The sequence below is a fragment of the Treponema zioleckii genome (assembly GCF_014737315.1).
GTDB lineage: Bacteria > Spirochaetota > Spirochaetia > Treponematales > Treponemataceae > Treponema_D > Treponema_D zioleckii.
The window spans coordinates 1-43,693 of record NZ_JPUF01000034.1 but is presented as its reverse complement, the minus strand read 5'-3'; the positions used below and the strand labels follow the sequence as shown (position 1 = coordinate 43,693).

Below are 43,693 nucleotides of genomic sequence, written 5' to 3'. Positions count from 1 at the left end.
TTTATCTATAATTTTTACGCCTTTTTCTTTGCGGAACCAGTTTGCCCATTTTTTCCAGCCTGGCGAAGTATGGGTTAAATCAGGCTCTTCGTACTGAACGAGATATCCGTGAATCAACTCGTGGCAAACAAGCCAATCGTATTTTTTTTGCTGAGTGATGTCTTTGAAGAGTTTTAATTTGTCTGTGCGGGGTTTTGAGACTGCAAACATAACCTTTTTGCTCGAAGGATAAAAATAAGTCGCCGCGATGAATTTATCGCAATCTGTCCAGCCAACTTCGGCAATATCAATTTTGTTGTCAAAATACAACAAATTATAAAATTCAAAAACCTGTTTTAAAACAGGGTCGGTCTCAACTTCAAAAGTCTGCTCAACACCATCAATTTCTTTTTTGAATCTAAAAGCGAAAAGTTGGCACAGCGAAAAAATAAAGCACAATAAAAAAATAAAACCGCTTTTTGCTCATCTTATTTTCCACGAGTAAGTGTTGCAAACGCATTATAAGCTTAGCTTTGTAAAAAAATGTTGACCGTCCGTTGCCGCATTTCAAAAAAAATAGATGGCTGAGCTTTAGAGGTAGCCGACTCGCCAACGCTCGCGACACTCAGAATAATTTTTTTTTGCATTAGAGAAGCGTTGCCTCCCCTGCCGGCCAACATTTTTTCTGTCAACTTAAATTTTCAAAGTTACCCCTAAAAACTGAAGTTTTTAGAGGTTCCCATAATGCGTTTGTCCACGTATTTTATTCAGAATCTTTTTCTTTTTCAGTGCAGACAATGTGCAGATCTTTGAGCTGCTGCTCATCTACAAAGCTTGGACATTCATCCATTGGAGAAGCTGCCAAGTTGTTCTTTGGGAATGCTATTACTTCGTGGATTGACTCCTCGTGGCACATGAGCATTATGAGGCGGTCAAGTCCCGGAGCGATTCCTCCGTGCGGCGGCGCACCAAATTTAAATGCCTGAACAAGGAATCCGAACGCTTTTTTGGCACGCTCTTCTGAATATCCGACGATTTTGAAGATTCTCTGCTGCAATGCAGGGTCGTTGATACGCATAGAACCCGAAGCCAACTCGTATCCGTTAAGAACGAGGTCGTACAAGTCGCCTTTTACAGCACCAGGGTCGCTTTCAAGTGTATCCCAGTATTTTTTCTGCGGGAGAGTAAACATGTGGTGCTCAGTTTCCCAATGATTCTCGTCTTCGTTCCATGCAAAGTACGGGAAGTCGATAATCCATGCAAAGTGGAATTCATCATTCGGATTATAAAGATTCAAGTCTTTTCCGAGCTGTTTTCGCACGGCACCGAGAGCAACGCAGGCAACCTGCCATTTTTCATCAGAAACAAAAAGGAGAAGGTCGTTTTTCTCTGCGCCAAGTTTTTCACAAACTTCAGCTTCTTTTCCTGCATAGAATTTAGAAATTCCGCCCTCGAATTTGCCCTCTGCATTAACTTTCATCCATGCAAGACCTTTTGCGTGGTTGATTTTTGCAACTTCTTCGAGAGCTTCGATTGTCTTTCTGCTGTATTTGTCGGCAACGTTCTTTACAACAAGGGCTTTGAGTCCTGAACGCTTGTGTCGCTCAATATTGTGGTCTGCGTTTGCAGCTCCAGCTTTGAATGCGTTAAAGTCCGCAAGGTCAGCCATGAAGGCAGCATCCTGCATTTTAAGATCAAATCGCAAATCTGGCTTATCAGAACCGTAAAGGTCGAACGCGTCGTCCCAGCTGATTCGGTCAAAGTGAACCGGAAGCTCGTAGTTCATCGTCTTTTTGAAGATGTAGCCCATCAAGCCTTCTGTAGTCTCAAGAACTTCCTCGCGGTTCGTGAACGAAAGTTCCATATCAATCTGAGTGAATTCCGGCTGGCGGTCGCCGCGGGCATCCTCATCGCGGTAGCAGCGCGCAATCTGGAAGTATTTGTCGAATCCAGAAACCATAAGAAGCTGCTTGTAAAGCTGAGGAGACTGAGGAAGAGAATAGAATTTTCCTGGATGAACGCGCGAAGGAACAAGATAATCGCGTGCTCCCTCCGGAGTTGATTTGATGAATGTAGGAGTCTCGATTTCAAGGAATCCTTTTGATGTAAGATACTCCCGTGTCGCAAAAGTTACCTGAGAGCGCAAGATGATGTTGTGCTGCATCGGTGCGCGTCGCAAGTCAAGATATCGGTACTTCAGACGAATATCTTCGCTTGGAAGAGAGATTGTTCCGTCCTTCTGGCGAACTTCGTCAATCTGGAACGGAAGCACTTCGGAAGTCGTAAAGATTTCGATTTCCTGAGCCTCAACTTCAATTTCGCCTGTAGGCATGTCTTTGTTGATGTCTTTTTCTGAGCGGGCTGCAACAACACCTTTTACAGCCACACAATATTCAGATTTGAGCGTAGAAGCGATTTTTTTTACGTCGTCGCTGGCTTTGTCGCCAACCACAACCTGGGTAAGACCGTATCGGTCACGAAGAAGAATGAACGAAAGTCCGCCAAGCAAACGATTTCTGTGTACCCATCCGTTCAGAACAACTGTCTTTCCAACATCTGCGGCCCGTAAGTCACCGCAAGTTACTGTTCGTTTTGAATTTTCCATGTATATTCCCTAGAAAAACTAAAATTTTATAGAACAATTCTAGTGAGATTTAAATAAATAAGGAATCTCTAAAGACAAGGTTTTACGCAAAATCTTCTGAAAGAAAAACTTGCAGGCGTAAAAAATTGACGGAGCAGCGAAGATGGAGCACAAAAATGATTCTGACCGTTTGTGACCGCAGAGAGTCGGAGACCTGTTACGGTCAGACATCATTTTTGTGAAACACCGTAACGGACACCCAGCAAATTTTTTACCGTTATAAGTGTCCTATACTATTCTTTGATTTTATGCTAATATAAAAGTTATGGGTAAGACATTTGTTTTTGTAAATCAAAAAGGTGGTGTCGGAAAAACAACATCGACAATCAACATTGGTGCATTTATGGCACAAGCAGGAAAAAAAGTCATCCTTATAGACTTTGACTCCCAGGGAAACATGTCCAGTGGCGTTGGGGTTACAAAAAGCGAACCAACCATTTATGAATTGATGATTTCAGTGAACCGTCCGGACATTGCGAAAGAACGCGGATTTTTTTGTACGCACGAAGAAACTATAAAACACACCGAAATTCCAAATCTTGATGCCATAAGTTCATCAATTGCACTTTCGGGAGCTTCAATTGAGCTTGTTGACCAAAAAAAACGTGAATTCTGGCTCAAAAACGTAATCGAAACCTTTAAGAACGAATACGACTATATTCTTATCGACTGTCCGCCGTCTCTCGGAATTCTTACAATGAACGGTCTTATTGCAGCCGATGCGGTCATTGTTCCTATGCAATGCGAATATTTTGCAATGGAAGGAATCACGCTTCTTCTGCAAACTGTAAAAAAGGTTCAAAAGTCTTTTAACCCGAATCTCGTAATCGGAGGAATTTTCTTTACGATGTACGATCCTCGCACCCGTCTTGCCCAGGATGTAGTTCAGCGAGTCCAGTTATATTTTAAGGATGCAGTGTTCAACACGATAATTCCTAGAAACGTAAGGCTCTCCGAAGCCCCTTCCCACGGAATGCCAATCTGTACTTATGACCCGGCCTGCGTTGGCGCAAAAAGTTACAAATTGCTTGCAGAAGAGGTAATGAACCGTGGCTAAAAAATTCGGATTAGGCGATGGTGCGGACGCACTTTTTAAACAAATGGATGAGAATGAGGATTTTGAAGACTCAATCTCTGTAAACGTTGCAAACGTAATTTCTGGAACTGAAAGCCATACAAAAGAAGATGCTGAGCAAAAGGAAGACTCCGCAAAAACAGAGTCAAAACCAGCCACAACTTTGAATCTTCCACAAAACGTGGAGACCGACAGCAATGGTCAACTCTGGATAAAAACCGAGCTTTTAAAGCCGAATCCTTATCAGCCACGAATCGAATTTGACGAAGAAAAATTACGAGAACTTGCGGATTCAATCAAAGAACACGGAATTCTCCAATCAATTACGGTTGAAGCCGTTGGTGACGGAACTTTCTACATAATCACCGGTGAGCGACGCACGAGGGCTGCAAAAATCGCGGGATTGGAAAAAGTTCCTGTTCAGCTCAGAAAATTCAACGACCAGAAAAAACTCGAAATCGCGATTATCGAAAACGTTCAGCGAACCGACTTGAATCCTGTTGAAGAAGCAAAAGGCTATCTCAGACTCATGGACGTTGCGAACCTAAGCCAGGAGCAAGTTGCCGTAAGAGTCGGAAAGAACCGCACAACGATTGCAAATGCCATACGACTTTTAAAATTGCCGGAAGACATGTTGAACGCACTTTCGCAGAACAAAATCACGTCAGGACACGCAAGAGCTTTGCTTTCTGTAAAAGATCCTCACGACATGCGCATTCTTTTTACAAGAATCATCGAAAATGAGCTTAGCGTTCGCCAAGCAGAAAACTATGCGGCAGAACTGAATTACGGCGTGGGCAAAAAGAAAAAATCTTTGGAACCAAGACCTGCACGCGACCCAGATTTTGTGGATATTGAACAGAAATTCATAGAAAAATTAGGCACGAAAGTTTTACTAAAAGGTGATTTTTCAAAAGGCACAATCGAAATCGAATATTACAACCGCGAAGATTTGGACAGAATTTACGATTTGCTTTCTAACTAAAAAATGCCTGCCGGGTTTGACACGGATACACACAGATAAACACGGATGGGACACTGATAATTGGGGAAAATGACGTTCTTTTGGTGACTTCGACGTTGCTCAACCACCGGTAAGTGCGAGCTACGCGCGACCAATAAAGTCCACGCCACACCCACAAGCACTCCCACAACAGCTGGAGTTTTTCCATGAAAAACTCCAGGGAAACGCACAAGTTGACACCTCCCTAAATTGCGAGCCACGCGCGAGCAATAAAACTCCACGCCACACTCGCAAGCTCTCCCACAACAGCTGGAGTTTTTCTATGAAAAACTCCAGGGAAACGCACAAGTTGACTTTTCCACCCAAAAATCAACTTGCAGCGTTTCCTTATTTATTAGCAATGCCAGAGATTCTATACCACTGCATATACTTGTTGTTGTAAGAAGTGCAGTTCGAAACCTTGATTTTTGCAGAATTTCCGTTTCCATCAAATCCGCTCAAAAGATTACCGTAGGCAGTATCTCCTGAAAGTACGTGAACAACAGAAATTCCTGCCGAACCAAGCTTGAATCCGTTGCCGTCACCATTTTTTGTAGTAGCGAGGGAACTGTTTCTGTAACCGTTGTATTTTGCGGTGCAGTCTTTGATTGTAACAGGATAGCTCTGACCGTATAAATCCCAGCCGTCATCAGAATTGTAAGCCGCTATGCAGCCTTCAAACACATTGTTTTTTCCAGCAGAAAGTTTGCAGGCAAAACCGTCTGCGTCCTCACCGTAATTGTCAGAGTCGTAATTATAGTAAGACTCACATTTGTAAATATAATTGTCGTGTGACCCGTTGTAAATTTGAAGTCCTGAATCTCCGTTGTAAGTCGTTCGAACATAATAAACGTAGTTGTTTCCGCCAACCTGGAATACGATTCCGCAATCAGGGGCTTTTGTAATCGTCATGTTGCAGATATTCCAGTAAGAACCGTTGACTTTTACGCCCCAGCCAGAAGAAATTCCTGAACAGTCAAGAGTGTAGCCGTTACCGTTAAAGTTGATTTTGCTCGAAGACGTTCCGCTGTTCAGGAGCTGGAGCTGCTGAGTCAATTTTATGTTTCCGCCAAGATTGATTGTCGTACCAGCCGAAGCATTGTTAATAGCGTTACGAAGAGCACTTTCCGTCGTAACGTTGTAAGTTGCAGCGCGTTCTGCCGACGAAACTTCAGAAGAATCATCAACATCAGACAAATCAGAGCAGGACGCGAACAGAACCGCAGCGGAACAAACTGCGAAAGCCAAGAGTTTTGAAACTTTTTTCATATTTTCCTCACTTTTTTAAGTTTTGCTGATAAACTCTAACCGATTTTATAAAAATTCCAAAAATAAAATTTTTGAAACTTTTCACTTTTCGAACCGCATATTTCAGCAGTTTTGCATTGGGCATCCTTATTTTTGAATACCATCAGACAGCAGAAATCAAGGAAAGTTTTAAGCGGCTTCCGACGAAAAATTCAATCTGGAAACCGCTTAAGGAAGCTCTGAACACATTCAGTTTTCAAAGCCCCCCCGATTTTTAAATTTTCACAAGGAGTTTAAGGAGTTTTCAGAAAAAGCAACCGCTTCCTCAGCGTTTTATTTTGAAACCGCTAAAATTCCGGCACCGGCATAACTTTGCACAGTCGATTTTGCGGAAGACGCGCTTTCTGCATTGTAAGAATAGCTTACAGAGAACGGCTTAGACGAACTTGTAGAAGAAGAACAGCCTTTCTTTGAGTTGTCAGAATTTCCGCTTGAATACAGAGTTCCGTAAGAATCCTTGAAGCTGTAATTGATTCCCGAACCAAAATAATTGTTCTCAGCAACAATCAGAGCATTTTTTCGAACGCCGACAGCATATTGCTGAGTGTAAGTCGGACTTGAAGCATCGTAATAGTTGTTGAACAAGTGCAATCGAGTGTTTCGCACCATCGGCAATCGCTGACCGCAGTTGTAGAAATAATTGTGGTGCAAAGTGATTGTTCTTGTTGAATTTGAACCGTCAGAATCACTTGAACCAATCAACATTGTTTTGTCGTGGTCCTGGAATTTATTGTAAGAAATTACGATATTCTTGATTGAGCCTTTCATATCACAAAGCCCGTCGTAAGTCTGCCATTTTTCGCTTGTTGAGCCGTTCGTAGAAACATACGAAAGTCCCATTGAATCCTTGAAAGTATTGTGGTCAATCCAAATGTTGCTAGAAGAGCCTTGAATCACAACACAGTCCCACTGCGCATTGTAGCCGTCATTTGCCTCGTGGTGAGGGAACGGGTCGTAAGCGTCCTGAATCGTAAGATTTCGGATTGCAACGTTTGAAACAGACGAAATGTTAATCATTCCTCCCTTGATTCCAGATGACGAATCAAGACCGATAAGCTGGGTGTTTGAAGCAACGTTCAGTTTGATGATTTCGCCATAAGCCGAGTTACATGCCCAAAGATATGAACCGAGCGAGCTTGACGGCGAAGATGAAGACTTGTCGTTTGTGGAAGTCGTGCAGCCTTTTGCGTAAGCAGTCTTAAATGACGAGTACGAAGTGTACTTTCCAGAAGTATTTGATTTTACGAGAGAATCAAGACCGCTTGTAGAGCCGCCTGCCGATGACGGCAAGTAACCGTTCGACATATCAATCATTCCGCTGATGTAAACCACGTATCCGCCGGCCTTTGCGTATTTTATCAAATCTGCGCGGTTTGAAACCGTTACGGACTTTGAAGGCTTTGAAATTGAAGCAAAGCCAACAGGCGAATCACTTGCAGAAATCGAAGCTGAGCTTGAAGAACTTGACGAATTTGAACCAGATGACGAACTTGAAGATGAGCCTACGGCTGTTTTTACGTAGTAAATATCGATGTTCGAACTGGTAGACATCAAATAGTAAGTTCCGCTTGACGAAACAGAAAAACTGTACGCCGTGATTGAAGAAGAAACTTCCTGCTTGCTAAGCTGGCTTCCGCTTGAATTGTAAAGCGCCAAGTAGCGTCCAGAAGCACCTGCGGCGTAAACTGTTACAGTTGCGGAACCGCTTGTGGTAAAGCCGATGCATCGATAATTTCCGGCAGAGCCGCCACCGCCAAGAGCAATTTTTCGGTCAAGAGAAGTGTTGTTTACCGTTACGGCCGAAATTGCAGGAATCGATACAGTTTTTGCAGAAGTAGCATAAATTGTGTAGTTTCCGGAAACTGTGGCGGAAGTAAGCGTCGCACTTTTTGTAAGAGCCGTTGAATACAGCGAAGAAACACCAGAAATAGCGGCTCTCTCGCTTTCAGAAAACTCCAAAGCGGAATCCCTTTCGTCGCTCACATTCAAATCGCTACAAGATGCCAAGCCGGCAGTCAGCATTGCGAGCGTTGAAGCCAACAGAAAAGCGGTTTTTACGCAAACAGATTTTTTCATAATTTCCCCTTTTTCAAAAAAAACTTTTTAGGATAGGAATTTCCATTCTGATGAACGGTTTGCAAAGTATAAAGTTCTGAATAGTTAAAATCAAGAAAAATTTGGATTATTCAGAACTAAAAAAGATAATTATTCAATTCAGAATTTGTAAAAAAAAGATTTTTGGGGATTAATTTTTGGAACGGCTTTCGCCAAAATACAAAATTCGTATATCTTTAGATAATTTTAAGAAATTACAATTCAGCGATATTTCGGAAATTTAAAAATCAGATTCGTAAAAAGCCAAAAAAGGGGTTGCCCGACAAAATATCAGACAACCCCTAAAATCAAAAAGGCTTTGGAGGATTTCGATTTATTTTATGAGAGGTTTCATTGCAGTCATATATGCGCGGAGCTTTCGTCCAACAACCTCAATCGGGTGGTTGCGGATTTCTGCGTTTACGCTTACAAGTTCGCCGTTGTTTACAGAATTGTCTTTTGAATCAAGACCTTTTCCGATAACGTCAGTGTGAATGTTTGGCATAAAGTCTTTTTCGAGCATTGGAACGGCAGCGTTCGCGAAGAGGTAGCAACCGTATTCTGCAGTGTCCGAAATTACGCGGTTCATCTCGTAGAGACGTTTTCGGTCAATAAGGTTCGCGATGAGAGGAACTTCGTGGAGTGACTCGTAATAAGCACTCTCCTCTTTGATTCCAGCGTCAACCATTGTCTCAAAGGCAAGCTCACAACCAGCTTTTACCATTGCCACGAGCAAGATTCCCTTGTCAAAGTATTCCTGCTCAGTGATTTCTTCAGAAGATTCTGCTGTTGACTCAAACGCGAGTTTTCCTGTTTCTTCACGCCATGTAAGAAGGTCGTGGTCTTTGTTAGCCCAGTCCTTCATCATAGTTGAAGAGAATTTTCCAGAAATAATGTCGTCCATGTGCTTCTGATAAAGAGGCGCAAGGAGTTTTTTGATTTCTTTTGAAAGTGCGTTTGCCTTGATTTTTGCAGGATTTGAAAGGCGATCCATCATGTTTGTGATTCCGCCCCACTTCAAAGCCTCTGAAACTACGTTCCAGCCGTGCATAAGAAGTTTTGTTGCATATTCAGGTGCAACGCCCTCGTTAACCATCTTGTTGTAGCAAACAATTGTTCCGGCCTGGAGCATACCGCAGAGAATTGTCTGCTCGCCCATAAGGTCTGATTTTACTTCGGCAACGAAACTTGATTCGAGAACGCCGGCCTTTGAGCCACCCATTCCCACTGCGAGAGCCTTTGCAATTGCCCAGCCCTTGCCTTCCGGGTCGTTTACTGGGTGAACTGCAATAAGATCAGGAACTCCGAATCCACGCGCAAACTCGTGATAAACTTCGGTACCAGGTCCTTTTGGGGCGCACATAACAACCGTAATATCTTTTCGAATCTGCATTCCCTCTTCAATCATGTTGAATCCATGTGAATACCAGAGAGCAGCTCCTTTTTTCATTCTTTTCTGAACTTCTGTGATTACAGGAGTATGCTGCTTGTCCGGGGTAAGGTTTCCAACGAGGTCTGCAGTAGGAATAAGCTCGTCGTAAGTTCCTACTTTGAATCCGTTTTCTGTAGCGTTCTTCCAAGACTGTCGTTTTTCGGCAATAGCAGACTCACGGAGAGCGTAGCTTACGTCAAGTCCAGAATCACGGAGACAAAGTCCCTGATTGAGTCCCTGCGCACCACAACCTACGATAACGATTTTTTTGCCTTTGAGTGCGTTTACGCCATCAGCAAATTCTTCTTTTGCCATTGAGCGGCAGTGTCCAAGCTGGAGTCTAGCTTCTCTCCACGGAATCGAGTTGAAATAATTTTCACCCATTTGAGTTTCTCCTATAATCAATTGCCAGTTCCACTTTTTGGAGCGGCGTAATTTTTTTGCTTATGGAGAAAGTATAGATTCAATTAAGTGTTGCGTAAAGTGAAAGATTTACAGTTTGATATTGCACAAAACGCAATATCAAAAAGTCTTAACCCAAAGTTATTCCGAGCGTCCGCTCTGTCATGTCGAGCGAAGTCGAGACATCTACAGCCCAAGACGATAGCGGAGTGGAAAAAGCTATCTCGTGTAGACCTCTCGACTACGCTCGAGGTGACAAAAAAATGCTCATTCGACTACGATCGAGGTGACAAAAAGCGATCAGTCCGACTACGTTTTGGTTGGCATTATCGACACAGATTCACACAGATTCACACAGATAAACTCAGATGGGACACAGATTTTTAAGAGGAAGTTCGAGTTGAAAAACAGACCAAAAATTTGGAGCGGTAGCGAACGCCCCAAATTTTTACACTGACAAGTTGATTTTCTGCAATTTTTATTTGGCGTCGGAATTTGTAGTTTTTGCACGCTCGCGAACAAAATAGTCGGTAAAACCTTTGTTTTCAAGGTTGTCAAGAATACCCTGAACTTCGTCGGTCGGGACGTTCCTGATTGCAACGCGAGTAATTCCTTTGCTCTTAACGTTTTGGAAGATTACGTTCTTAAATCCGGCTTTCATGAGTTTTGTCGCAAGCTGCTGAGCGTTCGCTTTTTGCTCAAATGCGCCGAGCTGAATATCCCAGCGTTCGTTCGGGTCAAGGTTCTGCGCTTTTTTTGCGACAGATTTCGCCGAAGATGAAGTTGAGTTTTTTCCGCTCACGATTTCGAGCTTAACTTTTGCCGTTCCTGATTTTATCATGTCGAGTTTTACGGCAGCAGCCTTCGAAAGGTCAATTTCCCGTCCCTTTACGAAAGGCCCGCGGTCATTTATGCGCACCTGCACGGATTTTCCGTTAGCAAGATTCGTGACTTTTAGAACAGTGTTGAACGGAAGCGTTTTGTGGGCAGCCGTGAGCTGATACATGTTGAAAATCTCGCCGTTCGAGGTTTTTCTTCCGTGGAATTTGTCGGCATAATACGAAGCGGTAACGCCCGACTTAAAAAGTTCGTTCGCAGACAGAACCGAGGTGAGCGACAAAGCCATCAAAATCATCAAAAAAAATTTTTTCATAAAAATCTCCAAAGAATCAAAAATCAAAAAGAAACAATAAAAGGCTCAATTTCGAGTTTTTACAAAGACTGTTATTCCGAACGGAAATATGTCATTCCGAACTCGTTTCGGAATCTCTTTCATAACACAAAAGCAGATGCTCACACCTTATGGCAGAAACCTCGAAATTCGACCTAAAAATATCATCAGCCAAGCGTGCCGAGTTCCGCAACGACGGTTACATCGTTTTCCGCGCCAGAGGCTTTTTTTGCAGTTGCACGGGGTTTTGTTTCGAACGCGTCAGTTTCGACGAGAGTTTTTCCCGAAGCGCGGGCTTTGCGACTTTTTGGGGCCACCAAAAATCCAAAGAGGGAGCCGCACACGCCACCCACGATGTGAGCCACAATCGAAACGGAAGAAGATGCGGCATTTTGCGAAACCGAAAGTGACGAATAAAGTTCCCGGCCGACAAACAAAAGAACTATCAAAACGAACGAGAGAGGAATTTCTTTTTTGTCGAGCGTTACAATAGAAGAAAGAATGATGAACATGAAGGCAATGCTGCTAGCTCCGAGGAGAGTGCTCGGAATAAAGCACACGTTGACCACGCCCGTTACGAGCGAAGTGACGAGAATCATCACCAGAATCATGAATGAGCCGTACCGTTCTTCAAGGAGCGGGCCTAAAAGAAGGATAAATGAAAAATTCCCCAGAAGATGATTCCAGTCGGCGTGTCCCGCAACATGAAAAATCATGCGGAAATAATCAAGAAGATTTTTCCAGTCAAAAGACACCTGCGCTCCTCTGCTTCCGGGCGCGGTGAACAATGTGGAAATCGTTTTTCCCCTAAAAAAAGGCACGTAGGAATCCAATAAAAAAATCGCCAGACAGATAAAAGCAAACGTCAACGTGACGGGTGCGTTGTAAGTTAAATGAAATTTCTTTTTTGCCATAATTCTTTATCGGGTACAAGAGAATTTACTTTATTTAAAATTCAGCAACTCAGAAGAAAAAAACGCCAGAGTAAAGCGACAGTTTTGTCAAAAACTGTCGGGAAACGCACGAGTGTATTTTAACGCCAGAAACTTACCCCACGGCGTTTCCGTTTTTGCCATAATTCTTTATCGGATTTTTAGTTTGTTAGGGTAATTAAAAAATCTAGAGTGCTTCCGTTGCCGCGTTTATCTGCGTCAAAATTTGCAAGTTGCCATTCTGAGCGTCCCACTCAGTCATGTCGAGCAAAGTCGAGACATCTACTGTTCCCAGACAATAGCGGAGTGGAGAAATCTATCGCTTGTAGACCTCTCGACTAAGCTCGAGGTGACAAAAAAATGCTCATTCGAATACGCTCGAGGTGACAAAAAAATAGCGACAGTTTTGTAAAAATCTGTCGGGAAACGCACAAGTAAATTTCAATCTCCAAAACTTAGCTCACCGCGTTTATCTGCGTCAAAATTTGCAAGTTGTCATTCTGAGCGTCCCACTCAGTCATGTCGAGCAAAGTCGAGACATCTACTGTTCCCAGACAATAGCGGAGTGGAGAAATCTATCGCTTGTAGACCTCTCGACTAAGCTCGAGGTGACAAAAATGGTCACTCCAGAGCGATTTTCCCCGTCATTCATGTTTTTCAGTATCTGTGTTAATCTGCGTCAGAAACTGGAAGCGCCCCCGAAAAGACTTCGGACTGACGTGTTTCTTTCCAGCTTTTTTACACTCGCACGTGAATTCTAACACCGCAATTTGCTGAAAATATTTACAAGCTTTGTATTTCATTGACATATTCTTCCATTATATATAAATTTACACCATGATTAAGAATATTGAAATTTTTGAGAGTGCGCCTGTTCCAAAGGCGGTTTTTAAGCTTGCAGTTCCAACAGTACTCAGCATGATTGTAGCCGTACTGTACAACATGGTAGACGCTTTTTTCGTTGGACTCACAAACGACCCAAGTCAGTTCGCTGCCGTTAACGTCGCAACACCGGTATTTTTATTTTTGATGGCAGCCGGAAACATTTTCGGAATGGGCGGTTCGTCATTTATCAGCCGCGCGCTCGGCGAAAAGAAAATCGACAAAGTTAAAACAATCAGTTCATTCTGCTTCTACGCGGGAATCGTAGTCGGCATTATTGGCGGCGCAATTCTCCTTATTTTTATGGAGGACATTCTTGCGGCAGTAGGAACTACGGCAACAACAAAGGATTTCGCAAAAGACTATCTTCAAATCGTGGCTCTCGCAGGTCCGATAATTGTTGTTTCAACCGCATTCACAAACCTTATCCGAGGCGAAGGAGCCGCAAACAACTCTATGTTCGGAATGATGGTCGGAACGGTGGCAAACATTATCCTTGACCCGATTTTTATTCTGGACAATCTCTTCGGAATCAAACTTTTGGGAATGGGAGTCGCCGGTGCCGCAATCGCCACAGTAATCGGAAACATCGTTTCTGTAGTAGTCTATATTTGGCACACAGTATCCAAAAATTCGCTTCTTTCGATTAACCCAAAATTCTTCAGAATAGGCGGAGGAATCCTAAAAGGCGTTGTAACAATCGGTCTTCCGGCATCGCTCACGAACATTTTGATGAGCCTTAGCTCAATCGTAACGAACAAATTGCTCGCCTCTTACCACGACGTACAGGTAACGGACGAACATTTAATTCCGCTCATCTCGAATTTTGCAAACGGAGTTCCGATTTTTGGTGACATTCCAACGGCGGCAATGGGAGTTGCAATGAAGGCGAACATGCTCGTAATTTTCGTTCAGCTTGGTTTTGCAATGGGAATCACACCGCTTATCGGATACAATTTTGGCGCAAAAAATTACAAACGAATGAAAAGCGTTATGAAATTCGCAACGCTCGTTGATGTAATTGCAGGCTTTGTGCTGACCGGACTTTACTTTGTTTTCTCAAAACAGATTATAAACATATTCTCAAGCGATGCCGCAGTCGTAACGATGGGAATCACGATTCTTCATGCGTTCATGCTTTCAAGTCCGATTATAGGAATCATGTTCGTTTTGAACTTTACATTCCAGGCGATGGGCAAGGCCGCACAGTCGCTCGCGCTCGCCGTTAGCCGACAGGGATTCATTTTTCTTCCATTAATACTGTTCCTGAACAAAATCATGGGACTTTTCGGAATCATCTACGCGCAGCCAATCGCCGACGGAATTGCGGTTTTGATTGCGCTGGGAATGTTCCTTGCAGTTAACAAAAATTTGAAAAAGTTGCAATAAAACATTTGCAAATTACCGGAGATTCCGCATTATAAACTTGTAAATGCAAAAAATTGTCTGCACTACCGCAAAAAAACGTTTTTGCTCCCGTTCCGACAATTTTTTATCAACTTGCCCATAATGAGGACTCTCTGTGCAAATAAAATAAAATCATAAAAAATCAGGGGGGAAAATGAAAAAACTTCTTTCTTTCGCTGCTTCTTGTGTTTTTGGTCTGGGACTTATTTCGGCTCAAACTGAAAATTCCACTTCAAAAGATTTAAAAGTTACTTCCGGCGGAAAGGTTCTGAACATTTACTGCTGGAACGACGAATTCATGTCAATAATGAGTGAATATTATCCGGCTTACGACAGCGCGACTCAAATGATAGGCGACGTTCAGGTCAACTGGATATTAAAGCCAAACATGAATTCTATGTATCTTAAAAATCTTGAGGAAGAATTAGCTGCGCAGAAAAATACCGCCCCTGACGAGCGAGTCGATATTTTTATTACCGAACCAGATTACGCCACAAAATTTATTGAAAGCAAATACACCGCTGATTTAAAAAGCCAGATTGGGCTTTCCGAAAAAGACATTGCGAATCAATTTGCCTACACAAAAAATCTTTATACGGATTCTGAAGGGGCATTAAAAGGCGTTACCTGGCAAGCTTTTCCAAACGTTATGATTTACAGGCGTTCAATCGCAAAAGACCTTTTTGGGTCAGATGAGCCTGAGCTTGTGCAAAAGAAACTTTCGAACTGGAAGAATTTTGAAAACGTGGCAGAACTTGCAAAGCAGAAAGGCTACCGCATGGTTTCTGGCTATGACGATACTTTCCGCACATTTACAAGCGACGCAAAAAATAAGTGGGTTCAAAACGGAAAAATTACTGTGGACAAAACCTACGACGCATGGATTCAGCAGACAAAAGACTTTTCTGACAAAGGATATACGAACAAAACAAATTTGTGGTCGGCTGAGTGGATGCAGGATATGCAAAGGAACTCTTCCGTGTTCTGCTATTTTGCGCCCGAATGGTTCATTGACTACGTTCTTGCATTAAGTTTTGACCCAGAATCAAAAAACACGGACTGGGCTGTCTGCAAAGGCCCGCAAAGTTCTTTTTGGGGCGGAACGTGGATTTCTGCGGCAGCTGGCACGGACAACGCTGACATTGTAAAAGACATTCTTTTAAAGCTCACTTGCGACACGGAAAACATGCAAAAAATCGCTTTGGGAAACAAGACTTTCGTTAACAACGAACGCGCAATGAACGCCGTCGGAAGCGACAAACGCTTTAACAGAGAAATTCTCGGCGGCCAAAATCCTTCAAAAATTTTTATTACCGTCGCAAAATCTATAAAACAAAGCAAACTTGGCTTGCACGACGAAGAACTGAATAACATTCTGATTTCCGCCATGAGATTCTACTTTAACGGCACAAAATCGCTTGAAAGTGCCTGGCAGCAATTTTATGACGATGCAAGGCAAAGTTTCCGAAACTGAAAAAACTAAGCGAACCTGTTCCTTGAATTAAAAAAACACCCCCATGAACTTGTTTCAGAGTCTCGCCCGGATTTGGGCCGGGATGCTGAAACGAGTTCAGCATGACAAAACTGAATGGTCGAATGTCGAGTTTTTTAATCAGCTTAAAAAATGCGTCCATTACCAGAAAAGCGCGTCTTTTTTGTCATGGCTGAAGGTAATAGGAATCCGACTGCGCTCGTTTCACACGCTTGCAAACCTTCAGCATGACAAAACTGAATGTCATTCCGAACTTGTTTCGGAATCTCGCCTCCCGCATTGGTGCAAGCTCGTCTTTCCGGTGGTTGAGCCGGCCGCCCCACCCGCCACCGTTAGCCGCTAGTTTTGATTTTAGAACGTCTTGTATTCGATTTCTGTCTTTACCTTGCCGTTGTCCCAGAACGTGTATTCATACCAATATTCAGAACCGTCACTGTCTTTGAAATGAATCACGTTTCCCTTGCTGTCGTATTCTTTCCACCATTCAACGTCGTTGCTATCTTTGGAATGAATCACGTTTCCCTTGCTGTTGTAGTCATACCACTCTTCATCGCCGTTGCTGTTTTTGGAATGAATCACGTTTCCCTTGCTGTCGTATTCTTTCCACCATTCATAGCCGTTGCTGTCTTTGTAATGAATCTCGTTTCCCTTGCTGTCGTATTCTTTCCACCATTCATCGCCGCGGATGTCTTTGTAATGAATCTCGTTTCCCTTGCTGTCGTATTCATGCCACCCTTCATAGCCGTTGGTGACTTTGAAATGAATCTCGTTTCCCTTGCTGTCGTATTCATACCACCATTCATCGCTGCTGATGTCTTTGCGATGAATCTCGTTTCCCTTACTGTCGTATTCTTTCCACCATTCCCAGCCTTTGCTGTTTTTGTAATGAATCTCGTTTCCCTTACTGTCGTATTCTTTCCACCATTCCCAGCCTTTGCTGTTTTTGTAATGAATCTTGTTTCCCTTGCTGTCGTATTCATGCCACTCTTCATAGCCGCTGCTGCTTTTGTAATGAATCTCATTTCCCTTGCTGTCGTATTCATACCACCATTCATCGCCGTTGGTGACTTTGCAATGAATCTCGATTCCCTTGCTGTCGTATTCTTTCCAACTTTCAGAGCCTTTGCTGTCTTTGTAATGAATCTCGTTTCCCTTGCTGTCGTATTCTTTCCAACTTTCAGAGCCGCTGCTGCTTTTGTAATGAACCATGTTTCCCCTGCTGTCGTAGTCATGCCACCTTTCATAGCCGTTGCTGTCTTTGCGATGAATCTCGTTTCCCCTGCTGTCGTATTCCACAACAAACGAAACTTCAAGCCATTTTGAAACCGTTTCGCCATTTTCGGTCACTTCTTTGCAAACTTTTTCGCCCACTTTTTGAGCAAAGGCAAACATGCCCGTCAGGGCAAACAAGGCTGCAATTATTACTTTTTTTCATTCAAACTTCTCCACGCTTTTTCTTTCAATAGAATATTTCTATTCTAACACATTCTCTTTCGCTGACAAAACTGAATGTCATTCCGAACTTGTTTCGGAATCTCGCCACCCGCATTGGTGCAAGCACGTCCTTCCGGTGGTTGAGCCTGCCGCCCCCCGCCACCGTTAGCCGCTTGTTTTAATTTTAGAACGTACTGTATCTGATTTTTGTCTTTACCTTGCCGTTGTCCCAGAACGTGTAGTCATTCCACCATTCATTGCCGTTGCTGTCTTTGGAATGAATCTTGTTTCCATTGCTGTCGTAGTCATGCCACCATTCATAGCCGTTGCTGTCTTTGTAATGAATATCGTTTCCCTTGCTGTCGTATTCATGCCACTCTTCATAGCCGCTGCGGTCTTTGTAATGAATCTCGTTTCCCTTGCTGTCGTAGTCATGCCACTCTTCATCGCCGTTGCTGTTTTTGTAATGAATCTCGTTTCCCTTGCTGTCGTAGTCATGCCACTCTTCATCGCCGTTGCTGTATTTGTAATGAATATTGTTTCCCTTAATGTGGTATTCTTTCCAGTATTCATTGCCTTTGCTGTCTTTGCAATGAATCTCGTTTCCCTTGCTGTCGTATTCATGCCACTTTTCGGAGCCGTTGCTGTTTTTGTAATGAATCTCGTTTCCCCTGCTGTCGTATTCATGCCAACTTTCAGAGCCGCTGCTGTCTTTGAAATGAATCTCGTTTCCCTTGCTGTCGTATTCCACAACAAACGAAACTTCAAGCCATTTTGAAACTGTTTCGCCGTTTATAGTCACTTCTTTGCAAACTTTTTCGCCCACTTTTTGCGCAAAGGCAAACATGCCCGTCAGGGCGAACAAGGCTGCAATTATTACTTTTTTCATTCAAACTTCTCCACGCTTTTTCTTTCAATAGAATATTTCTATTCTAGCACATTCTCTTTCGCTGACAAAACAACAAAAATCTGAATATAATGAGAAAAAAAATGCGGGGACTTTCATGGCACAAAAAGAATTCACATCGGAAACAAGGAGCGCCCTTGTAAAAAAGCACAAGCAGAATCTTATTGCAAAAGCAGTATTAACAGGCAATCGGGCTTTGAGCCTTGCAAAAATCTTTACGGAAGACAAGATTCCGATTTTAACTTTGAATGACGGTGAAAAACCTTCTGAATCAATAAAGCGCCTTGATTTAAAAAATTTTTTGAACGTCTGTATTCCAGACAAAACCGACCGCGAAAAATACCTGCTTATAATCGACAAAAGCAACCAGTTTCAGTATTCGCAAGGGTATTGCCGCCGTTCTGTGCGTTCTGCAAATTATGCTTTTAGTTTTGACACAGATTTAATCCTTCTCTACGAATACTATCTTTTTGGAATTTACAAGTGTTCAATAAGCGACTATTTAAAAAACAATCTTGATGAAGAAAAACTTGATTTAAAGATACACAGCGAATCCTATTATGGCGGATTTTCTCTTCGCCACTTAGACATGATGATTGCAGCCGAACTTGACTGGGATTTAGCTCACGGCGGAGCGGGCGAGCTTCACAAAACAATCGAAGACATAATTCTCGGCGACAACAACACGTCGGTTGTAACGGTGCCGATTATCCGCGGAATCATCAAAAGTAACGACACGGAACTTTACACGCTGCTTGGAAAATTCCTGCTCGCGGCAAGATTGCAGGAAGGAGTTCGGCAGGCAATTTGCGAGAACATGGACTGTGGCACGATTTTTGCGTTCAAAACACTTTTTGACGTTATTGAGCAGAACGACCTTATCCGCTATTCCAGCGTAAAGCGGGCTGTTGCAACTTGGATTGGGCTTTTTAACGAACAGGCAGCCGAACGCATTTCTAAAAAAACGCTTGAACTTATGTCAAAATGCCTGAACATGCCTGAACAGATTAACGAAATGCTTAAAAGTGATGACGCGATGGAACTTATGGTCGCTCTCTGGGCAACAGGTTTTTATTCTGCGGAAGGTGCGCTTGGCTGCATTTCTGTAATAATTTCCGAGGGCCGGCGGAATCAGCTTCTGGTTGCAGGCTATTACAACGCCCACTTGCACGACAGAAGGCTTTACTCTCAGTCAGCGGAGTATGTGGTTGAGACTCACGGCGACGACATGGAAGTCGTGGCAGCCTTTTTACCGACTTATCTTGAAAACGGCTATTCATTCGGAAGCTATTGGGCTTGCAAAGACAATCCTTCAAGATATTATAATGCCCCGACTTCCCAGCCCGAGACTTGGTTCAACGGAGATTTGGAAAAAGCAAAACTCCACGCCGACATTCTTTACAAGCTCTACTTAAAGCTCGGCAAGGGCAAAAAGCCAAAGACGTTTGAAAACTGCGCTTTTCCGTGGAACACGGTTAGCATTTCAAAAGAAGAAATCGCAAACCGACTTTGCGTACTTGCAGTCACAATTCCAGGCTCCGTTCCAAAAGAAATTGCCTACGAAATGATGCTGAACGCCGCATATTTTAAGACTTCGATGATGAAAAACCTTATCCATGTGCGGGAAGACAGCGATGACCGTGCATTTGCGCTCAAAGCACTTTCAAATTCAGATTTGCGAAGAACCGCCGCGGAACTTATTGATGAACTGAATCTTACCGACGAAGAATTCACTTATCTTGAATCCCTTTTGCACTACAAAGACGCAGAATTAAGGAAGATTGTCTCAAAACTGATTGCAGAGCGAAACGACGCGGATTTTACGACTTCCGTAAACAGGCTTCTAAAAGCCAAAACCGAGGACGAACGATTTGCAGCCTTGAGCTTTATAAATCAGCTGAAAGAAGGCGACAAAGAACTCGGTCACAAAAAAGTGGACTACAAACAGTTTGAAGAAGCCGTCAAAGAAATCAAAAAGCCTTCTATAAAAGAATCTGCATTCATCAAAAATATTTTTGGTGACAAGGACGATGAAGAATCAGCTTCCCTAAAACCGCCAGCCCCGACCGTGGAAGACCTTTACGACGAATCAAAAATCACCCGAATCGAACCGAGCGAAATTAAATTCGACACGAGCGTAATTGACGAAATCGCAAAGTGCGACAAGAAAAAACTTCTTTCGATTCTAAAAGAATTTGACAATCTCGTTCTTGCCCACAAAGATGATGAATACAAGGATTATTTAGGAGAAGACTGTCTGCTTGGCGAAAAAGACCAGTACAATAAGGCCGGCAGAATGAGATATACAACTTTTGCAACCGATGAAATTGCACGCCCGATTGACCAATATCCTTTTGCAGATTTGTGGATGAACTTTTACAACGAGCACATAAAATCTCCAATCGTTTTGATTCAGCTTTTCCTTATTCAGACTATGCGGAAACACAAAAACGGCATCTTAAAAAATCTGCTTGGCTCTTCCAAAAAAGAATTTGACGAAGAAGATGCAGAAAAAGTCGAGCGATTGGAAAAACTTCTGTTCGGAAAACTGTGTTTTGTTCAGCCCGGAGAATTTGAATATTCAAGACAGGGACTGGGAAACTATTCAGACTCGCTTTTTTATCAGGTTGCGGAAGCACTTATACAAACTGTTTGCGAAATAGATTTTCTTAAAAAAATAATTCAAGCTTATTACTACAAGATTCTAAAAGAAGGCGACACAAAAGATTTGTGGCACAAAATAGAGAAAAATCCTAGCTATTACAGTTGGTACGATGGCAAAGAAACTTTTACCCTTTCTTATGTTCAGCCATTTAATTTTCTAAAAGGCGAATTGAATAAGTGCAAGACTTTTTATGAATCAAAAAATGACACAAAAAAAGATTCAGAACGCCCTGTCGTAATCATCAATAACCGCTATAAAGAACTGGGACCCGCAGAACAGATTGAATCTGACAAAGATTTTGCAGAATGGTTCAAACTGATGTATGCCTTCGCGCTCAAAGCCGACTACGCTTCCCGCACAAAAGGCGCTGGCCGCGAAAAGACGGTTTACGGAACCGTGGGAAACGCACTCCACGCGGAGCATTTTTTTAGAGCCTACAAACTCGGCCTAATCAGCTTGGACACCGTGTATTTTGGAATCATAAAGATTTCGACACTTTCGGCAAGTCTGAGCGAAAAATCATTCTTTGACGCAGAAGACGCTGAGCTTACCCAAATCTACAAACGCATAAACGACACAATCATCATAAACGAGATTCGCCGGGGAGAAAAAGAAACTTCAAGTTCGGCCTTTGTTGAGTCAGTTCACACAGTTCCTGGCGCGGACTATCTTTTGCGCATTGTTCAGGGCATGGGAAAAACTTCTTTTGAGCGCGGACTTTCAGAATCAAGCTATCACTATTCAACAAACCTTTCGCGAGGCCATTGTTTTAGCCGCCTTTTAGTCGTCTCAAAACCGACTGAAAACGACTCGGCGGAAGAAATGAAATCTCTCGTGCAAAAATACAAGATTCCTGAGCAGCGGCTCTACGACCTTGCGATGTATCTTCCGCAGTGGATTCCGCTTTTGAGCGAAGTGCTCGGAGTTCCGTCCCTCGAAAGCGGATGCTACTATTTTATTGCCCACATGAAAGAAGGCTGGGGTGACCACAGGGACGCGAGCAAAATCGCAAAATTCACTCCGCTCACAATGGAAGAGCTGAACAAAGGCGCGTTCGATTTGGACTGGTTCACCGAAGTTTACGCCGAGCTTGGCGAAGAAGTTTTTGACAGACTTTATTTGAGCGCAAAATACATTACCGACGGAATCCGCCACGCGAGGGCAAGAAGATTTGCCGATGCCGCGCTAGGCCGCGTAACGCAAAACGAGCTTGAAGCCGAAATTAACCGCGCGCGCAACAAGGACTTATTGATGAGTTACCCTCTCATTCCGATTTGCGAAAAAGGCGATGCGTTCAACGAAACGATTTTACACCGCTACGAGTATTTGCAGAAATTCAAAAAAGAAAGCCGTCAGTTCGGTGCGCAGAGGAGACAGAGCGAGGGCGAAGCCGTAGAAATCGCTCTGCAGAATCTTTCGCGTTCGGCTGGCTACACCGACGTTAACCGCCTGAACCTGAACATGGAAAGCGCGCTAATCGAAAAAGTGCGCGAAGTATTTGACTGGCAAGCGGATTCTGGCTACGAAGTCCGCATAAATGTAGGCGAAAGCGGAAAGCCTTGCGTTGAATACCGAAAAGAAGGTTCCGAAAAACTCTTAAAGAGCGCACCTGCCGCATTAAAAAAGACAGAACTCAACGAACATGTTCAGGACGTTTACAAACGCCTAAAGCAACAGCACGAGCGCACCCGCGCAATGTTCGAGAATTTTATGACAGAGCAGGTTCAGCTTCCGGCCCAGGAAATCGCTTCGCTCCTAAAAAATCCTGTCGTAAGCCCGATTGTAAATGCTCTCGTCTTTATCACAAAAGAAGGCGAAACCGGCTTGATTTCTGTCAGCGAAGAAAATATTTTCCTCACAAATTGGGACAATTCTCAAAAACAAATCGAAAGAGAAACGGAACTTCGGGTCGCACACGCATGGGATTTTTACAGCTCAAAGCACTGGCACGAATGGCAAAAGTTCATTTTTGAAAACAAAATCGTTCAGCCGTTCAAGCAGGTTTTCCGAGAACTGTACGTTAAGCTTGAAGAGGAACTTGAAAAAAACAAATCCCTCATGTTCGCAGGAAACCAGATTCAGCCAAAAAAAGCGGTCGCAACTCTCAAAAGCCGCCGATGGATTGCGGATTACGAAAGCGGACTGCAGAAAGTCTTTTACAAGCAGAATCTTATTGCAGAAATTTACGCGCAGGCAGACTGGTTCTCGCCGGCGGACATTGAATGCCCCGCAATCGAATACGTCTACTTCTCGCCTCGCCGGTACACTGGCATAAAAAGCGAAGCATTCAAAATCAAGGACATTGACGACATTCTCTATTCAGAAATCATGCGCGACGTTGACCTTGCCGTGAGCGTTGCCCATGCAGGAAGCGTAGACCCAGAAACCAGCCACTCAACAATCGAGATGCGCCGTGCCGTCTGCGAGTTCACGCTGCCGCTGTTCAAAATCGAGAACGTCCGCTTTGAAAAGAACTTTGCCTTTATCAAGGGAAGCCGTGCAGAATATTCCGTTCACCTTGGAACAGGCTTGGTTCGAAAAACTGCGGGAAGCGCGATAAACATCGTTACAGTGCACTCCCAGCAGCGAGGAAAGCTCTTCCTTCCGTTCGTGGACGAAGACCCAAAAACTGCCGAAGTTCTCTCAAAAATCTTAATGCTCGCCCGTGACGAAACCATAAAAGACCCGTACATTTTGGAGCAGATAAACGCAGGAGTGTAAACCAGAGCGGAACGGCGAAAGTGATTGCGCAAAAGAAAAATTATGATTGCCGTTCCACTGACACAGATAGTTGAAATTTGAAAATGGGGGAAAGCGAAACGTATCGAAACCACAACGGTAATGTGGCAGAACCTCCGTTATGCTTGTTAAAAGCCTACGCGGGTGAATCAGTTAGCGTAGGCTTTCTTTTTATCTACTTGCTTTCGTCGTCTTTTTTGGTAGCGGACGCATTTTTTACGTTAACTTAAAAACTCGACATTCGCTCTATTATATCAAGACATTATCAGAAAAATCAGTTAGAATACCTTAAGATTAAATTAACGAGGTAACTATGAACTTGAATAAGAAAAAGTTGCTGATAGGCATTCTTGCTTTTCTTGTTGTCATTCTTATTGATTTTTTTGTAATTGGAATAATTTCGCATTCTTCCTTTACCGCTGCAGCTCGCGAGAAAATGAAACTCCACACGAGCATCCGCACCGTTGAATTTGAAGGCGCAATGAATGAACAGCTCACTCTTGTCCGTCAAATGGTAAAAACACCTTCTATCGTAAAATATCTCCTTGATCCTGATGACGAAACTGTAAAAGAAAATGCTTTTACGGATTTTAGAGCTTTTCAGGATTCGTTTTTGAGCAAAAGTGTTTACTGGACAAGTGACAAAAACAAGGAATTCTGGAGCGGAATGGAATTTTCGTATGTCGTAAATCCAGATAACCCGAGCGATTACTGGTACAACATGACGCTTTACGAAACAGAAGAATACAATTTTAACATCAATTACAACGAAACCTTAAATGCGACCATGTTGTGGGTAAACGCAGTTGTCCGTGTTGACGGAAAACCTGTCGGAATGGTAGGAACCGGAATTCCGTTGCAGGATTTTATCAACATGATGTATAACGGACTTGATGAAAACACGACGCTCTATCTTTTCAATGACAAAGATGAAATTACAGGTGCGGCAGATGCTTCAATCCTCAAGGACAAGCTTTCGATTCTTGATATCTATCCGAATTTCAAAGACAACGATTATAAGCCTCAAGTTCTTACGACACAGTCCCAGACTAATGGCGAATATCTTTTGGCACCGATTTCCCTTGTCCGCTGGCACATGGTGCTTTTTACGCCATTTACGCTTAATGAGAGAATTCATTTTTCAATCATTCCGCTTTTATGCAGCTTGGCGATTGTTCTTGTCGTAATACTTCTCGCTTTTGCAATCGTCGGAATTATAAGCCAACTTTCCGTGCTGAAAGTTGCAGTTTCTGATTTATCAAGCGGAAATGCGGATTTAACACGTCGTGTGAACGTAAAGGGACTAACATTTTTCAAAGTGTTTGCGGAGCTTGTTGAAGAGGAAAATAAGTTTATTCAGAAACTTCAGGGCATAATCGGAACGGTCAAAGGCGGAACCGTAAATCTGACGGCCGTTGGCGAAAACATGACGAATTCTGCAGAAAATACGGCGGAGGCAATCAGAGGAATCATCGAGAACATAAAAAACGTTCATACCGAAATCCACGAGCAGCTTTCAAGCGTACAGGGAGCAGCTGACACAGTTGGAGAAATTACCCAGAATATCGAAGCACTTGAAAGCATGATTCAGAGCCAGTCGGACGGAGTTTCTTCAGCTTCGGGTGCCGTTGAGGAAATGATTGCAAATATCAGAAGCGTAAACTCTTCTGTGGACACTATGGCAAACTCATTTTCGTCGCTTGAAAGTGAAGCAAAAAGCGGTCGTGAAAAACAGGATGCCGTAAACGAGAAAATTGCACAAATCGAACAGAAATCAATCATGCTTCAGGAAGCGAATGCGGCTATCTCGGCAATTGCGGAGCAGACGAACCTCCTTGCTATGAATGCGGCCATTGAGGCGGCGCACGCCGGCGAAGCTGGTAAGGGATTTGCGGTAGTCGCGGATGAAATCCGAAAACTTTCAGAAACTTCAAGTTCACAGTCTGCAACAATCGGTGAGCAGCTTTCGAGCATTCAGAATTCCATTGCGGAAGTCGTAGGAGCTTCGGAGGAATCAAGCAAGTCATTCGTTGCCGTTTCAAGCGAAATTGAAAGGACAAATCATCTTGTTCAGCAGATTAAGAGCGCAATGCAGGAACAGAACGAAGGTTCAAAGCAGGTTATTGAAACCTTAAGGACGATGAACGAAAGTACGGTGGAAGTTTCTTCCGCTGCAAAAAAGATGACTGAAAGCAGCCGTACAGTTCTGATGAGCATGGATTCTCTGCAAGAATCGAGCGGCACGATTAAATCCAGCATGGATAACATGGCCCTCGGCGCAGAACGCGTAAAAGGTTCCGGTGACGAACTTTCAGAAATTGCAGTAAAAATGAAAGAATCTATCGGCGAAATTGAAAACCAAATGACACAGTTCACGGTTTAACCAAATCAAAAACTTTGGGGCTGACGAACGAGCCCCTTTGGGCGGTGAGCGGGATTTAGCAGATGAAAAAAACGGGAACGAAAAAACTTCGTTCCCGCGAGGATACCTGCTTCCGCCACTTCCACTGTACTCTGGAAGATATTCCACAATGTCTATTGCACTAATGGTATACCATTAGTGCGCGCGAAGCGCGGGCGGACGGCTTTTCTCGCCCCGCAAGAAAAAAAATCTCCAAATTGTCATTCAGTACGCATTTTTTTATTTTCTTCTATATAATAGGTAGTCAGTTTTGTTAAGACTGTTGAGCGACTTTAAAAACTCTGCTAACTTGTAGCGTACAAAATGCAGGTGAATGAAGGAGATAATGGATTCGTATGATTGAAGACGTTCAGGACATTCAAGATATAGCAGTTACAGCAGGAGAAATTGTCCTTGAAAACGGCGGAGAAACTTACCGTGCGGAAGATACGGTGGTACACATCGCTACGGCGCTCGGCGCAAAAGATTCAAGTGCGTTCATCACGCCGACTGTCGTTATTTTCAGCTGCATGGACGACGGCGGCACACACCACACCGTCATGCGGAGAATCACCAGGCGCGGAACAAATATGCTCAAACTCTCGCAGATGAATGAACTTTCATACAGGCTCGTCAACCGCGGAACGACGTCGAATCCAGCCCAGGTCAGGACTCTCCTCCGAAGAATAATCGACGCGAAGGAATATTCGTATACTTTTCTCGTCCTGATGGGCGCGCTCAGTTCGGCATTTTTTACTTTTATGCTTGAAGGAAATATTTTTGATGCAATAGCTTCATTCATAATCGGTGCGCTCACCAGAGTGATTATGATTTTCTTCAATGACATTCTGAGCGGAAAGAACAGCTTTATCCTCTCGCTGATTTGCGGTGCATTCATCTCGTTTTCGTCCGAAGTTTCGGCATTTCTTCCGGCAGGAATTTCGCCTCCGCTCGTTCTTGGAGGAAGCATAATGCAGGTCGTTCCGGGACTTGCATTCGTTAACGGAGTCCGCGACGTAATTTCCGGCGACTTAGTTTCTGGCGGGGCACGCCTTCTTGAAGCACTTATGACGGCAATGGGACTTTCAATCGGGTCTGTAGCCGGAATGTATCTTGCGGGGGTACTGTGAATATTTCAGAAATCATAATCGCCTCTCTTTGGAGTAGCGGAGCCTGCATATTCTGCTCGCTCTACTTCAACACACGATACAGCCACGCATTCATAAGCGGAATACTCGGCCTGATGAGCTGCATTCTCTATCTCGTCATACGGGAATTCTTCGGAAGCGAGCCTCTCGGATTTTTCCTCGGAACAGTCGCCGTCGCCGTGGCAAGCGAAATCCTCGCCGTTTTCTTAAAGAATCCAGCAACAGTCTTTCTTCTTTCGGGACTTCTCCCCCTCGTACCCGGTGCCGGGCTTTTCTACACGTTCAGGGCTGCCGTTCAGAAAGACCTTCACGAAACGCTGCAAGCTGGCTACCAGACAATCATGGCAAGCGCGGCAATCGCACTCGGAGTTGCGGTCGTGTCGTCAATTTTCCGAATCGTGCAGACATTTTTGAGAAAAAAAAGAAAGCAGAAAGGCAATTCATAAGGAAAACCCTACAAATTTCCGCAATTTTCAATATAATGAAGGTAATGGAAACTCGTAATCTGCCGATTGGCATTCAGGATTTTGAAAAACTCAGAAAAAATGATTTTGTCTATGTGGACAAGACTAGGTTTGTATATAAACTGGCTCAGTCTAAATGTCCGTATTTTCTTTCACGCCCGCGCCGTTTTGGAAAAAGTCTTTTTCTTTCCACACTGGAAGCATATTTTCTTGGAAAAAAGGATTTGTTCAAGGGACTTGCGATTGAAAAACTTGAAGAGCAGAATGATGAGCCGTGGCAAGTTTATCCTGTGCTCAAATTCTCGCTTGCGGCAGGAAATTTTACAAAAGAAGATGGTCTCAGTGCCCGCCTTTTAAAGTGCCTCAAAGATTTTGAAGAAAAATATGCGATTCCAGATGATAACGAGGATTTGTCAGTTCGATTTGAGCAGGCTTTAAAGAATGCTTATGCAAAAACAGGAAAGCCTGTTGTAGTCCTTGTGGATGAATACGACAATCCACTTTTGAAGAACATCGGTGAAAATGAAGAGCAGGAAAAAGAAAACCGTGCGCTTTACAAGGGATTTTTTGCTGTTCTAAAAGACTGCGACGCTTATCTTCGTTTCGCATTTTTTACAGGCGTCACAAAATTCAGCAAAGTTAGTATTTTCAGCGATTTGAATCAGCTCAAAGACATCACTTTAGACTGGAATTATGATGCAATCTGCGGTATCACGCAAAAAGAGCTTGAAGAAAACTTTGTTCCCGAAATTGAATCAATGGCAGAGCGACACAGATTTTCGTCAGAGAAATGTCTTGGCGAACTCAAACGGATGTACGACGGCTATCATTTCTGCATGAACTGCCCGGACATTTACAATCCGTTCAGTCTGCTCAATGCGTTCTCTGAGAATAAATTTGGCTCTTATTGGTTCGGAACCGGAACGCCAACTTTCTTAATCAAAAAGCTTGATGAAATCAATTTTGATGCAAGGCGCTTTATTGACACTGTGAAGATTTCAGAATCAGAAATCAATGATTATCGCCCTGAAAATCCAGACCCGATTCCGCTTTTGTATCAGAGCGGTTATCTTACAATAAAAACTTGGAATGAACGTCAGCTTTCTTACAAACTGGGCTTTCCGAATGATGAAGTAAAATACGGTTTTTTGAATGCGCTCGCGCCAACATACCTTAAAGTACAGGATAAGCCGGCTCCGTTCAATATTGACATTCTTGATGATGCAGTGGAAGAAGGTGACACGGACGGAATGCGTGACTGGTTTAAGGCCTTGTTTGCCCTTCTTCCTTATCCGGCAGGCGGAGATTTGGATTCCGTAACGGAACAGAGCTTTCAGAATGTGATTTTTATTTCGCTCATCGTGCTCGGAAAATATTGCCGAACGGAAGTTCATTCATCAAAAGGGCGCGCAGATTGCGTCGTCGAAACAGAAGAATATGTTTATGTTTTTGAATTTAAGCGTGATGTAAGCGCCAAAGAAGCCTTGCAGCAGATTGATGAGCAAGGATACGCAGCCCCGTACTCCGCAGACAGCCGAAAACTTTTCAAAATAGGCGTGAATTTTTCTTCTGCGGAACGAAACATAACAGAATGGGAAGTTGTAAGCAGGTAAAAAATCAGGACGAAAAAATGCCGCTCCACAACAGCAGGGAAAGGTAACAAAGGTCAGCAGTCACGTCCAGGTGACTTATCTTTTGGCAAGCGAAGAAACTGTAAAGCGAGAGTTTTCTGTTTTTAATTCCATAAAAGACAACTTTCCAAAATACGTTGTTTCTATGGATGATTTTGATTTTTCCCAAAACGGAATAGTCCACAAAAACATAAAAGACTTTTTGCTTATGGAATTTTAGGATAATTGGAAGTGGAAGCATGAAAATGAAAAATGATTGGAATACTATGGCAAAAGCCTATGAAGAATTCAACAATACGGAGGATTCTTATAGTTTTAATATCGAATGGCCGTGCATAAAAGAATTGCTTCCGAACTTGAATGGAAAAAACGTCGTGGACTTGGGGTGCGGCACGGGAATCTTCACCTTCCTTTTGGAAAAAAGCTGCCCCGCAAAAATTGTGGGAATTGATTTCTCGGAAGAAATGCTTGAAATAGCAAAAGAAAAGGCAAAAGCAAATAAATCAAATGTAGAGTTTGTTTTGCACGATGCCGCAGCTTGCAAAGATGTGATAAAAGAGCCAGTGGACTTTATTTTTTCATCAACGACAAGTCACTATATCGAAAACCTTGCACAACTATTTGAGAATGTTTCGGCAAGCCTAAAATCTGGCGGCGAATGCATTTTTTCTATAATTCACCCTGTATATTCAGCAATGTATCCGATTGAACATACAGACGAAAGCTACCCGAGTGATGAAGAGTGGACTGTAAGGTATTTGGACAAGTCGATGAGAGCGTATATCCAACCGTGGCTTGAGTACAACGACAATTACGAAAATCATCTCAGCAAAAGTTATCACCATACCGTTTCGGATTATCTCAATGCAATCATCAGCGCAGGCTTATCCATTGAAAAAGTGTGCGAACCAATGCCACCGGAAGAATGGAAAAAAACAGAGTCATACCGCTATAAAAGTTTTGTCGAAACTCCGGTTTATATGATTATAAAAATGCGAAAAAATTAAAGGACAAATGAAGGAAGAATGACGAAGGACTTCTGTCAATCCGAATTTATTTCGGAATCCATGCTTCGACTTCGCTCAGCAAACACGGATACTAAAACAAGTTTGAGTATGACAAAAAATGGAGAATTGAAAGATGGAAAAAGAACTTATAAACATCGAAAGCGTAAACTTTACAGACGATTATATCAAAGACATAAAAGTAATTCTCCATTCTGCAAAATCGCAGAGTTACAAGGCTGTTAATTCTGTGATGATACAGGCGTATTGGCTTGTAGGCTTTAGAATCGTGGAGCAGGAGCAAAAAGGCGAAAAACGCGCAGGCTATGGCGAAAAAGTCATAGAAAATCTTTCAAAAGCACTGAACGCAGAACTTGGAAGCGGAATGTCCGTGGCTCATTTGTGGAATTGTAGGCAGTTTTATCTTACTTTCCGCGATTCAGAAATTCTCTCCACACTGTGTAGAGAATTGAGCTGGAGTCATATCCGCATGATTATGCGTCTTGACAGCGAAGCCGAGCGTAATTATTACATCAATGAAGCAAAGCAAGGTTCTTGGTCTGTGCGGGAGCTTGAGCGCAACATCAAAACGGATATGTTTCACAGGGTTTTGCAAAATCAGATTAAGCCTTTTGCTTCCAAAACACCAGCAAAAGCGGTTGAAACTCACATCAAAGACCCGTATATTCTTGAGTTCTTGGGGATAAAGCCAGAAATTTCTACTTCAGAAAAGGACATAGAAAACGCGATAATCAGCCACATGGAAAAGTTTTTGCTTGAGATGGGCAAGGGCTTTTCTTTTGTGGAGCGGCAAATGCACATAAAAACCGAAACGCAGGATTTTTATATTGATTTGGTGTTTTACAATTACATTTTGAAGTGCTTTGTTTTAGTTGACCTCAAAAAAGGAAGCCTGAAACATCAAGACATCGGGCAAATGGATATGTATGTGAGAATGTTTGATTCGCTCAAAAAGTGCGATGACGACAATCCCACAATCGGGATTATTTTCTGCGCCGACAAAGACGAAAGCATTGTGAAATATTCTGTTTTGAACGAGTCTGAGCAGATTTTTGCCAGCAAATACAAAACGGTTCTGCCGACAGAAGAGGAACTTAAGCTTGAATTGGACAGAAACCGCCGTTTTTTACAAGACAGAAAAGGAGGAAAGTAAAAATATGAAAAAAATCTATTTTTGCAGGCACGGGGAAACGTTCTGGAATGTGGAAAATAAAATCTGCGGTGCAACGGATATCGCTCTTACGCCAAAAGGACACGCACAGGCCGAAGAAACAGGTCGGCTTATAAAAGAAAGGCTCGAAAAGGGCGAAATTGTCATCGACGAGATTTTATATTCTCCGCTTTCCCGCGCTTATGACACAGCAAAGCACATTGCGGAGCTGACAGGGCTTCCGCTTCGCGCAGAGGAGAGGCTAAGAGAGCAGAACTTCGGAAAGTACGAAGGAACCGCCCGTAACGGCGAGATCTTCAAACTTGAGAAGCGCAATTTTGTTCAGTCCTATGAGGGCGGAGAATCAATGCTGCGTCTTTGTCAGCGTATCTACAATCTTTTAGATGAACTTTCACAGAATGATAAAACATATCTTCTTGTGGCGCACAACGGCATTGCCCGCGCGGTGAACTCTTATTTTTTTGATATGACGAACGAAAGTTACGGCGATTTTGGAATAAGAAACTGCGAGCTTTTGGAATACAAGTTTTGAAAATGCGGAGAATTAAAAAATGAAAATCAAAGTGAATGTAAAAAGCGTGGCTTCCCGACGTTCCGGAGTAAAAGCAATAGATTTTGAACTTCCAGAAGAAATTGAAGCACAAACCACAGTGGGTGAATTTTTGGATGCAGTTACGGCAATTTGCGTTTCGCAGTACAAAAAACGGCAGAACGAAAGCGAGATTTTAAAAGTGCTCACTTCCGAGCAAATTGAAGAAAAATCCCTGTCCGGCAAAATCGGCTTTGGCGTGAATTACGGAACCAAATCCCCGGTCTTAAAAAAAGCCCAAGAAAACTCACGGCAGTGCTATCTCGACGGAATTTTCGCGCTTTTTGTAGACGGCAAGGAAATCAGCGGACTAAAAGATTCTCTCCCGCTCGAAACGCCAATTGAACTCCACGAAGGAAGCGAAGTCACATTCATCCGCCTTACAATGCTCGCCGGAGCCATGTGGTAATAATCGGGATTTTTTCCCGAACACAAGTTCCGCTGATGTGCTATACTCTCTTCCATGCGTTTTTACCGCCAGCTTCACATTGAATACATCCTCATTTTTATTGCGGTGATGACATTTTCTTCCACGGCAGTTTTTAAGTCGCAGGCGATGAAGAAGTTTGACAGCCTTGACCAAAAGTTTATCGAGATTCAAAAATCAACACTTGATATTTCAGAGATTGAAAAAGATTGCATTCCTTACACTTATTTTGACAAAAATCTTGAAAAGGAATTCAAATCGCTTTCTTCTCAAAAAATGCCTGACGCAGACAGCACCTTTGCAATAGAAGTCTCTCAGTTTCAGAACGAAATTCATAAAAGTCAGCGAATGATTTCTTTTGGCTATGACAGTTTCTTATATTTTTCGGCGATTTTATTTTTGATTGCGCTCGGAGTCATTCTTACAAAAAAGATTTCCCAAAAGGCGGAATTCGAGCGGCGGGAAGCAATCAGCGAGGAGCAGAAGAATTTCAGCAGGAATCTTCACGACGGCGTGGCTCAGGATTTGGCGGCGATTAAAATCTACCACAAAACTGGCGACGATGACAAAGCGGCTTTTTACACCGACCGTGCTTTAAGCGAAGTCCGTTACCTGATTGACTCTTCGCGTCTTGAATTTGACGAGGATTTTGAATTTCTCATCAAAAAAATGCTTTCGGCTTTTGAAGCGAATCACGAAATCAAAACGACGGTAATAATCACTTCGGATTTTCTTGGAAAGCTCAAAAGTTCTTCGCAAGTGGAAATTCTTCACATTCTGCAGGAAGCCTTGAGCAACATCGCACGGCACGCGAACGCGAGCGAAGTAAAGTTACGAATCACCGATGTTGTGGACGAGATGCACATCGCAATCAGCGACAACGGCACAGGATTTTCCGAAGAAGCTGTTGAATCCCAAAAATCTGGCGAGCAATCAGCAAAACGCAAGCACTGGGGACTGAACAACATCCGCGAACGTGTGCAAAAACTGCATGGCACGGTGGAATTCATAAATGACGGAGGAACAACAGTTGCAATCTCAATTAAAAATCCTGTTTCTTGATGACCATGCGGGGCTTCGCGACGGAATCGGCTTTCTTCTCTCTCAGAAAAACGAAAATCTTTCCTTTTTATATGCGACAAACCGCGAGGAAGGCGAAAAAATCCTGCGCGAAAATTCCGAAATCTCGCTCGCAATAATCGATTTGAATCTTGAAGATGAAAACAAGGACGGACTTTCCGCATTAAAGTCTTTCCGAAAAATCCTCCCGGACTTAAAGACAATTATTTTTACGATGTACGCCGACCCGATTCACATTGAACATTCTTTGAAGGAAGGCGTTCAGGGCTACATCACAAAAAACGCTGAGATTGAAGAACTCGAAGGCGCGATTCTAACAGTTGCCAGCGGAAAAACCTGCTTCAACAGCGCGGCAAGCAAAATCATGCAGTCGATGCTCTCGCCAGAAAGCGTTCTGAACGAAAAATTCTCTTACATGGATTACAAGTCGCTCACAAAATCCGAGCAGGAAGTTTTCTCGCTTTTGGCACAGAAAAAAGAAACCGAAGAAATCGCAAAAATCCTTGGCAAAAAAGAAAAGACCGTCATAAATCAGCGTTCGATAATCTATCAGAAACTTAATATCCACGACCGTCTTGAATTGATTGAGTTCGCAAAAAATATCGGGGTGCTGTTTTGAAAAAGAAAATCTTTTTTTGTGCTATTTGCGTTTTGATTGCCACAATCGTAAACTTTTTCGGCTCGGTTCTGGCACGAAACATCACACTTCCATTTTATCTTGATTCCGTTCTCACACTTGCACTTACGGCCTTGTGCGGACTTTGGGCGGGAATTACGTGCGCGGTTCTTTCAAACGGCGCGCTCTGGATTTTTTATCACACTTCTCTTCCCTTCACGATTTGCCATGTTCTTACGGCGTTTTGTGCATACATTGTTTTTAGAAAGTATCAGATTCCAAATACAACTCGGAATAGCAGTTCCCAAAAACTCATGCTGAACTCGTTTCAGCATCTTTCAATCGATGCATTTTTATGGGCAGGACTTTGGAGCGCGATTACGAATGCAATTTCGGGCAATGTTCTGGTGAGTCTTTTGTTCGCGAGCGCGACCAGCCCGAACGTGGACTCCAGCGTGCAGGGAATTTTTGTCGTACTTCCAAACCTGACTTTCGCGACATATTACGCGGGCGTTCTCACCAACCTGACCGACAAAATCGTAAGTGCGGTGGTGAGTTTTGGAGCATACAAGCTGGGGAAAAAATACACACAGTATTTGTTCTAATCGACATTTACTGCAAGTTGCAGTTTTTTGCGATTAGAGCTACAATTTAATCGCAATTTACTGCAAGTTGCAGTTTTTTGCGATTAGAGGTGTATAATGACAGAAACTTTAGGCCGAGAAATCTATCTTAAAAAACTCATTAACCGAATGCACAACGGCGAGATAAAAATCATAACTGGCTCCAGACGATGCGGAAAATCCTGGCTCTTAAAGAAAGTCTTCAAGTCATATTTGCTTTCTCAGGGGGTAAAAGACGAAAATATCATCATCGTCTCACTCGACATTGAGGACGAAGATTCTGACGAAGATTTGTCCGACCACGACACGTTAAAAAAATACCTTTACTCGCAAATAAAATCCGAAAGCGAACAATACTACGTTTTCTTGGACGAGATTCAAGAAGTCCAGAATTTTGAAAAACTTGTGAACGGGTTGGCCGCAAAAGACAATGTTGATGTCTACATCACTGGCTCAAATTCAAAATTCCTCTCACAGGATATAAAGACTATTTTCCGAGGCCGCGGAGATGAAGTCCGAGTCTATCCGTTTTCTTTTTCGGAATTTTGCCAGAACAGAACGGAAAGCACAGCAGAACTTTGGAAAGAATACTACACTTACGGCGGAATGCCGCGTCTCAGAAATCTTAAGACTCCTGAGCAAAAAGCACGGTATTTGCAGCAACTTTGGAATAAAACTTACATCGATGATGTCGTTGAACGAAATCATATCCGCAACAAGACAGCACTTGAATCTATGGTTGACGCAATGTGTTCATCAGTTGGCTCGCTCGTAAATCCAACAAAAATCAAGAACACGCTTCAAACAATACAAAAAGTCAACATTGATAATGAAACCGTCGCAAATTATATTTCGTATCTTGAGAACTCTTTTTTATTTGAAGGAGCCAAAAGATACAATATACAAAGGAAAAAAATATTTCGACTCGATTCAAAAATATTATGCGGTTGATGTAGGCTTACGAAATGCAAGGCTGAATTTCCGCCAGCAGGAAATCACTCATATAATGGAAAATATCATCTTCAACGAGCTGCGTTCCCGAGATTACCTTGTTGATGTGGGACTCGTCGAAAGCCGTGAAATGCAGAACGGAAAACAGCTGTACATTCAGAGAGAAGTTGATTTTATCGCAACAAATGGACTTGAAAAATATTACATTCAGTCAGCCTATTCTTTAGATTCTGAAGAAAAACGTGACCAAGAACTTGCCTCGCTACTAAAAATCGATGACTCATTCAAAAAAATTGTAATTGTCGGAAATGATATTGAAAAATACACGGACGAGCACGGAATTACCTTTATGGGCTTGTTCGAGTTTTTGAAACTACGTTCACTTGATTAACACCAATTTTGCCAAAATGTAGCTGCGTCATGCTGAACTCTAGTTTCAGCATGACAGTTATTCAATACATTAGCGAATATTTTTTAATTCATTCTCGTTCCATTCAACAGGAACATTTATTGTAAGTGACTGAGCTTTCTTTCCGTTTCCACGCTCCACCGCAAACGAAAGCGTTGCGCCAGCCGGGATTTTTGCAAGTTCATTCCATTTTACTTCAAACTCACTGCCTGAACCGTCAACGATGGCAATTTTTTTTATCACATCATTTTTTTTGAGACCTGACTTTTCGAAGGCACTGTTTTTTTCCGTGAACTTAGAAATCTTTACCACACCTTTTTTTTCTGCAAATTCAACTGCCGAAACATTTGTGTGAAGTTTTCCGTTTTTAAAAGCGTCCAAATACTTTGTTTGTTTTTCCTGCTCTGCAAATGCACTTGCTTCCTCGGCAGTGGCATCTCGGTAAACGTATGAGCCGTCAAAGACGATTTCATAACGCGTATTATAAATTTCTTTTACAAACTTATTAAATTCATCTTTTGATAGTTCTCTAGACTTTCCATCAGAATCCTTGAATGTAAAAATTTTGTAAAGACTATTGTATGACGCATTCGGTAGCGGAACGGTTATTCTATAGCCACTTCCATTTTTTTTCGATTTTTGAATTTTTCAAAGCCGAATCCATATACGCCTTAAAAAAATCTTTTTCCTTTTGCACGGCCGAATTCTTCTCCTCAGTAGTTGCTTTACGGTAAAGATACGAACCGCCACGAGCGATTTCATAATGCGTATTGTAGATTTCTTTTACGAACTGATGAAATTCATCTTCCGTTATTTTTATGGATTTTCCTTCCGAATCTTTGAATGAAAAAACTCTGTCAGCCATGTCGTATAGCTCGCCCGAAAGAGAAAATTTTATTCGATAATCGTCTCCATTTTTCTCGATTTTTGCATTTTTCAATGCAGAATCCATGTATGACTTAAAAATATCTTTTTTCTTCTTTAATAGTGCGGCAGCTTCTTCTGCTTGTTTTTTCTCAGCTTCAAGTTTTGCTTGCAACAAAGCCGCCTGTTCAGCCTCTAGTTTTTTTTCATAAGCAGATTTTTCTTCGGCTGTCGCCTCTCGGCAAAGGTAGTTCTTTCCTTTTTCGCTTGTCACACTGAATGATTTTCCAGTCTTTTCATTGAATCGTGCGAGAAAATCTTTTCGACCAATCGTTATTTCCTCATCGCCAGAATCTTTCAGAACAAATTTATCCTCGCCATAACGCCCTGCGTACTTGAAGGCACCGTCTGGAAGAGGAAGCATAAAAACAACGTCCTTTCCGTCCTTAAAAATGGTTCCCTCCTGTTTTAGAAGAGAATCCATAAATGCAGGAAGATAAATCGCGTAATCTACATCACGAAGAAGACCTTGCCATTTTTCTTTAAGCCAATACAAATCCAGACCGTTAAAACCGGCTTCCGGTCCTTTATCGATTTTTTCCAAAAATTCTTTTGCAGTTTTTTTTGCCTTCTCAAAATTCTTTGCCGAAAGTTCCTTGTTGTACGAATCAAGAACAGGTTTTTCATTGGCGGCTAAAAATCTTTCTCGCCAAGAAGCGGAGTCAAAATCATCTCTCCTAGACGAATGTTTTGAATACCTGTCCTTAGTGCACTGAATTGCCGCTGCGTAATCGCCTTTCGAAAACAAAGATTCATATTTTTTTACATAGGCATTATCAAATTTTGCATTCCATTCAGAATCATTGAATTTTTCAGCAATCTGAATCGCCTTGTCCCAATCACCAGCCTTAAAAGCCTTGTCGTATTCGATTGACTGTTCTGCTGATTCAACCTTATGCGAATTCCTTACTTTTACGGATTTTAGTTGTTTCTGCAAAGCAAGCGAAGATGAAATTTTTTCGCCTGCAAAAAAATCCGCAAGGGTATATTCTTTGGAAGTGTTATCAGCAACATACAACGGGTCAAAATCTTTTGGAATCACGATTTTTTCAAGATTGTCGCAAGATGAAAAATTTCTGAATTTCTTGTAGTCTTCGTCACCCAAAGAGTTTTCATAAAAATACACGCGTCCGCCAGAAATTGTAAGCGTCTTGATTTTGCTTCCCGAAAAGGCACTGCCGCTATGAAAATAAGAATTGTCATCTTCATTTCTTTTGCCAATCGCACAGTTTTTAGGAATAACGACGGATTCAACGTCGCTTCCGGAAAAAGCCCCTGCCATTATAACTTTGACGGAAGACGGAATATTGATTGTTTTTGCCTCACATCCTTTGAACGTATCCTGTTCAATAACTTCAAGACCTGAAGGCAACCTTATGGAATCAAAACGACTCCACGTAAAGGCACCCGCACCGATTTTCTTTACGCTGTCAGGAATCCAGATTCCGCTAATATCATACCCTGTGCTGGCAAAAGCACTCTCCCCAATGGCAGTGACCAGAACGCCCTGAATTTTTGCAGGAATCTCTACGACTTTTCCCTCGAACTTTTTATTACTCTCAAAGCCAGTAATCGTAAGTTCCGTAAAGTCGTCATTCGCCGAGAACTTCAAATTTGACTCTGGAATAATCACACGCCCAGCTTGCCAGTTTCTTTGATTGCGGATTTTTTGTTGCCATCTTGATACAAGGTAACTTTTCCCTTTTTAGCGATTTCATAAGTAAACCAAAAGCCTTCATCTCCAAAGACAACAACCATCTTTGCATCAGTATCAACTGCATAGGCAAGATTTTCGCCACCTGCTTCAATAACGTGGTCTTCTTTAAAAGTTAAAGTATCGCTTCCGCCACCAAATGTTTTTCCAATGATGAATGATACGTCAACATCTTTTATTTTTGATTCATTGTAATACACGGTAACTCCGTCAACAGCTTTAATCCACCAGCCAGAATTACTGTATACCCATTTTTTGCTGCCCATAACTTCTTTTTCAAAAGTTATTTCCTTTTTTGCTTCGTCCACGGTATATTTTACAGTTTCTTTAGAGCCCCAGCTTGTAACGACAGCTGAACCTGACTTAAAATTGATAGATTCATCATCACTCTGATTCAATGCGTCAAATTTTCCGCTAAGACTTTGAGCGGACAAACCTACACTTGCAAATACAAACAATACCCCAAGGATTGCAAACATTTTTTTTGTTTTCATAACAAAAACTCCTTATGAATAATTTTTCTGCATTTTAGAGTTTTGATTTTTACTTGTCATGAGTATTTTTCCCGAGAACGAAAGGGATTTTTTCCCGAAAAAAATTCTTATAAAAGCAAATTAAGAATTGATTTTTCGACTAATCTGAAGTTATACTCCAAATTAGTCGAAATAATACGAGGAAAGTTTTTTATGTATATCAACCGTCATATTCTGACCTTTTTGAATAGAATGAAAAACCAATTCAGGGTTCTCTTAATTACCGGTTCCCGCCAGGTTGGAAAATCCACTTTGCTCAAAGAAAAATTCCTTCCTGAATATGAATATGTAACTCTTGATGATTTTACGGAACTTGCTCTTGCGCAAAAGGACCCTGCATTATTTTTCAAAAATCATCAACTTCCTGTTATTGTTGATGAAGTTCAGCGTACACCTGATTTATTTCTTCAGATTAAACTTCTTGCAGATAATTCGAAAGAAAAAGGACAGATTATTCTTACAGGCTCGCAAAGTTATAAACTTTTGGGCAAGGCAGCAGATTCACTAGCAGGTCGAGTTTGTATTATAAATATGTCGTCTCTTTCTCTTCGTGAAAAGTTTGAAATAGATTTTAATCATGAATTCTTACCGACATCGGATTACAGTGAGGCTCGAAAGAAGTCTGTAAAGCCATACAAAAATTTGTGGTTCCACATCTGGCGGGGAAGTATGCCAGAACTTTCGGACGAATCAATTGAGTGGGAACCTTTTTACCGTTCATACATTCGCACTTATCTTGACCGCGATGTTGCAGATTTGATAAATGCAAAGAATCTTGTTAAGTTTCATAACTTTATGCAATGTATCGCGGCACGAGTTGGAGAATTGTTCAATGCAGATTCTTTAGCCCGTGATGTCGGCGTTACAAGCAAAACAATTGCCGAATGGACAAGCATCCTTGAATCCTCTGGTGTAATCAAATTGCTTCATCCTTACGAAAAGAATGTTTCAAACAGAGCCGTAAAAACTCCAAAGATATATTTTATGGACACAGGTTTAGTTTGCTATCTTGTAGGCTGGTCTTCAGCACAGGTTACAATGAACGGTGCAATGTCCGGTGGACTTTTTGAAAACTTTGTGATAAGCGAAGTGATAAAATCTTATTACAATGCCGGGCACGAAACCGAAAACATTTATTTTTACCGAGACAAAGATAAAAGAGAAATAGATTTGATTATTGAAAAAGATAATGTTCTATATCCAATAGAAATAAAAAAATCTGCTCTTCCAACGATTGATATGGCAAAACATTTTTCAGCTTTGTCAAAAATTACTGGAAAAACCGTTGGTCAGGGCTGCATTCTCTGCCAGTGCGACAAAGCCTTATATTTGAGCGAAAATGTAATTTCTTTGCCGATTGAATACATTTAAGCAAGATTTTTCGAATCTTTTCCTAAAAAAAATCAACAAAAAAAAGCCGCCCGAAAAAATCCGAGCGGCTTCGTTAAAAATTAACTGTCATGCTGAATTCATTTCAGCATCTCTCTACTTGAGTTAAAGAGATTCCTAGAAATCAACTTCTGTGTCGTAGTAGCAGCACTTGAGAAGTTTTTCCATTTCTTCCTGAGTTGGCTGGCGTGGGTTTGAGCCAGTACAAGCGTCGGCGATTGCGTTCTTTGCGATTTCTGGCAAACGTTTGAGGAAGATGTCTTCCGGAACAAAACCTTTTTCGCAAGGATAGCTGTCGGCTCCGTAAGTTCCGATTGAGTGAGGAATCTTAAGGTCGTCGTTCATGCCGCGAAGATATTTGATGAGATTAGCGATTTTTTCTTTTTCTGTTGAACCGCCCAATCCCATAAAGTCAGCGATAACGGCATAGCGTTTTGCAGCTGTTGGGTCTTTTGCGTTAAAAGCGATGACTTTCGGAAGATACATTGCGTTTGCAGCACCGTGAATAATGTGAGCGTGCAATCCGCCAACGTCCTCAAATGCGGCACCTGTTTTGTGAGCCATTGAGTGAACGATTCCGAGCAAAGCGTTTGAGAATGCCATACCAGCCAGACACTGAGCGTCGTGCATTCTGTCGCGGGCAGCCATGTCGCCGTTGTATGATTTGACCAGATCAGCCTGAATCATTTTGATTGCGTGCAAAGCGAGCGGGTCTGTGTAGTTGCAGTTTGCAGTTGAAACATAAGCTTCGATTGCGTGAGTGATTGCGTCCATACCAGTGTGAGCAACGAGTTTCTGAGGCATTGTTTCTGCCAATTCTGGGTCAACGATTGCAACATCTGGAGTGATTTCAAAGTCAGCGATTGGATATTTGATTCCCTTGTCGTAGTCAGTGATGATTGAGAATGCAGTAACTTCAGTAGCAGTGCCGGAAGTTGAAGAAACAGCACAGAAATGAGCCTTTTTGCGAAGCTCTGGAATGCCGAATACTTTGCACATATCCTCAAAAGTGCTGTTCGGGTACTCGTATTTAATCCACATAGCCTTTGCAGCATCGATTGGAGAACCGCCGCCAATGGCAACAATCCAGTCTGGCTGGAATTCAAGCATTTTTTTTGCACCGTTCATAACGGTCGTTACAGATGGGTCTGGCTCGATTCCGTCGATAATCATAACTTCCATGCCAGCTTCTTTAAGATACTTTTCGGCACGGTCAAGGAATCCGAAACGTTTCATTGAGCCGCCACCAACGCAGATAACAGCTTTTTTACCTTTAAGTGATTTTAGAGCTTCAAGAGCTCCCTTTCCGTGATACAAGTCACGTGGTAGAGTAAATCTTTGCAAAATAGTCCCCCTTTTTTTTAATTTACTGTCTTTAAATAGGATAAGCCCGATTTTTTTAGATTGCAAATTTTTATTTTCAAGGATGCTGAATCAAGTTCAGCATGACAACGCCATGAAGAGAATGAAAAATTCTTTCGTGCTTACCACAGCCTTCACCAATTTTTCAGTCTTAAAATAGTATAAAAACGACTTTTTTATCAGTTAAAAGGCTTGCAAAAATACTTTTTTTTTGTAGAGTAATCGTCCATTTTATTTGGAGGATTTATAAAAAATCATGAAAAAATTAATCACAATTGCAGCAGCACTCGCACTCACATTCGGAGCAGCTTCTGCACAGGAATCAGAGACATCAATCTCTACAGCAGGAATTTTCGGAAACGATGTTGATGACTTTATGGACGTAAACAGCTGGTCAAACGTTAACCCAGAGAACATGTTCGGTTACGTTGGAGTTGGAACTGCAACTTACGGCAGACCTGCTTACGAACTCGGATTCGCAAAGAATTTCGGAGGAATCTACTGGGGTTCATTCTTCGGCGGAGACTTCGGAAACTACACAAAAACTTCAACTGGTAACACAGACTCAAGCGTATCAGCTACAACCGATAGCACAAACTGGGAATTCGATAACATCATCGGATTTGACAACATGGGTTTCAAACTCAGTTTCAGCTATTATGATAACAACTCTTCAAAAACCGACGATGACAATTTTACAGACTACTCAAGCTGGTATGTTGCAGGTCAGTTCGGAATCAATCTCGGAAACCTCACACCTCATGTAGGAATTTCTTACAGGAACAACTCAAACTTTGTAGCATACACAAAAGTCAACGGAACAGAAAATGACCCACGCATGGCAAGACTTAACTTCTTTGGCGGCCTCGGAATTGAACTTTCTGGCGAGCCTGTAGAGCAGAAACTCGACCTTGACCTTGGTGTTCCAGTTTACATCAAAGGTGACGATGCAGCCGAAGACGGATACGTTGGTCTCGAATTTGAACCATATTATACAGTAAAATACAAGGCTTCTGACGCACTTTCTTTAGGAGCAAAACTCGGTCTCCCATTCGAATTCGGATTTGGCGACACTTTCACATTCGAACTCAATCCTTCAGTTGATGCAGGACTTTCTTACAAAGTTACCGAAAAGCTCACTCTCAACAGCGGAATCAAATTTAAAATCGTAGGATTCAGCTACGCATCTAACAGCGATGCAGACACTTCTACATTCACAGCTAACGGAGATGACGGCTACGTAACTTTCAAAAGCGGATTCAACTATGCTTTGAACGAGAAAGTTAGCCTCGACTTCAACTGGGACGTTCTTTCTGGAATCTTCGGAAGTGACTTCAACTCAGACTTTGACACAGGAAGCTCTTCAGACGCTTTCTGGGGCAACATGAATACAATCTTCAAGAACCAGTTTGGCTTTATCGTAGTAATGAAGTTCTAAAAACAGTTTTTACTGTATGAATTGCACCCCGAACTAAGTGCCCTAAACTTGGTTCGGGGGCTTTTTTTTGCATTCTATATCCCACTCTGTGAAAAATTTCACAATAAACCACATCAAATTTCAGAATTTTTACCCTCTTCGTTGACCTTGCCTTTTTTATCAGCTAGAATGAATTCATAAACATTGTGAAATATTTCACAATAAAAGAACAAAAATCAGTACAAAGGGGCAT

34 protein-coding genes are annotated in these 43,693 nt (G+C 42.4%); 21 read left to right on the top strand and 13 right to left on the bottom strand.

The genetic code is table 11. The features are described 5' to 3' along the window. A partial coding sequence (locus tag JI65_RS10105) for a hypothetical protein (RefSeq protein ID WP_191015984.1) occupies positions 1-438 on the bottom strand: 438 nt, incomplete at its 3' end. Between the two features lie 304 nt (positions 439-742). After that, positions 743-2,584: an aspartate--tRNA ligase gene (aspS, locus tag JI65_RS10100; RefSeq protein WP_191015982.1), complete on the bottom strand. Its 1,842-nt coding sequence runs from the start codon at positions 2,582-2,584 to the stop codon at positions 743-745. A gap of 304 nt (positions 2,585-2,888) precedes the next feature. Between aspS and JI65_RS10095 the strand changes: the two genes are divergently transcribed. Together JI65_RS10095 and JI65_RS10090 are read left to right on the top strand one after the other, a co-directional pair. Beyond that, on the top strand, positions 2,889-3,680 hold the full coding sequence (locus JI65_RS10095) for a ParA family protein (protein WP_191015979.1): 792 nt from the start codon (positions 2,889-2,891) through the stop codon (positions 3,678-3,680). Beyond that, positions 3,673-4,683 (top strand): ParB/RepB/Spo0J family partition protein, encoded by a 1,011-nt coding sequence (locus JI65_RS10090; protein ID WP_242457217.1) that lies wholly within the window; start codon positions 3,673-3,675, stop codon positions 4,681-4,683. Before JI65_RS10095 ends, JI65_RS10090 begins: the two co-directional genes overlap by 8 nt. Positions 4,684-5,049: 366 nt before the next feature. Here JI65_RS10090 and JI65_RS10085 read toward each other — a convergent pair whose 3' ends face one another. From JI65_RS10085 to JI65_RS10065, 5 genes are all read right to left on the bottom strand, one after another. Beyond that, entirely contained in the window at positions 5,050-5,970 is a 921-nt protein-coding gene (locus JI65_RS10085) for a right-handed parallel beta-helix repeat-containing protein (protein WP_191015976.1), read from the bottom strand. Positions 5,971-6,282: 312 nt separating this feature from the next. Continuing rightward, positions 6,283-8,085 carry a pectate lyase family protein gene (locus JI65_RS10080; RefSeq protein WP_191015973.1) on the bottom strand — a complete coding sequence of 601 codons (1,803 nt, stop codon included), beginning with the start codon at positions 8,083-8,085 and terminating at the stop codon, positions 6,283-6,285. 352 nt (positions 8,086-8,437) lie between these two features. Further along, a complete protein-coding gene (gene ilvC / locus JI65_RS10075; RefSeq protein WP_191015971.1) occupies positions 8,438-9,919 on the bottom strand; it encodes a ketol-acid reductoisomerase in 1,482 nt (493 codons plus the stop codon). Positions 9,920-10,415: 496 nt separating this feature from the next. Continuing rightward, positions 10,416-11,090: a septal ring lytic transglycosylase RlpA family protein gene (locus tag JI65_RS10070; RefSeq protein ID WP_191015968.1), complete on the bottom strand. Its 675-nt coding sequence runs from the start codon at positions 11,088-11,090 to the stop codon at positions 10,416-10,418. A gap of 185 nt (positions 11,091-11,275) precedes the next feature. Continuing rightward, complete coding sequence (locus JI65_RS10065) at positions 11,276-12,022, bottom strand: rhomboid family intramembrane serine protease (protein ID WP_191015965.1); 747 nt, start codon at positions 12,020-12,022, stop codon at positions 11,276-11,278. 855 nt (positions 12,023-12,877) lie between these two features. Between JI65_RS10065 and JI65_RS10060 the strand changes: the two genes are divergently transcribed. Continuing rightward, entirely contained in the window at positions 12,878-14,311 is a 1,434-nt protein-coding gene (locus tag JI65_RS10060) for an MATE family efflux transporter (RefSeq protein ID WP_191015963.1), read from the top strand. Between the two features lie 172 nt (positions 14,312-14,483). Continuing rightward, positions 14,484-15,803 (top strand): type 2 periplasmic-binding domain-containing protein, encoded by a 1,320-nt coding sequence (locus JI65_RS10055; RefSeq protein ID WP_191015960.1) that lies wholly within the window; start codon positions 14,484-14,486, stop codon positions 15,801-15,803. Positions 15,804-16,172: 369 nt separating this feature from the next. On the opposite strand, the gene JI65_RS10050 is transcribed toward JI65_RS10055, so the two are convergent. Together JI65_RS10050 and JI65_RS10045 are read right to left on the bottom strand one after the other, a co-directional pair. Continuing rightward, positions 16,173-17,213, bottom strand: coding sequence for a hypothetical protein (locus JI65_RS10050; RefSeq protein WP_191015958.1), 1,041 nt, complete (start codon positions 17,211-17,213; stop codon positions 16,173-16,175). A gap of 226 nt (positions 17,214-17,439) precedes the next feature. Beyond that, positions 17,440-18,144, bottom strand: coding sequence for a hypothetical protein (locus tag JI65_RS10045; protein WP_191015956.1), 705 nt, complete (start codon positions 18,142-18,144; stop codon positions 17,440-17,442). A 115-nt stretch (positions 18,145-18,259) separates the two neighbouring features. Between JI65_RS10045 and JI65_RS10040 the strand changes: the two genes are divergently transcribed. The 15 genes from JI65_RS10040 to JI65_RS17115 all read left to right on the top strand — a co-directional run bounded on the left by JI65_RS10040 (position 18,260) and on the right by JI65_RS17115 (position 36,083). Next, complete coding sequence (locus JI65_RS10040; RefSeq protein WP_191015953.1) at positions 18,260-23,548, top strand: DUF4132 domain-containing protein; 5,289 nt, start codon at positions 18,260-18,262, stop codon at positions 23,546-23,548. 331 nt (positions 23,549-23,879) lie between these two features. Next, on the top strand, positions 23,880-25,949 hold the full coding sequence (locus JI65_RS10035; protein ID WP_191015952.1) for a methyl-accepting chemotaxis protein: 2,070 nt from the start codon (positions 23,880-23,882) through the stop codon (positions 25,947-25,949). A gap of 374 nt (positions 25,950-26,323) precedes the next feature. After that, positions 26,324-27,097, top strand: coding sequence for a threonine/serine exporter family protein (locus JI65_RS10030; RefSeq protein ID WP_191015951.1), 774 nt, complete (start codon positions 26,324-26,326; stop codon positions 27,095-27,097). Beyond that, entirely contained in the window at positions 27,094-27,561 is a 468-nt protein-coding gene (locus JI65_RS10025) for a threonine/serine exporter family protein (protein ID WP_191015950.1), read from the top strand. The genes JI65_RS10030 and JI65_RS10025 overlap by 4 nt, the downstream gene beginning before the upstream one ends. Before the next feature lie 44 nt (positions 27,562-27,605). Beyond that, complete coding sequence (locus JI65_RS10020) at positions 27,606-29,192, top strand: ATP-binding protein (protein ID WP_191015949.1); 1,587 nt, start codon at positions 27,606-27,608, stop codon at positions 29,190-29,192. An 82-nt stretch (positions 29,193-29,274) separates the two neighbouring features. Continuing rightward, positions 29,275-29,430, top strand: a complete 156-nt coding sequence (locus tag JI65_RS10015) for a hypothetical protein (protein WP_197971937.1) — start codon at positions 29,275-29,277, stop codon at positions 29,428-29,430. 25 nt (positions 29,431-29,455) lie between these two features. Further along, positions 29,456-30,217, top strand: coding sequence for a class I SAM-dependent methyltransferase (locus JI65_RS10010; RefSeq protein WP_191015948.1), 762 nt, complete (start codon positions 29,456-29,458; stop codon positions 30,215-30,217). A gap of 133 nt (positions 30,218-30,350) precedes the next feature. Next, complete coding sequence (locus tag JI65_RS10005) at positions 30,351-31,388, top strand: PDDEXK nuclease domain-containing protein (RefSeq protein WP_191015947.1); 1,038 nt, start codon at positions 30,351-30,353, stop codon at positions 31,386-31,388. A 4-nt stretch (positions 31,389-31,392) separates the two neighbouring features. Next, the gene (locus JI65_RS10000) at positions 31,393-31,938 is read left to right on the top strand and encodes a histidine phosphatase family protein (protein ID WP_191015944.1); all 546 of its coding nucleotides are present in this window, start codon (positions 31,393-31,395) and stop codon (positions 31,936-31,938) included. A 19-nt stretch (positions 31,939-31,957) separates the two neighbouring features. Continuing rightward, positions 31,958-32,404 (top strand): hypothetical protein, encoded by a 447-nt coding sequence (locus JI65_RS09995; RefSeq protein WP_191015942.1) that lies wholly within the window; start codon positions 31,958-31,960, stop codon positions 32,402-32,404. A 54-nt stretch (positions 32,405-32,458) separates the two neighbouring features. Further along, positions 32,459-33,484, top strand: coding sequence for a sensor histidine kinase (locus JI65_RS09990; RefSeq protein WP_191015939.1), 1,026 nt, complete (start codon positions 32,459-32,461; stop codon positions 33,482-33,484). Further along, a complete protein-coding gene (locus JI65_RS09985) occupies positions 33,453-34,121 on the top strand; it encodes a response regulator transcription factor (RefSeq protein ID WP_191015936.1) in 669 nt (222 codons plus the stop codon). The genes JI65_RS09990 and JI65_RS09985 overlap by 32 nt, the downstream gene beginning before the upstream one ends. Continuing rightward, positions 34,118-34,723, top strand: a complete 606-nt coding sequence (locus tag JI65_RS09980) for a hypothetical protein (RefSeq protein WP_191015934.1) — start codon at positions 34,118-34,120, stop codon at positions 34,721-34,723. Before JI65_RS09985 ends, JI65_RS09980 begins: the two co-directional genes overlap by 4 nt. 96 nt (positions 34,724-34,819) lie before the next feature. Continuing rightward, positions 34,820-35,692, top strand: a complete 873-nt coding sequence (locus JI65_RS09975) for an ATP-binding protein (RefSeq protein ID WP_197971936.1) — start codon at positions 34,820-34,822, stop codon at positions 35,690-35,692. Between the two features lie 55 nt (positions 35,693-35,747). Further along, positions 35,748-36,083, top strand: coding sequence for an ATP-binding protein (locus tag JI65_RS17115; RefSeq protein ID WP_340138441.1), 336 nt, complete (start codon positions 35,748-35,750; stop codon positions 36,081-36,083). 69 nt (positions 36,084-36,152) lie between these two features. On the opposite strand, the gene JI65_RS09970 is transcribed toward JI65_RS17115, so the two are convergent. The 3 genes from JI65_RS09970 to JI65_RS09960 form a co-directional block, all read right to left on the bottom strand. After that, on the bottom strand, positions 36,153-36,482 hold the full coding sequence (locus tag JI65_RS09970; RefSeq protein WP_191015932.1) for a S41 family peptidase: 330 nt from the start codon (positions 36,480-36,482) through the stop codon (positions 36,153-36,155). A 229-nt stretch (positions 36,483-36,711) separates the two neighbouring features. Next, positions 36,712-38,658, bottom strand: a complete 1,947-nt coding sequence (locus tag JI65_RS09965) for a leucine-rich repeat protein (protein WP_191015930.1) — start codon at positions 38,656-38,658, stop codon at positions 36,712-36,714. Next, positions 38,655-39,233 (bottom strand): hypothetical protein, encoded by a 579-nt coding sequence (locus tag JI65_RS09960; protein WP_191015928.1) that lies wholly within the window; start codon positions 39,231-39,233, stop codon positions 38,655-38,657. Before JI65_RS09960 ends, JI65_RS09965 begins: the two co-directional genes overlap by 4 nt. Before the next feature lie 192 nt (positions 39,234-39,425). Between JI65_RS09960 and JI65_RS09955 the strand changes: the two genes are divergently transcribed. After that, positions 39,426-40,643 (top strand): ATP-binding protein, encoded by a 1,218-nt coding sequence (locus JI65_RS09955; RefSeq protein WP_191015925.1) that lies wholly within the window; start codon positions 39,426-39,428, stop codon positions 40,641-40,643. Positions 40,644-40,778: 135 nt separating this feature from the next. On the opposite strand, the gene JI65_RS09950 is transcribed toward JI65_RS09955, so the two are convergent. Next, on the bottom strand, positions 40,779-42,005 hold the full coding sequence (locus tag JI65_RS09950) for an iron-containing alcohol dehydrogenase (RefSeq protein ID WP_191015922.1): 1,227 nt from the start codon (positions 42,003-42,005) through the stop codon (positions 40,779-40,781). A gap of 274 nt (positions 42,006-42,279) precedes the next feature. Here JI65_RS09950 and JI65_RS09945 point away from each other — a divergent pair, with 274 nt between their 5' ends. Beyond that, positions 42,280-43,461 carry a TDE2508 family outer membrane beta-barrel protein gene (locus tag JI65_RS09945; protein WP_191015919.1) on the top strand — a complete coding sequence of 394 codons (1,182 nt, stop codon included), beginning with the start codon at positions 42,280-42,282 and terminating at the stop codon, positions 43,459-43,461. Positions 43,462-43,693: the final 232 nt, after the last annotated feature.

Excerpts from the sequence above, each read along its gene's own strand:
- aspS (WP_191015982.1), bottom strand. The coding sequence starts at position 2,584 with ATGGAAAATTCAAAACGAACAGTAACTTGCGGTGACTTACGGGCCGCA.
- JI65_RS10095 (WP_191015979.1), top strand. The coding sequence starts at position 2,889 with ATGGGTAAGACATTTGTTTTTGTAAATCAAAAAGGTGGTGTCGGAAAA.
- JI65_RS10085 (WP_191015976.1), bottom strand. The coding sequence starts at position 5,970 with ATGAAAAAAGTTTCAAAACTCTTGGCTTTCGCAGTTTGTTCCGCTGCG.
- JI65_RS10080 (WP_191015973.1), bottom strand. The coding sequence starts at position 8,085 with ATGAAAAAATCTGTTTGCGTAAAAACCGCTTTTCTGTTGGCTTCAACG.
- ilvC (WP_191015971.1), bottom strand. The coding sequence starts at position 9,919 with ATGGGTGAAAATTATTTCAACTCGATTCCGTGGAGAGAAGCTAGACTC.
- JI65_RS10070 (WP_191015968.1), bottom strand. The coding sequence starts at position 11,090 with ATGAAAAAATTTTTTTTGATGATTTTGATGGCTTTGTCGCTCACCTCG.
- JI65_RS10065 (WP_191015965.1), bottom strand. The coding sequence starts at position 12,022 with ATGGCAAAAAAGAAATTTCATTTAACTTACAACGCACCCGTCACGTTG.
- JI65_RS10060 (WP_191015963.1), top strand. The coding sequence starts at position 12,878 with ATGATTAAGAATATTGAAATTTTTGAGAGTGCGCCTGTTCCAAAGGCG.
- JI65_RS10055 (WP_191015960.1), top strand. The coding sequence starts at position 14,484 with ATGAAAAAACTTCTTTCTTTCGCTGCTTCTTGTGTTTTTGGTCTGGGA.
- JI65_RS10050 (WP_191015958.1), bottom strand. The coding sequence starts at position 17,213 with ATGTTTGCCTTTGCTCAAAAAGTGGGCGAAAAAGTTTGCAAAGAAGTG.
- JI65_RS10045 (WP_191015956.1), bottom strand. The coding sequence starts at position 18,144 with ATGAAAAAAGTAATAATTGCAGCCTTGTTCGCCCTGACGGGCATGTTT.
- JI65_RS10040 (WP_191015953.1), top strand. The coding sequence starts at position 18,260 with ATGGCACAAAAAGAATTCACATCGGAAACAAGGAGCGCCCTTGTAAAA.
- JI65_RS10035 (WP_191015952.1), top strand. The coding sequence starts at position 23,880 with ATGAACTTGAATAAGAAAAAGTTGCTGATAGGCATTCTTGCTTTTCTT.
- JI65_RS10030 (WP_191015951.1), top strand. The coding sequence starts at position 26,324 with ATGATTGAAGACGTTCAGGACATTCAAGATATAGCAGTTACAGCAGGA.
- JI65_RS10020 (WP_191015949.1), top strand. The coding sequence starts at position 27,606 with ATGGAAACTCGTAATCTGCCGATTGGCATTCAGGATTTTGAAAAACTC.
- JI65_RS10010 (WP_191015948.1), top strand. The coding sequence starts at position 29,456 with ATGAAAAATGATTGGAATACTATGGCAAAAGCCTATGAAGAATTCAAC.
- JI65_RS10005 (WP_191015947.1), top strand. The coding sequence starts at position 30,351 with ATGGAAAAAGAACTTATAAACATCGAAAGCGTAAACTTTACAGACGAT.
- JI65_RS10000 (WP_191015944.1), top strand. The coding sequence starts at position 31,393 with ATGAAAAAAATCTATTTTTGCAGGCACGGGGAAACGTTCTGGAATGTG.
- JI65_RS09995 (WP_191015942.1), top strand. The coding sequence starts at position 31,958 with ATGAAAATCAAAGTGAATGTAAAAAGCGTGGCTTCCCGACGTTCCGGA.
- JI65_RS09990 (WP_191015939.1), top strand. The coding sequence starts at position 32,459 with ATGCGTTTTTACCGCCAGCTTCACATTGAATACATCCTCATTTTTATT.
- JI65_RS09975 (WP_197971936.1), top strand. The coding sequence starts at position 34,820 with ATGACAGAAACTTTAGGCCGAGAAATCTATCTTAAAAAACTCATTAAC.
- JI65_RS17115 (WP_340138441.1), top strand. The coding sequence starts at position 35,748 with ATGGAAAATATCATCTTCAACGAGCTGCGTTCCCGAGATTACCTTGTT.
- JI65_RS09960 (WP_191015928.1), bottom strand. The coding sequence starts at position 39,233 with ATGAAAACAAAAAAAATGTTTGCAATCCTTGGGGTATTGTTTGTATTT.
- JI65_RS09955 (WP_191015925.1), top strand. The coding sequence starts at position 39,426 with ATGTATATCAACCGTCATATTCTGACCTTTTTGAATAGAATGAAAAAC.
- JI65_RS09945 (WP_191015919.1), top strand. The coding sequence starts at position 42,280 with ATGAAAAAATTAATCACAATTGCAGCAGCACTCGCACTCACATTCGGA.